At 37.1% G+C, this 57,671-nt stretch carries 53 protein-coding genes and 1 riboswitch (1 of these 54 running past the window's edge); of the genes, 17 read left to right on the plus strand and 36 right to left on the minus strand.

Going from position 1 to position 57,671, the window contains the following annotated elements; genetic code table 11:
• The first annotated feature begins 359 nt into the window (after positions 1-359).
• Positions 360-2,258, plus strand: a complete 1,899-nt coding sequence (locus tag ACFQU5_RS15190; protein WP_390289486.1) for a heavy metal translocating P-type ATPase — start codon at positions 360-362, stop codon at positions 2,256-2,258.
• Positions 2,259-2,369: 111 nt separating this feature from the next.
• On the opposite strand, the gene ACFQU5_RS15195 is transcribed toward ACFQU5_RS15190, so the two are convergent.
• Complete coding sequence (locus ACFQU5_RS15195; RefSeq protein WP_390289489.1) at positions 2,370-3,296, minus strand: YihY/virulence factor BrkB family protein; 927 nt, start codon at positions 3,294-3,296, stop codon at positions 2,370-2,372.
• Positions 3,297-3,322: 26 nt separating this feature from the next.
• Positions 3,323-3,652: a YtxH domain-containing protein gene (locus tag ACFQU5_RS15200; protein ID WP_390289492.1), complete on the minus strand. Its 330-nt coding sequence runs from the start codon at positions 3,650-3,652 to the stop codon at positions 3,323-3,325.
• Positions 3,653-3,823: 171 nt separating this feature from the next.
• On the opposite strand from ACFQU5_RS15200, the gene ACFQU5_RS15205 reads away from it, so the two are divergent.
• Positions 3,824-4,045: a DUF1128 domain-containing protein gene (locus ACFQU5_RS15205; protein ID WP_390289495.1), complete on the plus strand. Its 222-nt coding sequence runs from the start codon at positions 3,824-3,826 to the stop codon at positions 4,043-4,045.
• Positions 4,046-4,141: 96 nt separating this feature from the next.
• On the opposite strand, the gene ACFQU5_RS15210 is transcribed toward ACFQU5_RS15205, so the two are convergent.
• The 4 genes from ACFQU5_RS15210 to motA all read right to left on the minus strand — a co-directional run bounded on the left by ACFQU5_RS15210 (position 4,142) and on the right by motA (position 8,146).
• Positions 4,142-5,056 carry a pseudouridine-5'-phosphate glycosidase gene (locus ACFQU5_RS15210; RefSeq protein WP_390289498.1) on the minus strand — a complete coding sequence of 305 codons (915 nt, stop codon included), beginning with the start codon at positions 5,054-5,056 and terminating at the stop codon, positions 4,142-4,144.
• A 1-nt stretch (position 5,057) separates the two neighbouring features.
• Entirely contained in the window at positions 5,058-6,146 is a 1,089-nt protein-coding gene (locus tag ACFQU5_RS15215; protein ID WP_390289500.1) for a PfkB family carbohydrate kinase, read from the minus strand.
• 451 nt (positions 6,147-6,597) lie between these two features.
• Positions 6,598-7,359 carry a flagellar motor protein MotB gene (gene motB / locus ACFQU5_RS15220; RefSeq protein ID WP_390289503.1) on the minus strand — a complete coding sequence of 254 codons (762 nt, stop codon included), beginning with the start codon at positions 7,357-7,359 and terminating at the stop codon, positions 6,598-6,600.
• Entirely contained in the window at positions 7,343-8,146 is an 804-nt protein-coding gene (gene motA / locus ACFQU5_RS15225; protein ID WP_390289506.1) for a flagellar motor stator protein MotA, read from the minus strand. The genes motB and motA overlap by 17 nt, the downstream gene beginning before the upstream one ends.
• Positions 8,147-8,535: 389 nt before the next feature.
• Between motA and ACFQU5_RS15230 the strand changes: the two genes are divergently transcribed.
• Complete coding sequence (locus ACFQU5_RS15230) at positions 8,536-8,676, plus strand: hypothetical protein (protein WP_390289509.1); 141 nt, start codon at positions 8,536-8,538, stop codon at positions 8,674-8,676.
• 93 nt (positions 8,677-8,769) lie between these two features.
• Positions 8,770-9,369, plus strand: coding sequence for a beta-class carbonic anhydrase (locus tag ACFQU5_RS15235; RefSeq protein ID WP_390289512.1), 600 nt, complete (start codon positions 8,770-8,772; stop codon positions 9,367-9,369).
• Positions 9,370-9,442: 73 nt separating this feature from the next.
• Here the strand turns inward: ACFQU5_RS15235 and ACFQU5_RS15240 are convergent, their stop codons facing one another.
• Together ACFQU5_RS15240 and ACFQU5_RS15245 are read right to left on the minus strand one after the other, a co-directional pair.
• Entirely contained in the window at positions 9,443-10,039 is a 597-nt protein-coding gene (locus tag ACFQU5_RS15240; protein ID WP_390289751.1) for a GNAT family N-acetyltransferase, read from the minus strand.
• Positions 10,040-10,157: 118 nt separating this feature from the next.
• Positions 10,158-10,898 (minus strand): polyphosphate kinase 2 family protein, encoded by a 741-nt coding sequence (locus ACFQU5_RS15245; RefSeq protein WP_390289515.1) that lies wholly within the window; start codon positions 10,896-10,898, stop codon positions 10,158-10,160.
• A 112-nt stretch (positions 10,899-11,010) separates the two neighbouring features.
• Here ACFQU5_RS15245 and ACFQU5_RS15250 point away from each other — a divergent pair, with 112 nt between their 5' ends.
• Positions 11,011-11,742 carry a tryptophan-rich sensory protein gene (locus tag ACFQU5_RS15250; protein WP_390289518.1) on the plus strand — a complete coding sequence of 244 codons (732 nt, stop codon included), beginning with the start codon at positions 11,011-11,013 and terminating at the stop codon, positions 11,740-11,742.
• A gap of 55 nt (positions 11,743-11,797) precedes the next feature.
• Here ACFQU5_RS15250 and map read toward each other — a convergent pair whose 3' ends face one another.
• Together map and thiT are read right to left on the minus strand one after the other, a co-directional pair.
• A complete protein-coding gene (gene map, locus ACFQU5_RS15255; RefSeq protein WP_390289521.1) occupies positions 11,798-12,550 on the minus strand; it encodes a type I methionyl aminopeptidase in 753 nt (250 codons plus the stop codon).
• A 321-nt stretch (positions 12,551-12,871) separates the two neighbouring features.
• Entirely contained in the window at positions 12,872-13,429 is a 558-nt protein-coding gene (thiT, locus tag ACFQU5_RS15260) for an energy-coupled thiamine transporter ThiT (RefSeq protein WP_390289524.1), read from the minus strand.
• A gap of 139 nt (positions 13,430-13,568) precedes the next feature.
• A riboswitch (TPP riboswitch) is annotated at positions 13,569-13,676 on the minus strand.
• Between the two features lie 134 nt (positions 13,677-13,810).
• On the opposite strand from thiT, the gene ACFQU5_RS15265 reads away from it, so the two are divergent.
• Both ACFQU5_RS15265 and ACFQU5_RS15270 read left to right on the plus strand, forming a co-directional pair.
• A complete protein-coding gene (locus tag ACFQU5_RS15265; RefSeq protein WP_390289527.1) occupies positions 13,811-14,140 on the plus strand; it encodes a magnetosome magnetite crystal formation protein family in 330 nt (109 codons plus the stop codon).
• A gap of 58 nt (positions 14,141-14,198) precedes the next feature.
• Positions 14,199-14,327 carry a hypothetical protein gene (locus ACFQU5_RS15270; protein ID WP_390289530.1) on the plus strand — a complete coding sequence of 43 codons (129 nt, stop codon included), beginning with the start codon at positions 14,199-14,201 and terminating at the stop codon, positions 14,325-14,327.
• A 16-nt stretch (positions 14,328-14,343) separates the two neighbouring features.
• Here ACFQU5_RS15270 and ACFQU5_RS15275 read toward each other — a convergent pair whose 3' ends face one another.
• The 13 genes from ACFQU5_RS15275 to ACFQU5_RS15335 form a co-directional block, all read right to left on the minus strand.
• The gene (locus tag ACFQU5_RS15275; protein WP_390289533.1) at positions 14,344-17,421 is read right to left on the minus strand and encodes an SbcC/MukB-like Walker B domain-containing protein; all 3,078 of its coding nucleotides are present in this window, start codon (positions 17,419-17,421) and stop codon (positions 14,344-14,346) included.
• Entirely contained in the window at positions 17,418-18,590 is a 1,173-nt protein-coding gene (locus tag ACFQU5_RS15280; RefSeq protein WP_390289536.1) for an exonuclease SbcCD subunit D, read from the minus strand. The genes ACFQU5_RS15275 and ACFQU5_RS15280 overlap by 4 nt, the downstream gene beginning before the upstream one ends.
• A 147-nt stretch (positions 18,591-18,737) precedes the next feature.
• A complete protein-coding gene (locus tag ACFQU5_RS15285; RefSeq protein WP_390289539.1) occupies positions 18,738-19,967 on the minus strand; it encodes an aminopeptidase in 1,230 nt (409 codons plus the stop codon).
• A 1-nt stretch (position 19,968) separates the two neighbouring features.
• Positions 19,969-21,117, minus strand: coding sequence for a DEAD/DEAH box helicase (locus ACFQU5_RS15290; RefSeq protein ID WP_390289542.1), 1,149 nt, complete (start codon positions 21,115-21,117; stop codon positions 19,969-19,971).
• A 709-nt stretch (positions 21,118-21,826) separates the two neighbouring features.
• Positions 21,827-22,537 carry a cysteate racemase gene (gene cuyB, locus ACFQU5_RS15295; protein WP_390289544.1) on the minus strand — a complete coding sequence of 237 codons (711 nt, stop codon included), beginning with the start codon at positions 22,535-22,537 and terminating at the stop codon, positions 21,827-21,829.
• Positions 22,534-23,754: a carboxylate--amine ligase gene (locus ACFQU5_RS15300; RefSeq protein ID WP_390289547.1), complete on the minus strand. Its 1,221-nt coding sequence runs from the start codon at positions 23,752-23,754 to the stop codon at positions 22,534-22,536. The genes cuyB and ACFQU5_RS15300 overlap by 4 nt, the downstream gene beginning before the upstream one ends.
• A gap of 533 nt (positions 23,755-24,287) precedes the next feature.
• Positions 24,288-25,472: an acetyl-CoA C-acetyltransferase gene (locus tag ACFQU5_RS15305; RefSeq protein ID WP_390289551.1), complete on the minus strand. Its 1,185-nt coding sequence runs from the start codon at positions 25,470-25,472 to the stop codon at positions 24,288-24,290.
• A 23-nt stretch (positions 25,473-25,495) separates the two neighbouring features.
• Positions 25,496-26,995, minus strand: coding sequence for a class I adenylate-forming enzyme family protein (locus tag ACFQU5_RS15310; protein WP_390289554.1), 1,500 nt, complete (start codon positions 26,993-26,995; stop codon positions 25,496-25,498).
• A gap of 31 nt (positions 26,996-27,026) precedes the next feature.
• Complete coding sequence (locus tag ACFQU5_RS15315; RefSeq protein WP_390289557.1) at positions 27,027-28,175, minus strand: acyl-CoA dehydrogenase family protein; 1,149 nt, start codon at positions 28,173-28,175, stop codon at positions 27,027-27,029.
• Between the two features lie 205 nt (positions 28,176-28,380).
• Positions 28,381-28,620: a hypothetical protein gene (locus ACFQU5_RS15320; RefSeq protein ID WP_390289560.1), complete on the minus strand. Its 240-nt coding sequence runs from the start codon at positions 28,618-28,620 to the stop codon at positions 28,381-28,383.
• A gap of 66 nt (positions 28,621-28,686) precedes the next feature.
• Positions 28,687-29,190 (minus strand): GNAT family N-acetyltransferase, encoded by a 504-nt coding sequence (locus tag ACFQU5_RS15325; protein ID WP_390289563.1) that lies wholly within the window; start codon positions 29,188-29,190, stop codon positions 28,687-28,689.
• A 140-nt stretch (positions 29,191-29,330) separates the two neighbouring features.
• On the minus strand, positions 29,331-29,516 hold the full coding sequence (locus ACFQU5_RS15330; RefSeq protein WP_390289566.1) for a gamma-type small acid-soluble spore protein: 186 nt from the start codon (positions 29,514-29,516) through the stop codon (positions 29,331-29,333).
• 87 nt (positions 29,517-29,603) lie between these two features.
• On the minus strand, positions 29,604-30,425 hold the full coding sequence (locus ACFQU5_RS15335) for a hypothetical protein (protein WP_390289569.1): 822 nt from the start codon (positions 30,423-30,425) through the stop codon (positions 29,604-29,606).
• A gap of 179 nt (positions 30,426-30,604) precedes the next feature.
• Between ACFQU5_RS15335 and ACFQU5_RS15340 the strand changes: the two genes are divergently transcribed.
• Both ACFQU5_RS15340 and ACFQU5_RS15345 read left to right on the plus strand, forming a co-directional pair.
• A complete protein-coding gene (locus ACFQU5_RS15340) occupies positions 30,605-31,198 on the plus strand; it encodes a metallophosphoesterase family protein (protein WP_390289571.1) in 594 nt (197 codons plus the stop codon).
• A 115-nt stretch (positions 31,199-31,313) separates the two neighbouring features.
• Complete coding sequence (locus tag ACFQU5_RS15345; protein WP_390289575.1) at positions 31,314-31,886, plus strand: YitT family protein; 573 nt, start codon at positions 31,314-31,316, stop codon at positions 31,884-31,886.
• Between the two features lie 86 nt (positions 31,887-31,972).
• On the opposite strand, the gene ACFQU5_RS15350 is transcribed toward ACFQU5_RS15345, so the two are convergent.
• On the minus strand, positions 31,973-32,854 hold the full coding sequence (locus ACFQU5_RS15350; protein WP_390289578.1) for a DMT family transporter: 882 nt from the start codon (positions 32,852-32,854) through the stop codon (positions 31,973-31,975).
• A 212-nt stretch (positions 32,855-33,066) separates the two neighbouring features.
• Between ACFQU5_RS15350 and ACFQU5_RS15355 the strand changes: the two genes are divergently transcribed.
• Positions 33,067-33,561: a L,D-transpeptidase family protein gene (locus ACFQU5_RS15355; RefSeq protein ID WP_390289581.1), complete on the plus strand. Its 495-nt coding sequence runs from the start codon at positions 33,067-33,069 to the stop codon at positions 33,559-33,561.
• Positions 33,562-33,728: 167 nt separating this feature from the next.
• Here the strand turns inward: ACFQU5_RS15355 and ACFQU5_RS15360 are convergent, their stop codons facing one another.
• The 4 genes from ACFQU5_RS15360 to ACFQU5_RS15375 all read right to left on the minus strand — a co-directional run bounded on the left by ACFQU5_RS15360 (position 33,729) and on the right by ACFQU5_RS15375 (position 38,724).
• Positions 33,729-34,445 (minus strand): MBL fold metallo-hydrolase, encoded by a 717-nt coding sequence (locus ACFQU5_RS15360; RefSeq protein ID WP_390289585.1) that lies wholly within the window; start codon positions 34,443-34,445, stop codon positions 33,729-33,731.
• A 93-nt stretch (positions 34,446-34,538) separates the two neighbouring features.
• Positions 34,539-35,225, minus strand: coding sequence for a hypothetical protein (locus ACFQU5_RS15365; protein ID WP_390289588.1), 687 nt, complete (start codon positions 35,223-35,225; stop codon positions 34,539-34,541).
• A 156-nt stretch (positions 35,226-35,381) separates the two neighbouring features.
• Positions 35,382-37,817: a bifunctional diguanylate cyclase/phosphodiesterase gene (locus ACFQU5_RS15370; protein WP_390289591.1), complete on the minus strand. Its 2,436-nt coding sequence runs from the start codon at positions 37,815-37,817 to the stop codon at positions 35,382-35,384.
• A 28-nt stretch (positions 37,818-37,845) separates the two neighbouring features.
• Positions 37,846-38,724, minus strand: coding sequence for a phosphate/phosphite/phosphonate ABC transporter substrate-binding protein (locus tag ACFQU5_RS15375; protein WP_390289593.1), 879 nt, complete (start codon positions 38,722-38,724; stop codon positions 37,846-37,848).
• 209 nt (positions 38,725-38,933) lie between these two features.
• Between ACFQU5_RS15375 and ACFQU5_RS15380 the strand changes: the two genes are divergently transcribed.
• Positions 38,934-40,598, plus strand: coding sequence for a ribonuclease J (locus ACFQU5_RS15380; RefSeq protein ID WP_390289596.1), 1,665 nt, complete (start codon positions 38,934-38,936; stop codon positions 40,596-40,598).
• A gap of 52 nt (positions 40,599-40,650) precedes the next feature.
• On the opposite strand, the gene ACFQU5_RS15385 is transcribed toward ACFQU5_RS15380, so the two are convergent.
• Positions 40,651-41,475 (minus strand): manganese catalase, encoded by an 825-nt coding sequence (locus tag ACFQU5_RS15385; protein ID WP_390289599.1) that lies wholly within the window; start codon positions 41,473-41,475, stop codon positions 40,651-40,653.
• Between the two features lie 217 nt (positions 41,476-41,692).
• On the opposite strand from ACFQU5_RS15385, the gene ACFQU5_RS15390 reads away from it, so the two are divergent.
• Complete coding sequence (locus ACFQU5_RS15390; RefSeq protein ID WP_390289602.1) at positions 41,693-43,315, plus strand: catalase; 1,623 nt, start codon at positions 41,693-41,695, stop codon at positions 43,313-43,315.
• Between the two features lie 190 nt (positions 43,316-43,505).
• Here ACFQU5_RS15390 and ACFQU5_RS15395 read toward each other — a convergent pair whose 3' ends face one another.
• The 3 genes from ACFQU5_RS15395 to ACFQU5_RS15405 form a co-directional block, all read right to left on the minus strand.
• Positions 43,506-44,906 carry a SpoVR family protein gene (locus ACFQU5_RS15395; RefSeq protein ID WP_390289605.1) on the minus strand — a complete coding sequence of 467 codons (1,401 nt, stop codon included), beginning with the start codon at positions 44,904-44,906 and terminating at the stop codon, positions 43,506-43,508.
• Between the two features lie 86 nt (positions 44,907-44,992).
• Positions 44,993-46,159, minus strand: a complete 1,167-nt coding sequence (gene yhbH / locus ACFQU5_RS15400) for a sporulation protein YhbH (RefSeq protein WP_390289608.1) — start codon at positions 46,157-46,159, stop codon at positions 44,993-44,995.
• Between the two features lie 338 nt (positions 46,160-46,497).
• Positions 46,498-48,408 (minus strand): PrkA family serine protein kinase, encoded by a 1,911-nt coding sequence (locus ACFQU5_RS15405; protein ID WP_390289611.1) that lies wholly within the window; start codon positions 48,406-48,408, stop codon positions 46,498-46,500.
• A gap of 338 nt (positions 48,409-48,746) precedes the next feature.
• Between ACFQU5_RS15405 and ACFQU5_RS15410 the strand changes: the two genes are divergently transcribed.
• The 4 genes from ACFQU5_RS15410 (at position 48,747) to ACFQU5_RS15425 (ending at position 51,505) form a co-directional block, all read left to right on the plus strand.
• Complete coding sequence (locus ACFQU5_RS15410) at positions 48,747-48,971, plus strand: spore coat associated protein CotJA (RefSeq protein WP_390289614.1); 225 nt, start codon at positions 48,747-48,749, stop codon at positions 48,969-48,971.
• Positions 48,964-49,227, plus strand: coding sequence for a spore coat protein CotJB (locus ACFQU5_RS15415; RefSeq protein ID WP_137729980.1), 264 nt, complete (start codon positions 48,964-48,966; stop codon positions 49,225-49,227). The genes ACFQU5_RS15410 and ACFQU5_RS15415 overlap by 8 nt, the downstream gene beginning before the upstream one ends.
• 650 nt (positions 49,228-49,877) lie before the next feature.
• Positions 49,878-50,447 carry a manganese catalase family protein gene (locus ACFQU5_RS15420; RefSeq protein ID WP_390289618.1) on the plus strand — a complete coding sequence of 190 codons (570 nt, stop codon included), beginning with the start codon at positions 49,878-49,880 and terminating at the stop codon, positions 50,445-50,447.
• 140 nt (positions 50,448-50,587) lie between these two features.
• Positions 50,588-51,505: a DMT family transporter gene (locus ACFQU5_RS15425; protein WP_390289621.1), complete on the plus strand. Its 918-nt coding sequence runs from the start codon at positions 50,588-50,590 to the stop codon at positions 51,503-51,505.
• A gap of 107 nt (positions 51,506-51,612) precedes the next feature.
• Here ACFQU5_RS15425 and ACFQU5_RS15430 read toward each other — a convergent pair whose 3' ends face one another.
• On the minus strand, positions 51,613-53,973 hold the full coding sequence (locus ACFQU5_RS15430) for a polyprenyl synthetase family protein (RefSeq protein ID WP_390289624.1): 2,361 nt from the start codon (positions 53,971-53,973) through the stop codon (positions 51,613-51,615).
• Positions 53,974-54,199: 226 nt separating this feature from the next.
• On the opposite strand from ACFQU5_RS15430, the gene ACFQU5_RS15435 reads away from it, so the two are divergent.
• A complete protein-coding gene (locus ACFQU5_RS15435) occupies positions 54,200-54,373 on the plus strand; it encodes a DUF1540 domain-containing protein (RefSeq protein WP_390289627.1) in 174 nt (57 codons plus the stop codon).
• 126 nt (positions 54,374-54,499) lie between these two features.
• On the opposite strand, the gene ACFQU5_RS15440 is transcribed toward ACFQU5_RS15435, so the two are convergent.
• From ACFQU5_RS15440 to ACFQU5_RS15450, 3 genes are all read right to left on the minus strand, one after another.
• Positions 54,500-55,330 carry a DUF4097 family beta strand repeat-containing protein gene (locus tag ACFQU5_RS15440; protein WP_390289630.1) on the minus strand — a complete coding sequence of 277 codons (831 nt, stop codon included), beginning with the start codon at positions 55,328-55,330 and terminating at the stop codon, positions 54,500-54,502.
• A gap of 373 nt (positions 55,331-55,703) precedes the next feature.
• Positions 55,704-56,765 carry an LLM class flavin-dependent oxidoreductase gene (locus tag ACFQU5_RS15445; protein ID WP_390289633.1) on the minus strand — a complete coding sequence of 354 codons (1,062 nt, stop codon included), beginning with the start codon at positions 56,763-56,765 and terminating at the stop codon, positions 55,704-55,706.
• Between the two features lie 123 nt (positions 56,766-56,888).
• On the minus strand, positions 56,889-57,671 hold the end of the coding sequence (locus ACFQU5_RS15450) for an EAL domain-containing protein (protein ID WP_390289636.1). The gene runs 1,626 nt beyond the window's last position; the window shows 783 of its 2,409 coding nt (coding positions 1,627-2,409); its start codon lies beyond the right edge, outside the window — the gene reads right to left on this strand; it ends in the stop codon at positions 56,889-56,891.

The following is a 57,671-nucleotide window of genomic DNA, read 5'->3' on the forward strand; positions in this document are numbered from 1 at the left end:
CAGATTCCGCGTCACCACGGACACCCTTGCTCTTGGCTAACCTCTACTTCTGTCTTCGGGGTTCGGGACTTGCACCCTATAGTTCATGCACATGCCGGGCACACCTGAAAAGCTGTAAGAATCTATGATTCTTACAGCTTTTTTATTTCTCCATGGGAACTTGTGCCCTCCTCAAAGTAACACTTTATTCACCTTTTTCATAAAAAGAATGTATTCGATTTACAATTCAACCACCTTATATTATAATCATTATAAATTAATAATTATTATTCATAAAATGAAGCGCAATTGAAAACTATTATCATAACTTAATTCATTTTGATTTTGATAGTGATATTCATTATCAAAAGGAGGCTTATATGAAACATTCTAATCGAGAAAATGATTACCTAATTGAGAAAATAAAGGAACATGGCGAATTGATTGCCGCTATTGCCTCAGGTCTCATCATATTACTTGCCTGGCGAATGGAATCCACAGGTTTGTCCACGGCTTCTGTTATTGCTTATTTAACGGCCTTTGTCATTGGTGGTTATGCAAAAGCAAAGGAAGGTATACTGGATACTCTTCAAAACAGGAACTTAAATGTAGAATTGTTGATGATTCTAGCAGCAATTGGTTCATCCATAATTGGTTATTGGACAGAAGGAGCCATCCTTATCTTTATCTTTGCACTAAGTGGTGCTCTTGAAACCTATGCCATGAATAAAAGTCATCGTGAAATCACTTCCTTAATGAAATTACAGCCTGAAGAGGCATGGCTGGTTCGAGGTGGATTTGAGCCGATAAAAGTAGCTGTATCTTCATTAGAGGTTGGAGATCATTTATTAATTAAACCCGGTGAAAGAATTCCTGTAGATGGGCATATATTCAAAGGCATTTCTTCAATCGATGAATCTACTATTAGCGGCGAGTCTCTGCCGATTACGAAAGAAATTGGCGAAGAGGTGTATGCCGGGACAGTGAACTTGAATGGGACGCTGACTGTCAAAATGACAAAGCCAAGCTCAGAATCACTTTTCCAAAAAATTATTACCCTTGTGCAATCAGCACAAAGCGAAAAATCCCCTTCCCAACAATTTATTGAACGCTTTGAGGGGACTTACGTAAAATTTGTTTTACTTGCCGTAATTTTAATGTTGTTTCTCCCCTACTTTCTACTCGGATGGGACTTTACAACAACTTTTTACAGGGCAATGGTATTATTGGTAGTCGCTTCTCCATGTGCGTTAGTGGCTTCGATCATGCCAGCAACATTAGCAGCAATTTCGAATGGTGCTAAAAACGGGATTCTCTTTAAAGGCGGCGTGCATTTAGAACATTTAAGTGTTCTGAAACTATTAGCCGTAGATAAAACAGGTACATTAACTTTCGGAACACCTGTCGTGACGGATGTGATTGTTAGAGGATCTTTAAACGAGAGAGAAACTATTGCCACTTTAGCGTCCATTGAATCACAATCGAACCATCCATTGGCGCAAGCAATTACAAAATATGCAAAAGAACGAAATATCCACCATACTCAAGGGATTGAAATCGAAGATGTACCAGGATGGGGACTTAAAGCAAATATTCTAGGTTCCACTTATCTAGTTGGAAAGCCTGATTTTGTAGGAAAAGATGAGGCTCAGCAATACGCAGACCATGCAGCTGAAAGATTTACTGAAGAGGGTAAAACGGTGATTTTTCTAAGAGATCAAGAAGGCATTGCAGCACTAGTTGCCTTGAAAGATACGGTGCGTGATGAAGCAAAACAAGCAGTAAAGCTTTTAAAAGAGCAAGGCATCAGTGTTACCATGCTTACGGGTGATAATAAAAAAACAGCCAAGACTATTGCAGCTGAAGCTGGTGTAGATGAATATATTGCTGAATGTTTGCCTGAAACGAAAGTTAATTATGTTAAAGACTACTTAGCAAAATACAAAAATGTCGGAATGGTGGGCGATGGCATTAACGATGCCCCAGCTCTGGCAACCGCTACTGTTGGAATTGCCATGGGTGGAGGAACCGATGTGGCTCTGGAGACAGCTGATGTCGTCTTAATGAAAAATAATTTATCCAAAATTGCCTACGCTGTTTCTCTATCCAAGAAAATGCAAAAAATCGTAAAGCAGAATATAATATTCTCCATTGTGGTTATTGCTTTATTAATTATTTCTAACTTTCTACAAATAGTGGATCTGCCCTTTGGTGTAATTGGCCATGAAGGTAGTACGATTTTAGTTATTTTAAATGGATTGCGAATGTTAAAGTCATAAAGAATAAGGAGGTGTCTCGCGACTCATGAGACACCTCCTTATTTGCGACGAGAGTTTAACTACAGTCAAAAAAAGAGCCTTCGCATTTAACTGCGAAAGCTCTTAATTTTATTATTCTTTATAACCCTTTTTCACTAAACTTCTTTTATGCATGGTTGCATTTAATAATCCTCCAAAAATGAGGATCATTCCTGTAAAGTACAGCCAAAGCATTAGGATGATTACCCCGGCGATACTTCCATAGGTTGAAGCATAATTTCCAAAATTATTGACATAGACAGAAAATCCGTAGATTAGTGCAACCCATGCGATTGTGGAAAAAGTTGCACCCGGTAAAGTGCTTAACACACGCAGCCTCGGATCTGTATTTGGAATAATCCAGTACATTAAGCTTAAAACGACGAAGATTAATGCTGGTGGAAGAATCCATCTAATCATTTCCCAAAAGCTAGCGAAAGTCTCTTCAACCCCTAAAAAATCAAACAAATTATAGGCAAACTGATGGCCGAATATGGAGATGAACAAAACAATCAAAATTACGGCAACAAGGGCAATAGTAAATACCAATGACATTCCTCGATTAATCAACCCGGACTTTGGCTCTGTTTCATAAGCTCCATTCAGTGTTTTGATTAAGGCATTTACTCCCCTTGAAGCAGACCAGATTGTACCTAAAATACCTATAGATAACAACCCACCGCCATTATGCGTTGTTAAAATTTCAGTCAGGGTTCCTTGTGTTAATAAAAAGACTTCTGTCGGAACCATCGTTTGAATGAAGTCAAATACATAGTCCTGATCCAGATTTAGATAGGGCAATAAGGTCACGATAAATATTAATAAAGGAAAGAATGATAATAAGAAGAAGTAAGCTAATTGAGCTCCCATACCCGAAATATCAACGTCTTTCATCCTTACAATTAAATCCTGGAAAAAGCCTTTTGTCGTGGTTACATCAATTTTGGACTCATCCGGGTCTACAAAGGATTTAGCTATGGATAATACATTATCATCATGCGGTTTTTTCTCTACACTCACAACTTGCCCACTCCCCCTTGGTCCACTTAATTCAAATTTTCAGGCAGAATAATTTCACTCTTTGTTTCTTTGAAGCTATTTTGGACACTTGCAGGAATTTCTTTTACTTCTTCAATTTTGCTTGCAATTGCATTAATATTTTCTGAAGTATTCACATATATTTTTTGTGCTGCCTCTACTTTTTGTTCAATCATTTGTTGTAGCTCATCTCGATTTTTGGCATAATAAACAACTTGATCCTTCGCTTTTTTTGTTGCTTCTATAGTATGTTCTCTCGTCTTCCGGTCAAACATACTAACAATCGCACCGACAATGGCACCTGCTACAATTGATTTCACTAATTTACTTTCACTCATATTTTTTACCTCCTACACAAAGTTAAAACCCATTTATTATGGTAATATTTTCTTTACATTACCCATTGTATTAAAAATATAATCCTTTTTGAAGTTAGCACTAATTGTTATTGACAAAGAAGGGCATTGAATGGAATGATAATATGGATACTCTTGAAAGGTGGGGATAAAATGGATTTAACTAAACCATCAAAAGAAAACGTTTCTTATATGATCGAGCAAATTAAAGAAAAACTACGCATGGTAAATGTTGACGCTATGAAATCAGAACATTTCACAGATGAACATTATGAAGATATATTGTATCTTTACGAGATGGTGATGAAACGCAACACATTCAGCCCAAGTGAAATGCAAGCTATCGTTTCAGAACTTGGCACATTAAGAAAATAAAAAAAGTTTCCGACGCTAGAGTTCTTTCTAGCGAGGAAACTTTTTTTATGAGTAAAATTTTACTGTTTAAGTTTTTTTAAAAGTTGTAATTGAGTTTTATTTATTTTGATTTAGCGCTACTGCGATTGCTGCTCCAACTCTTGCATTATTTTTAACAAGGGCAATATTTGCTTCTAAAGATTTACCTTCAGTTAATTCTTTCACTTTTCCAAGTAAAAATGGTGTTACATCTTTCCCTTTAATGCCGTTTTCTTCGGCTTCAACTAGTGCTCTTTCAATAATTCCATTGATGAAACTTGCTTCTAGGGCTTCTTCTACAGGAATTGGGTTTGCAATTACTGATCCTCCTCGTAAACCTAAATCCCATTTAGCTCTCATCATATCTGCTACTTCTTCAGCAGAATCTAAGCGGATGTTTACAGAGAACTCACTTTCTCTCGTATAGAAAGCCGGCAACATATCTGTTCCAAAGCCTACAACCGGGACACCTTTTGTTTCAAGATATTCAAGCGTTAAGCCGATATCTAATATCGATTTTGCTCCAGCGCAAACAACAGCCACATTAGTTTGAGATAGCTCTTCCAAGTCAGCAGAAATATCCATTGTCGTTTCTGCGCCTCTATGAACCCCACCAATACCACCTGTAACAAAAAGCTCGATTCCAGCAAGCTCAGCTGCAATCATTGTTGCTGCTACAGTAGTAGCTCCAAGTTTTTTCGTTGCAAGTAAATAGCCTAAGTCACGACGTGAAGTTTTCGCCACATTATCCGCATTGCCGAACATTTCAAGCTCTTCATCTGTTAAGCCGATTTTAATTTTCCCGTCGATGATTGCAATCGTCGCTGGTACTGCTCCATTGTCTCGGATAATTTGTTCTACTTCTCTTGCTGTTTGAACGTTTTGTGGGTATGGCATCCCGTGTGAGATAATTGTAGATTCTAAAGCTACAATCGGTAACCCTTTTTCCTTTGCTTCTATAACTTCTTGTGAATAAGATAAGTATTTTTCCATGTTAGTTATTCCTCCAATTATTTAATTCATCAGCTGTAATATTTTGTCTGACTGTTTTTTCTGACTGCAAGGTTTTCCTTGCATTATCTTGACCAAATTTCACTGCACTCATAAAGGGTTCTTCGTTTAAAATCCCATGCATAAAACCGCCGACAAAAGCATCACCTGCTCCTGTTACGTCAATAATCTCCGTTGTTTTGGCTGCCTCAAAATAAAATACGCCTTCTACATTTCCAACCATGGCTCCTCGATCACCTAAAGTTAAGATGACATTACTGGCCCCTTTTTCCAAGAGCATTTTAACAGCCTTTGAATAATCATGGTCGTTTAATAATCGAATATTCAGATACGCTTCGGCCTCATCACGATTACAGATGAAATAGGTTACTCCGACTAAATCATCAGGCATATTTTTGATTTTCGGAGCAGATACCGGGATTATTGCGAATGGAATTTCTCTTGAACATGCAAGGTCTTGTAAGTACACGATTGTTTCCTTAGGACAGTTTAGGTCAACAATTATACACTTTGCATTACTTAAAAGTGGCTCGTGCTTTTTTATTACAGATGGCAGCAAGGAATCATAAATTGACATATCTGCCATCGCCAGAATTAATTCCCCACTAGAATCTAATACTGCACTGTACGATCCTGTTTTTGCCTCGGACATAACTTCCACATAATCAAGATTTACAAATGCCTGACTTTCCTTTTCAATGAACTTGGCACCTTGATCTTGCCCTAGAAGTGTAATAAGCTTCACTTCATTGCCAAAACGCCCTAAATTCTCTGCAATATTTCTTGCAACTCCCCCAACACTTTCCGTTACGGTAGATGGGTTGGAAGTTCCATATTGTACGTACCCATCAAGGTGAAACTTGCGATCGACATTCGCTCCACCAATTGCAAAAATCGAACTTCTATCAGGTAATACATAGGCACGCCCTATAATCTCACCTTTTCTAGTTAGCCCAGAGATAAGATTAGCCAGAGCCGGACGTGACATATTTAAGGCTTCTGCCATTTCTTGTTGTGATAAAAAAGGGTTGTTCTTAATCGTTTGAAGAACGAGTTGCTCTTTTTCATTCACTAACCATTCACCTCAATATATAAACATTTGTTTAGAATTATAAACTTTTGTTTGATATTAGTCAAATGAATAATGAATGGATCATTAAAGGATAGGAGTTTAAACAATTATCGTTACAAACTATTTTCCTCTTGAATCGTCGCAATAACTCTCACTTTACTACCGTTTGCAGCAGTTTTCTTCTTGAATCGTCATAATAGCCCCAACTTTTCTACCGTTCGATGCACTTATCGTTATGAATCGTCCATTTACTCCAATACTAAATTTGCATTCACAACGTACTAGTCAAATATTACCCCCTAATCAACTTAATCGGTTTTTTAACAACTTAATACCGATCGTTCGCAATTACTGCAACAACAAAAATAATTAGCAGCAGCATTTACCTGATTTCCTTAACGACAAAAAAACCCGAAAGTATACCTACTTCCGAGTCCGTATGTCTATCATTTTATTCATTTACTTTACTGCCATCTTCTTGTACCAATTGTTGTATAAGTACTTCTACGCGGCGATTTTGAGTTCGTCCTTCAGCCGTGTCATTTGATGCTATAGGATTAAATTCACCGTATCCCTTTGCACTAAAATACTTTGGATCAAGCTCTGGATTATTATCAATAATCATCTTCATCAGGTTAACTGCACGCATTACTGACAGCTCCCAATTTGAACTAAACTCTGCTGTACTTTGTGGAATATTGTCTGTATGTCCCGTTACCACAATATGTCTTGCTGGATCTAATTGCAATATTTTAGATAATTCATCAGCAATTGCAATATAATCTTCCTTTACATCTGCTTTCCCTGGATCAAATAAAATACTATCTCGTATTGTTATTAATAATCCCTCATCGGTCATTTTTGTTGCGAATGTGCTCTCTAGTTCATTAACCGCAATAAAGGTATCTAATCGTTCTTGAATTTCCTGCAATTCTCTTTGATCTTGAAGATATGCCGCTTCCTCTTCAGAAACTCCATCGACTACGGTATTCGGTTTTTCCACCACAGATGTATGGTCCATAACACCAGTCCCACCGTCCAAAATCTCATTAAACACATTTGACATCTTGGTAAGTTTCGCTTGGTCGACCGAACTTGAAGCAAACAAAACGATAAACAGGGCTAACAGCAGTGTCATTAAGTCAGAGTAAGGCAATAGCCATGATTCATCAACATGCTCATCATGCTTTTTCTTTTTAGCTTTCTTTGCCATTACCACCCGCCCCACTTTCGTCCGTGATTTTACGGCGCTCCTCCGTTGGTAAATAAGATGCTAGTTTTTGTTCAATAACGCGAGGGGCTTCACCTTCTAATACCGATAAAATCCCTTCAATCATTAAACTCTTTAATTTTACTTCTTCTGCAGATTTGCGTTTAAGCTTATTTGCAAACGGATTCCAAAGTACATACCCTGTAAAAATACCAAGTAAAGTCGCAACGAACGCACCTGTAATGGCATGTCCCAATTTATCGATATCATTCATATCCCCTAAGGCTGCCATTAAACCAACAACTGCACCAAGTACCCCTAAGGTTGGCGCATATGTACCTGCTTGCGAGAAAATTAGTGCACCACTTGCATGTCTCTCTTCAAGTGCTTCCACTTCTTCTGTCAGCACATCACGAATATAATCAGCATTTTGACCATCAATTGCCAGTGTTAACCCGTTCTTTAAGAAAGGATCCTCTACTTCACTTGCTTTACTTTCAAGTGCCAACAACCCTTCACGGCGGGCTAAATCCGCCCACTGAGAAAACATCTTTATAATTTCAACTTCATTTGTAAGCTTTTGTTCAGTGAAAAGAATTTTAAATAACTTAGGTACTCTTTTTAACTCACTCATCGGAAACGCCACTGCAATTGAGGCGATTGTCCCGACAATTATTATTAAAAAGGCTGCAGGGTTAATTAAAATACTTAAGCTTGCACCTTTTACAACCATTCCGACAAAAACAGCAATAATTCCGAGTATGACCCCGACTATCGTTGATATATCCATATATGTTCCTCCAAATCTTCTACTACTCTTTTTTTCGACAAAGAATCTGTTTTTTTTACAGTCAGATGACAGAATGATTGAAACAAGTTAAATTTATTTCAAAAATTCTTCAAATTTTCGAGATATTATTACTCAAGATGGCAAAATTACTTGCTTATGTTGCAGTAGTGACAATACTTATAAAAAAAATCATAACAGGCGTGAAACAAAATCTGTTATTTTTGCGATATTTATTATTTCTGCTCATAAATTTTATGAAAAGGCATTCATACATAGAGCCTACATGAAATTGGCAAGAGAATTTTTCGTTTCTCCTTACAATTCCTAATAGATATATAGTATAATAAGTTCCAATGACAATTGTTAATTTAGAAAGGAGTCTTTCAACAATGGGTATGTTTATTTCAACTGTAACTGGCTTTTTCGTTGTGTTAATGATTGCTATGGCAATGTTCATTCACTATTTACGCGTTGGATTAGATTCTAAATCTTCAGTACGAATCGATCCAAAACCAACTGAAAAATTCTAAAAATATTAAGTCGGCAAAATTCTTTAACGAGTTTTGCTGACTTTTTTCGTATATAATGATTTTATATAAATGAAGAATAGGAGTTGTAGAATAATGGGAACTTCACTAAATGAAATTCTTAGCTTTAATGAGTCTTTTGTTAAATTCAAACAGTATGAGCCTTACATCACATCCAAGTATCCTGATAAAAAATCGGTCATCTTGACTTGCATGGATACTCGTTTAGTTGAATTACTTCCAAAAGCGATGAATATGCGTAATGGCGATGTGAAAATTGTCAAAAGTGCCGGGGCTCAAGTCAGTCATCCTTTCGGTGCTGTTATGAGAAGTATATTAGTGGCTGTGTATGCATTAAAAGCTGACGAAGTGTATGTGATTGGACATCATGATTGTGGCATGAGCGCCATTGATCCAGATGTGATGATTGGAAATATGCTGGAACGTGGGATTAACGAAGATATCATTGATACCGTTAAGTATTCAGGAATCGATTTAGTTGAATGGCTTCGTGGTTTCGGGGATGTTTCGACAAGTGTATTAAAAAGCGTCGATATGATTCGCAATCACCCTTTAATGCCAAAAATGACACCAGTCCATGGACTTGTCATCGATCCGAATACCGGTAAATTAGAATTACTTGCCGACGGAAATTCATACTTAGAAGATAATAATAGTACTGAAACAACAGTCTAAAAATTAATAAAAAGACGGCTATCCTAAAAAATGCAATTGCTTCTTGCAAATCGCATTTATTTAGGATAGCCGTTTATTTTCTGAGATCATCTTGGAGTAATGAGTAAAGATAATGATCTTCCCAACTTCCATTAATATACAAAAGCTCCCTTAATAGTCCCTCTCGAACAAATTGAGCATTTTCTAGTACTCTGATGGAACCAGTATTCTTTGGCGATACATATGCTTCAACGCGATGCAATTTTACATTTCGGAATGCAAATTCAATAACTGCATTAACTGCTTCTGTCGCAATGCCTTTTCGTGTGTATCTTTCATCAATTGAATAACCGATAAAAGCACTATTGTATGGAAGTCGTTTGATCGCATACAAAGAAATATGTCCAATAAGTACGTTACTTCCCTTAGGGTAAATTCCAAATGAGTATTCACGATTTGCACGCAGCAAATGGATACTCTCTAATATTTTTTTAAACTGTGCTTCCTCTGTGTAAAATTCCTCTTCATGCAGCGGCTCATGGATGGACCAAAAATATTTATTTCTTCGCATGAGCTCAGCTAAACTTTTAGCATCGGATTCTACAAAGGTGCGTAATAATAAGCGATCCCCCTCAATTTTTACCAACTTATCACCCTTTTTATGTAATAAATTCAAAAACTTTTTAACCATCATCAGAGGTACCCTAAAGCCTTTCTTGAAGTTTCTTACAAATTATCACTTTTCCATCATTTTGCACATCATCTATTTCTTTATTCAAGCTGTTTTTATTTATTCCTGCTTTTCTAATCTAAAAGTTGTTATTCGCTAACCCTCTATGCACAGCTACTTGCTTTACATGTTGAAATGTTTCTCTTAATACTTTTATGCGAGCATAATGCTTATTATTTCCTGAAACTAATTTCCATGGTGCGTTAATTGAATCCGTTTGTTGGAACATTTCATTCGCACATTTCACATATTCATCAAACTTTTCACGATTACGCCAGTCTTCTTCAGTCAATTTCCATGACTTCATTGGATTTGTTTGACGTTCTTTAAAACGGGATAATTGTTCATCTTTACCTACATGAATCCAGAACTTAATAACAATATATCGGTCATCCGTCAGCATTTTTTCGAAAGTATTTATTTCATTATACGCTCTTTCCCACTCATTTTGATTAGCAAACCCCTCCACTCTTTCTACTAATACTCTTCCATACCATGAACGGTCAAAGATTGCTATTTGGCCATGTTGAGGGAGCTTTTCCCAAAAACGATGCAAATAATGATAGCTCCTTTCATGGGTTTGAGGTGCAGAAATTGGGTGAACGAAAAAACCACGTGGATCAAGTGATTGTGTTAATCTTTTAATCGCACCACCTTTGCCAGCAGCGTCCATACCTTCGAAGGCAATGATTAGACCAATTTTATTTTTAAATAGAAGTTGCTGAATCTTCAACATTTCATATTGGAGTATTTCTAGTTCTATTTTGAACTCTTTTTTATCCATAGTTATATCTAAATCTAAGTCTTCTATTTTCTGCATCATTACCACTCCTGTTTTTTTACTATCTATTATACAAAAATATGTATGTTATTGGAAAATGTTGTTCAAAGCTTTGTAAATGTATATAATTTTATAGAGGGGAGAGGAATGAATGAGTCGATTAATCTTATTATTTACTTCGGTCATTGTAGCTACACTCTTTACAATAAATGCATTTTGGCTACAGTTAAATGGGCATTCAACAATCGATATTATAAATCGATTGCCATTATTATTTGCACCAGCAAATTATGTTTACTACATATGGATTGTTATTTTCATATTTCTTTTCCTTTGGATTTATAATTATACCAAGTTACGTCGGACTGATTTCTTTATCACGAATTATCAAACAATCTTGTTCATGCTTGCAGTGGTTCTGCAAATTGCCTATCTATGGAGCTGGCACAGTGATTATTTCATTATTTCAACTGTGATTTTATTAATGCAGGTTGTTGTGTTATTCGGCCTTTATTTTTCATATCCATTGAAAAAGGAATTGTTCACAGCAAGAATGCCAATTGCCATTTTCTTTAGTTGGTCGACCTTCTTATTGCTCTTACAGTGCTGCTACCTATTAATAGAGTATCAATGGTCGGGATTTGGAATAAGTAACGCTCTTTGGGCAGTCATTATAATGACCATCGGAACGGCCATTGCACTTCATCTTAGGTACCATCATTTTGATACCGCTTACCCAATTGTCTTTAGTTGGTGTTATATCGGAATTGCAGCTCAGAACGGATTTAATGAACTATTAGTTACGACTGCTGCTCTATTCTTAGCTGGCGTGATGGTTGTGGGCGTGTTCCTTATTAAAAAGGCATATCATCCCCCAAAATAGAGGACATTAAAAAAATCCTGAACACTTGAAATGAGCTCAAGTGACAGGATTTTTTTTAGTCTTCAAGTTGTGTAATAATAATTGGTTTGTCTTTTGTTACTACAATTGTATGTTCAATTTGTGCAACAAGTGATTGATCTGGAGTGATAAATGTCCAACCATCACCAGCTTCTACAATATGCTCAGCTTTTTCTGAAATAAATGGTTCTACTGCTAACACCATTCCATCTTTCAAAATAGTAGTATCCCACGCATCAAAGTAGTTTAAAACGTGCTCTGGCTTTTCATGTAATGCACGGCCAACACCATGACCCGTTAAATTCATAATCACTGTTAATCCATGATCTCTCGCTTCACGTTCAACTGCCTTACCTATCTGATTCAGCTTTGAACCCGCTTTAACTTTTGTCATGGCACGGTCAAAAGCAGATTTTGCTACTTTACATAGTTTTTCTTTTTCTGGATGTCCATCTCCGACTACAAAAGAAATTCCTGTGTCAGCAAAATAGCCATCTAACGAACCCGATACATCGATATTCACGATATCACCTTCGTTAATGACACGAGAACCAGGGATACCATGAGCTACTTCATGGTTTACACTAATGCAAGTGTATCCAGGAAAATCATACTCGCCTTTAGGACCAGAAATTGCTCCTGCTTCGGTAAACATACGACCACCAATTTCATCTAATTCTTTCGTAGTGATTCCTGGTTTTGTTGCAGCTTTCATAGCCTCACGAATTTCAGCACAGATTCGCCCAATTTTTTTTAACGCTTCTAACTCTTCTTTAGTTTGTACAATCATTTTAAATGTTCCTTCTTCCTATTTACATATATCTCTATATAATATACCACAATCATAACAAATTATTGGGCATGTAATCTTGATTTAAGGGTTGTCTGCATTTAATTTACTTCTAACCATAAGTGTTTTCCTAATAAAGAATATATTAAGTATTATTACGCGAGCGGACTAAGCACACAAGCCACAGAGCCGACTTGTGGTTAAGATGGCGTTAATCCGGATCACAAACAGATCTCACTCTTATTTTTCATTTACAATGCGCTTTATACACCCTTATGAGACTAAAAAAGACGACCTAAATATTAGGCCGTCTATATATTTTTATTTCGATTTTAAAAGTCTGGGTGCTGCTGTGAAAAGTAATGAACCGGCAATTGCTGTCAGGATGATAGCTGGAATCATATAGGAGCCATTGTAAATTAATGTATAGACCCATACGTTCTGGTCCCCAGCGTATTCACTAAAGAAGACAACACCAGCAAGCGAGTGGGCTGCGTAACGCAACAAACCGCCTAGAACGATCCCTAATACAATATAGAGAACGATATTTTTCTTATCAACTTCATTGGCCGCTTTTATAATTTGCTTTCTGAAAACACCGGCTGAGCCGACAACGGAAAATGCTACTACATAATCGAGTAACGCTTGTGCCCAGTGCAAGATATAAGCACCAAAGAGCATTTGCAAGACTCCAATTAATAATCCAGTTGTCATACCTGCTAGCATTCCCCACCGAACCGCTATAATCAGGATCGGTAACATAACAAAGCTAATGGATCCGCCTTGTGCCCAAAGCGAAAAGGAAAATTGGTCCAACACCACACCGATTCCCGCGAAAATCGCAATCTCAACGAGCATTAATAATTTTTTATTGTTCATAACAAATCTCCTCTCTTTAAATCCGCATTAGAACCTAAGAGAAGGAATAGAAATCATCTAGTCCAACACATCAAAACTCTACTAGACTCATTTTTCCAAATAAAAATGACGTCAGGACAGAGCCTAAACGCCAATTGGAGTCGGTTTCTATCCACATCCCTACGCAAGTACTAACTTACAGGTTCATAGAGTTAGTGCAACAAGTGCACAATCTCAGCTGACTTCATCAGCTCCCCTTGTGGTAAATACATTTTATTTAATTGTTTGAACATAACTTATTGTATCAAACTATATGTACTTTTCAACTAGAATATGAATACGAATCCGTTTTATTGTCAATCACTTCCATATATAATAAAGCAAAATGCACGAGGTGAATACATGGAAAATAATAAAATTATATCTGCTCTTTGTTATGTGAGTCTTTTGTTTGCACCCTTTTTGATGCCCTTAATCGTTTATGTGGTCATCAAGGATAAGGAAGTAAAATATCATGCAAAACGTGCTTTCATATCTCATTCAATCCCTACCACCCTTTCCCTTCTTATAGCCATCTTAGGGTTTATAGGGGTATTTTCTGTGAATTATGATAATATGAATGGATTCATTGGAATAATGTTTGTTCTGATGGGAATCTCCTTTCTTATAACAATTGGGATTATTATCTGGAATTTAGTGCAGGCATATCGATTGTTTCGGATAGGTTTCTAAAGTGGCTTTAATGGGTATACAGTTTATAAGGCTTTAAAAGGTGAAGGAGTGCATTGCTATGAATTTTGGTAAAATTGTTCGAACAGTTATGAAAGTGGCACCCATTGTATATCCCATCGCGAAAAAGTTTCTGGCAAACCGAAAATCTACTAAGGCAAGATTTAAAACGAACGGCAGAGACTACTAGTGTCTCCGCCGTTTTTTCACTTCAGAAGGATAGATGTTTTACTATAGCCTTCTTTTAATTTTTCTACCTGCAGAATAGCAGGCATTGCAGCTTTCAACTCGGATACGTGAGAAATGACCCCTATGATTCGTCCTGATTTCTGAAGGTCGATTAGTGTATCGATTGCTTTCATCAGTGATTCCTCATCAAGCGAACCGAAGCCTTCATCAATAAACATCGTGTCTATTTTCACATTTCCTTGGAAGCTTTGAATGACATCTGCCATTCCCAGGGCCAGACATAAGGAAGCGTTAAATTTCTCTCCACCAGATAATGATTTCACATCCCGGGACTGTCCAGTGTATGTATCATACACATCTAAGCTTAGACCACTTTGGCGGCCATGTGATTCTTGCCGATCAGAACATTGCAAATAATATTGTCCGTTCGATAGATTTTTTAAACGAATATTGGCTGCTTCCGTAATTTGCTCCAAATACCCCATTTGTACATATCGTTCAAAGGAGATCTTTTTACTATTTTGTCCACGCAATAAATTGTGCAAATCAATTATTTGACTTGATACTTCTTCCAGCTTAAATATTTTATCTGCCACATGGTCCAACTTCTCAGAGAAATTGATTGTTTGGCGTTCATATTCTTGCGAGCGATTTAGTGACTGAAGTGCATTTTCATACTCAAGTTTAAGCTTATTCAAAGTTCCTTCAACGAGTGTTAGATCTATTTTTTCTTTTCCTTCTAATTCTTCACTATCTTGCACAACCTGAGTTGTTAGAGTATGAAGGTTTTTCGTAAACTCAAAATATTGATTCTGCAATTGATTAATTTGATCATCACTTCGAATAGAAGTTTCAAAATGCTTGTAATTTTCAAAGCCTGCATGGAGCATAGATCGTTTAAATTCTTCTTTTGCTTGAATGAGCTTTTCTTCTAGATGTTCAATCTGTTTCGTTGTTTGATTTACTACTTCTTCTGTTGTTGCTACAAACTTCTCGACGTCGTGTAAGTGCTTTTGTACATTTTCCCATCGAGAAACTAACGTTTGCTTGTGCTTTTCTGCTTTTGCAAGTGCGCTGTGTAATAGTGAAATATTTTGTAAATCACCAGGAATTTCCTTTTGTTGTTCTGTTAGAACTGTACTTTCTTTTAGGAGCTGTTCTTTCGTACGGTAGTGTTTTTCCTCTAGCTGTTTTTGTTTTTCTTCTAATTGTTCATATACTGATTTTACCTGTTTAAGATTCTTCTTATAGCTTACGAGCTTTGCATCGTCGTTTTTCAATTGCTCTATTGTTAAATTAAGGACATTAAATTGCTGAATAAATTGTGGTTCTTCCTTAATTGGCGCATTTAGTCTCTCAAGCGCTTGTTCACACTCCGTTACCCGTGCTACTAGGGCGCTTATATTTGCTTCAACTCTATATTTCTTTTGCTCAACCTCTGATAGACTCATTTTTAACTTTTTAATTGTGGTTTCATCAACGATTTCAGTGTGTTGACTACTAATTTGTCCGTGTTCAGTACTGCCGCAAACTGGACAAGGTGAGCCTGGCACTAAACTCGCTGCAAGTCGGGATGCCTGATTTGCAAGCCATTTCCCTTCCTCTAATTCGTAAATCTGCATAGCAGACTGGTACTCTTCCTCCACATTATTTGCCTTCACTTGTAAGGCATGTAAGTCAGTCTTTAACTTACTGTAGTTTGAGAAAAGGTTAATTACTTCTTTTAAGTTGCTCTGCTTTTCCAGTAACTCATTAAAGTTTCCCGTTTTTTCTTCCAGCTGTTCGATTAGTTGGTTGAGCTGAACAACTTTCAGCTTTTCCTCATTAAGCTGCTTTTCGATTTCCACTAAGGCAGATCGGGCTTCCTTTTCTGCAAACTGTAGTGATTGGACCTTTTTACTTAATACTTCAATTTGTTCATATCTCGGCAATAATTTTTGTAAATCATTTAAGTGTTGAGCAGCATAATCTCTTTCCTCTTGTTTAGCACTCTCGATCTCAAATGCTTTATTTGCTTCATCCAAATCCTTCTTTGCTATTTCCAGCTTTTGAACGACATTTTCTAAATGGCTCTGCTTTTCCACCTTTTCCTTGTGTAGAGCATGGCATTGCTGATTTAAAGGCTGTATTTTACTTGCCCGATTAGCAGCCTCATACTCGTTTTTCATCTGTTCATAAACACCTTTTTGTTGCTCTAGCACCTGTAGATTTCGCTTTCTATTTTCAAAGGTATCAATTCGTTCATTAACTGCTTTACCTAATGCATAATGGTCTTTTTGCTCATTAAGTTTTGTTTCAACCTCTGAACAGATTTTGCGGTCTTCTTTAATCTTTTGTTTGTAATAGTTGTATTCCTCATCCAAAGCATCTTGGATTTGATAGACATTAGACTCTTGTGCAAGCACTGCAAAAAGTAAAGAATCACGTTTGGGCAGGGCCCCTTCGATTTGAGAAATATAACTCTTTTTTAAAGTACGGGCTCGATCTAACTCTATATCTGCTTTTCGTTTCTTTTCTTCAAGCTTTTGAGTCATTTCCCCATATCTGTTCGTTTTAAAAATTTTACGTAAAATTTCTTCTTTATTATCAGATTGAGAAGTTAATAGCTTGCGAAATTCACCTTGCGGCAGCATCACAATTTGATTGAATTGATCATAGGATAACCCAATTAGCTCTTCTATTTTTTGGTTAATATCCGTAACTCTTTGCCTTTCGACTATTGCGGCTTCTTGTCCATCATTTTGAATCTGAAACAGCTCGTATTTTTCCCCTGTAGCAGTTTTTCGGCCCTCTTTTACATGCGGAAGCTGTCGTAGAACACGGTAGGTCTTACCACGGATTGCAAACACTAACTCGACCGCAGTATGAACCGAATCTTCTGCAAAGTCACTTCTTAACGTTTTTGTCTCTTTTCGGTCCTGTCCACTTCCAAAACCATATAAAGCGAAGCAGATTCCATCAAAGATCGTTGTTTTTCCTGCACCTGTTGAACCGGAAATTACAAATAACCGGTTGTCTTTTAGCTCATTGAAATCAATCACTTCTTCATTTTTATATGGCCCGAAAGCCTTCATTGTCAGTTTAATTGGTTTCATTTCACTACCACCTCTTTCGAAATTTCACGTTCTTCACTTATCATTTCTTGTAAAATCTCTTCAAACAGCTGAGTAGCCATCTCACTTGGCTCTTGACCTGAAATTTCTTTATGAAATGCCTTAAATAAGCTGAAGTCATCCATCTGTTCTCTTCGAACGCAAGGCTCTTCCCCTTCAACTATTTCTCGTGGAAGAGCTTTGCGTTCGACATGCATCGCATTAGGATAGACAGTTCGTATTTGCTCCATTGCGCCAACAACAGGTGTTAAGTCAGTTAGTCGAACAAAGACATAATCCTCGCTTATAGAAGTTCTTAAAATCTCTTGAATTGACCCTTCAACAATTCGCAAATCTCGTCTTGGGATTAATCGACGCTTTTCAATAGAGACTTGTCCGAATTCGTCTAATTCAACAATCAAATAACCCTTTTCATGATTGGCTTCAGAAGATGAATATTTTAGGGGCGATCCTGAATAGCGTATTGTTTCATTTAATACATAATGTGCTTTATGCAAATGGCCAAGTGCTGTGTAATGGAATGGCTCAAAGTATTCTGCACTCACACATTCTGAACCCCCTATCGCTAAAGGCCGTTCAGAGTCACTAGTGTTGTCTAGTTTTTCTCCATAAGGGGTTACAAAAGCATGTCCAATAAAGACATGTCTTTTAGACTTGTCCATTTTTTCTTCGATTTTTTCTACGATTTTTTTCATCGCGTCATCATGGGTACTAATGGAGCCGTCCTCATATACACTTTTCACTGTAGAAGGTTCAGTGAAAGGAACTAAATGAAAATGAACTTCTCCAAACTCATCATTTAGAATGATAGGTTGTAAATCCGTTATATCTCCTGCGATGTGTAAGCCAGTTTCTTTCATCAATTTACTTCCAAATTGAAGTCGTGTTGGGCTGTCATGATTTCCAGCAATACTTAACACAGGCACTTTTCGTTTCAATACAATTTCAGCTAAAATTTCGTCCAATAAATCAACAGCTTCTATAGGAGGAAGTGCACGGTCATATAAATCGCCAGCAATTATGACAGCATCTGGTTGTTCTTCGTCAATGGCTTGTAAAAATTGCTCCAATACATAGCGTTGGTCGTCCGTCATATATACACCTTGTACAAGCTTCCCTAAATGCCAATCAGCGGTATGAAATAGTTTCATTACACTTAAGCCTCCATTTGAAATGTTTTTTTCTATTATAACATCTTTCGATAAAAAAAGACCGATTCCTACGAACAAACATTCGTAAAAATCGATCATATATGGAATGTAATTTATGGTTACTCTTGAACTAAATTGGACACTCTATTAAAACGCCCAATTCCCTTTTCGGAAGATTGGTTGCTCCGTACCATCAGCAAAGATCCCATCGATATCCATCTCCGCGCTGCCGATCATGAAGTCGACATGGGTAATGGAGACGTTAATGCCAAGAGCTTCTAATTGGCCTTCCTCAAGATCTTGACCACCTTCAAAGCAAGTTGGGTATGCTTCACCGATTGCGAGATGATTTGAGGCATTTTCATCAAATAATGTGTTGTAATATAAAATTCCTGATTCTGAAATTGGCGATTTGTGTGGAACAAGGGCAACTTCCCCTAAATAGGATGACCCTTCATCTTGATTGATTAATTCTTGCAATAAATCGTTACCTTCTTCAGCATGAGCTTCGACAATTTTACCTTTTTCGAACTTTAAAGAGAATTGATCAATAATATTCCCCTGATATGCTAAGGGCTTCGAACTGGTTACAACCCCATTTACTCCATATTTAGCAGGCAAAGTAAACACTTCTTCTGTTGGCATATTAGCAATGAATGTTGTACCTTCCGGTGTTTCACTACTACCAGAAATCCACAAATGCTTCTCAGGAAGCTCGATTGTTAGGTCCGTTCCCGGTGCTTTGTAGTGTAATTTCGCAAGTTTCATATTGTTTAGTTGGGCTGCACGGTCTTGTAATGTCTCAATATGCTGCAGCCAGTTACTAACGGCTTCCCCTTCGCCTATGCGAACTGTTTTGAAAATGGCTTCCCATAAAGCAGGCATTTGCTCAGACTCAGGTAAATCCGCGAACACCTTTGCAGCCCATTTCTTTGATGGAACAGCAATGATCGACCATGCGATTTCATCGTTCATAATCGCTTTACGATAGCGAACCAGGGCTGTTCCGGACGCTTTTTCCTGGGCAGAAATACGAGAAGATGGAATCCCTGCCAAAAGGTCTGGATCCTCTGCATCAATCCATAAGAGGGCCCCTTTACGTTCAATTAATTCGTGTCTTTGGGCAACAGTCCATTTCGGGAACTTACTAAATTCTTCTTCAGCACCAGATTCATAAAAAGAACGTGTAATTTCTGGATCTATTAGGTTTACTTGGACTCTACTTGCTCCTGCTTCATAAGCTTTTTTCACTACGATACGTGTAAATTCTAGTGTATCCGTAGTTGTATTGATCAATAAATATTGCCCCTTTTGAATGTTGACGCCAACTTTTACAGCTAAATCCGCATACTGCTCCAATTTCTCCTCAAAAGTCATCCTAATTCCCTCTCTTTTGTGTAACTGTTTTTGAGTTACCTTCCACAATGCTTCCTTTATTCCAAACTTTTTGGACTGCCTTTACTTTCATTTCACGTGTTAGCTTCTTATAGTCCTTTTCTTCTTTGTACGAAAGCAATGTCATTACTTCACCATCTGCACCGGCACGACCAGTTCGACCCGAACGATGTGTATACTGTTCAATCGTACGTGGCACATCCACGTGGATTACATGCGTTAACCCTTCAATATCTAATCCACGCGCAGCGATATCCGTTGCAATTAGAATACGAGCTTCCCCTTTTCTAAATGCATCCAACGCCTTTTTACGCTCTTCTTTTTTCATATCCGAATGAAGGGTTACGACCTTTGCATCACGGTATTTTAATTTTGTTTCTTTCATAAGCACCTGGTCGATATTATTTACAAAAGCTAATCCGTGCAGCTCTTCGATATTGGCAAGTCGACGAAGCATATCCGTTTTATCACGCTCATCCACCTTGATATATGAATGTTCAACCTGACCTACTTGAACCATGTCTTCAGGCTTAATCTCGATCAGAATTGGTTCAAACATTAAACGGCTTGCGACTAGTTTGATTTCTTCAGTAATCGTTGCAGAAACTACCACCACTTGTCTTCCGAAAGCAGCCTCTTCGATGAATGATTTTACAGTTACACGGTATTCACGGCTAAGCAATTGGTCGCATTCATCTAAAACGACGATTTGAATTTCTTTAAGTTTTAACTTATTTGCTCTTGCTAGTTCGTTTAAACGTCCTGGTGTACCAACAACGATTGTTGGTTTTTTCTTAAGTTTTTCAATTTGACGAGCCGAGTTAGCCCCACCGATCAGTTGTTGTACTGTTATGTCTGTACCAGCTGTCCATTCACGAATAACCTCTACAATTTGCATTGCCAACTCTTGTGAAGGTGCTACAATTAGTGCCTGTGTTTGTTTTTTGCTACCATCTACTTTATTTAATATTGGTAGTACATATGCCAAAGTTTTACCTGATCCAGTCGGAGATTCTGCCACAATGTCTTTCCCGTCGAGCATGGCTGGAATCATTTCGTCCTGAACCTTCATCGTTGTTTCATAACTCCATTTGTTTTGTAATGTTTCATTTAATAAATTAATTACAGACATGTTTAGTTTACCTACCTTTAGTTACTTGCGTATAGTGTACCATATATTGATTAGTTTACTCGATTTTGGAACGTTTTTTCTATCCTGCGTGCAGGAATTTGAACGCTTTAGGACACAATTCTTTTTGTCTTTCACCCTGTTGTGAAGGATATTTATCTTGGGTTCTACTTTCAAAATGTTCTTCATCCCGATTATGAAAGACATTTAACTTTAGTTTTACTTACAAAATATACTTTATCCTGTTAATGAAAGACATTTTTCTTCGGTTTCATTTTCGCAATGTTCTTCATATAGCTTATGAAAGACATTTAACTTTAGTTTTACTTTCAAAATGTCCTTCATCCTGTTTATGAAAGACATTTTTCTTCGGTTTCATTTTCGCAATGTTCTTCATATAGCTTATGAAAGACATTTAACTTTAGTTTTACTTTCAAAATGTCCTTCATCCTGTTTATGAAAGACATTTTTCTTCGGTTTCATTTTCGCAATGTTCTTCATATAGCTTATGAAAGACATTTAACTTTAGTTTTACTTTCAAAATGTCCTTCATCCTGTTTATGAAAGACATTTCCCATCCGTATCAAGATCGAAACGTTCTTCATCGTGCTTATGAAAGACATTTCTCATCCGTATCAGAATCAAAATGTCCTTCATCACATGTTTTTTTATTATAAAGCTGCGAAAAAAAACCCGCCTAAAAAAGGCAGGCTTAGATTTTCACCGGCGCATTGAGTTCGTAGCCGCATGCAATGATTGCACTTTCGGCTAGTACCATCAGTGAATCAATATAACGATGATCTAATTTTAAATCTTTATTTACAATGGAAAGCTCCGTACAGCCTAAAATAATTTTGTCACAACCGAGTTGAAGCATGGCTTGCTCAATTACATTCCATTGATGTACGGCAACTTCTTTTCCAGCCTTTACGTAATCATAGATAATTGACATGACTTGGTGCTGAATTACCATATCCGGAATAATCGGTTCAATATCTTGCTCCAGCAACGCTTGTTGGTAAACGCCAGAAGCAAGAGTTCCATCTGTTGCTAAAATTCCAACACGTTTTGCACCAATAGAAGCAGCCCTTTTTGCAGTTTCGCGAATCATATGCAGTACTGGAACTGGAGAAGCTGATTGCAATTCTTCATAAAAAGTATGTGCTGTATTACATGGAATACAAATCAACTCCGCCCCGGCATTTGCTAATTTTGCTGCATCTTTTATTAAGTACGGGACAGGGTTTTCCTTTGTTTGGTCCAGAATATACGCTGTCCGATCTGGAATCGAAGTATCGTTATCTATGATAGTATGCACATGCTCCTGATCTTTGGCGGCACTCGTTCGGCGGACAATCATTTCGCCGATAAACATCGTTGCTAACGGACCGACACCACCGATAATACCTAATGTTTTTCTCATTCTTCCAAACCTTTTTTATTAAAATATTTTTTATACTTACGATAGTAGTTTAAATTGTTCAAGGTTATTTTAACCCAACGTTTTAAATTCATGTCCTCTTTATAGAATAAAGAGTTTGTCCATTTCCCTTGGCGGATTAAGCTTTTTGCTTCAATTTTCATTTTCTCGTTGGAAGCATATTTAAATAAAACACCTTTTGGAATAATCATCCACAAGTGCTTATTATTCGCATATGTCAACTCTTGTTTAATGTTCAACATATGATCATCCGCTACGTATTTCATTAAGTTATAACCAGCTGCAGTTACGAAATAACTAGAACGGCCGTTACGAAGATTAATTTCAAATAACTTGTATTCGCCATCACGTGCATCGTACTTCATATCGAAGTTGGCAAAACCTGTGTAGCCAATATCCTCCAAGAAATGACGGACTTTATCCATCAGCTTTTCATCATGTGTTGTAATGATTGCCGCGTAACTACCAATTCCATCTGGTGAATGCTCTTCCAGAATTGGATTGCCTAGACACATTAATTTCACTTTGCCGTCTTTGCCCACATAGGCATTCAGAACACGCATATAAGAATCATCACCTGGGATAAATTCCTGAACAATCATTGTATCTTGATAACTAGAAGCGTAGATTGCCTTAAGGATAGCGGTTTTCTCAGCTTCATCATGCGCTACAAATACTTTCTTTTTGCCAGGGAAGCTACATGCCCAGTAAGCAACCGAGTTAGATGCCTTCAAGATAATTGGATACTCGAAAGGTGGTGTGAATTCTTCATAGTTTTCTGCTGTAACGGTTGTTGTGCCGGGATATTTGAAGTTATACTTTTCACACATTTTATAGAAGTTTTCCTTTAATAGAATTTGATCCATTAAAGATTCATCGATATATGGAACTGTAAAGTATTTTTCAAGTTCTTGTTTATTTTTGATAATCAGCTTTGCATAATCATCACCGCATGCCAAAAGCAAAAGTTTCTTATCCGAATATTGTTTTGCGATTTTTTCAAGCGCAGGAACAAAAACGTCCTGCTGGTTTAGATTTGCGATTTCTTTGAAGTGCAAGATTCGGCTATCTTGCGTCGCCGTTAAATGGGAACGACCCAGTATAAGCGGTTTTAAGCCGTATGCTTCATAAAATGCACGTGCCATGCCATACGCGTTCATATCAGAACCTAATAATATCGGTAAAAATGGTTGTTCCATTATCTTTCAGCTCACTTTGGTTGTTATAGTATTTTAGAGATTAAATGTACACGAAGTACCTTCACGTACTCTAATTCATTAAAGAAATAATTATGGTAATTTTATTAGTCTAAATGATAGTTTAACACATTTTGCTAAGATGTTAATATGCTTCCGCAACTTAAAAATCTCTTCTTAATATTCCTGTAAAAAATGATAAAAACGTATTTCTAATTTAACAATGGTTCGACTCACATTAATTTATCTTGTTTACTGTTTATCCTAAATTAGATTCTAATTTAGTGTTATTATGTTGGTGTTCTAAGCAAAAAGTATTTCTACTTACATTGTAAGCTCCGATTACAATGTAAGTTAACTTTCTGTATAATTGAAAATCAGTATGTCGAAAGTATCTTTTTAGTTATCATAGTACTTCACAAATCAAATCTCATACATTCTGCCCATTTTGAGATTTTTTCTTCTTTACCATATAAATTTTACGAAAAAAAAGACTTAAAAGTTCCATTCCGAAACTTCTAAGTCTATTAAAAAACTTACTCAACCGATTCGATCAATAGTGCAATGCCTTGACCGCCGCCGATACAAAGGCTGACTATTGCGTATTTCCCGCCACGACGTTTTAATTCATAGCTGCTTGCTAATGCGATTCTTGTACCACTTGCACCAACAGGATGTCCTAATGCAATCGCCCCGCCGTTAACATTTGTAATTTCACGATTTAGACCCAGCTCTTTTTCTACTGCTAAATATTGGGCTGCGAAGGCTTCATTTACTTCAACCAAATCCATATCATCAATCGTTAAGTTGGCTTTTTGGAGTGCTTGTTTGATTGCAGGTACCGGACCAATTCCCATAATAGCAGGATCTACTCCAGCTACTCCCCATGAGACGATTCTGGCAATTGGGTTCAGATTGTTTTCTTTTACGGCCTTTTCGCTAGCAACCACTACCGAAGCAGCACCGTCATTAATGCCCGATGCATTGCCGGCAGTCACCGATCCATCTTTTTTAAATGCTGGTCGAAGTTTCGATAAACTTTCTGCATTGGTCGTTTCCTTTATGTGCTCATCTACTTCAATTGAAACTTCCCCTTTCCGTGTTTTGACCGATACAGGGACAATTTCTTCTTTAAAGTAACCCGCTTCTCGTGCCAGTGCAGCTCTTTTATGGGATAATACTGCAAACTCATCCTGTTCTTGACGGGAAATCTCATAAAGTTCAGCTAATTTTTCTGCTGTCATTCCCATCCCTGATCCCGTATATTGATCGGTTAAAGTGGCTTGCAGCATATCAACAAATTGTAGGTTCCCCAATTTTGCTCCACTAAATCGTTGTTCAAAATTCGAGTATGGGGATTGTGACATATTTTCAGCACCACCTGCCAACACGATCTGAGCTTCTTCCAGTAAAATATGTTGAGCTGCCGTGACAATAGATTGCAATCCAGAACCACATAATCGATTTAGCGTTAATGCAGGCACTTCCTTTGGAACACCGGCTTTCAATCCAATATGGCGTGCTAAATAAGCTGCATTTATATTACTCGCAATCACTCCGCCGTAAACAACATGATCCACTTGTTCAGGCCGTACATTCCCTCTTTTTAGTGCTTCAATCGCTGTTTGTGTACCGAGTTCTACTGCATCTACAGCGGCAAAAGATCCTCCAAAGGCTGTAAAAGCAGTTCGAGCCCCCTCTACTATATAAACATTTTCCATTTTTACTCCCCTTTATATTAGCTTTATGCTATTTCACTTGTCTTAGGTCGCAACGTATGTTTTAGCACCTTTCCAGATGCATTACGTGGCAGCTCCTTCAAAAATTCCACTTCCATAGGAACCTTATATTTTGCTAACTGCGTTCGACAGTATGTCAACACTTCTTCAGCACTCATAGTTTGTTCTCCTTTTACTACCACAAAAGCTTTCGGCACTTCTCCATAAACTTCATGTGGAATTCCCACAACTGCAGCCTCCAACACTTGCGGGATTCTATATAATACTTCCTCTACTTCTATTGGATAAATATTTTCGCCACCCCGAATAATTAAATCTTTCTTCCGATCAACGATATATAAAAATCCTTCTTCATCAAAACGACCTAAATCACCTGAATACAACCACCCACCTTGAATAGTCCTCGATGTTTCTTCAGGATTTCGGAGATAGCCCTTCATCACTTGAGGTCCCTTTACACAAATTTCTCCAACTTCACCCAAAGGTACTTCCTCCCCAAAAGCATCCACTAGTTTGATTTCTGTACGTGGCAAGGGTCTGCCTACTGACCCGATTTTCGTTAATGCGTCCTGATCTGTTAAGGAAGAAGCAGCAGGTGAATTCTCAGTTTGTCCGTAGCAATTTTGAACTTTTACTTCTGGGAACGTTTCCTTCAAACGTTTTACTAATTCGTATGGCATTGGTGATGCACCATAAACGAACAGTCTCAGACTCTCAAAGTTAGTACTTTGCAGCTCAGGTATATTTAGTAGAAGAGTGTACATCGCTGGAACTCCAAAGAAAATAGTTGCCTTTGTATTGACTAATTTTTTTAGTGTACGCTCCGGCGAGAATGCTTCTTCTATAATAATTGACCCACCCCGGTACATTGTTGGCACTGCAAATACATGACTTCCAGCACAGTGGAAGAGAGGCGTACAAATATACATGCGGTCCTTATTTGTCATTTTCATAGATTCAGACCAAATTTCAGCCGTCTCGTAAACGTTTCTATGGGATAACTGCACCCCTTTTGGTTTTCCTGTCGTACCTGAAGTATACATGACTACTGCAGTATCATTAGGAACTAATGCGACTGGGTGTATTTCATTTGTATCCGCTTTTAAAATCTCGCGAATTTTTGCCACATTGATCTTTTCTGTAAAGCTATGAGTAGAATTAGCAATTGTTTGTTCAATTTTTTCATCAAGGAATAGCAGCTTCGCCTCTGAATGAGAGAATATATATTCCACTTCAGGTGGGGCAAGCTTAGTGTTTACCGGCATGATTGTAAGTCCTGCCAATTGTACGCCATAGTAGACAGCCATAAACAAATCGGAGTTCAGCATAAATTGCGCAACTATATCCCCTTTTTGATATCCTTGCTGCTGTAGATACCCGGCAATTTTTTGGGCATTCCTATAAAGCTCGCGATATGTCCACTCATTCTCTTCAAAAGCAATAGCCAGTGCGTCAGGTGTACTCGTTGCATGCTGCTCCAAAACATTTAATATAAACATAGTCATCCCCCTTGTTTTTTGTGAACAAACTAGAACCCTACTCTAAAATCTCTTTGGCAATAATTCCCTTCATGATTTCTGTTGTCCCTGCGTAAATCGCGGCTACAGGAATATCCCTGAAACGTCTCGCAATCTCGTATTCTTCCATATAGCCATATCCTCCATGGAGCTGCAGACAATCCGCAGCAACCCGTTTAGCCATTTCACTAATCCACCATTTAGCCATTGATACTTCCTTTACGATTCCTTGACCGGCCATATGCTTTACTACCAGATTGTTTATATAATTACGGCCGATATCAATTTCAGTGGCCATCTCCGCTAATTTAAATTGTGTGTTTTGGAAGTCTGCAATGGTTTGATTAAATGCTTTTCTAGTTTTCGCATACTCCTTTGTAATACGGAACATTTCTTCGGCTTCAATCTGAACCTCGATTGCGACCAGCAACCGTTCTTGCTGCAATTTTTCCATTAAATAATAAAAGCCTTTCCCTTCTTCTCCTAGCAGATTCGAGACTGGCACTTTTGCGTCTTCAAAGATGAGTTCACCTGTATCTGAGGAATGCATCCCAATTTTATTTAGCTTCTTTCCTCTCTTAAAACCTGGTGTCCCATTCTCAACTACAATTAAACTAATTCCTCTATGAGCAGGATTTGCTGCTGGATCTGTTTTACAAACTACTACAACATAATCGGCTTTGATGCCATTGGTAATGAAGGTTTTCTCCCCGTTTAAAATATAGTACTCTCCTTCTTTACGCGCTGTAGTTCGAATACCTGCTAAATCTGACCCGGCTCCTGGCTCCGTCATCGCGATGGCTGATATATACTCGCCACTAACACTTTTTGGCAGCCACTTCTTTTTTTGTTCTTCAGTTCCGTACTCCTCGATATACGGGACAACAATATCAGAATGCAGAACAATTCCACTCGCTGGTCCAGCACCAACACGTTCTAATTCTTCTCCTAGAATCATAGAGTAACCAAAATCAAGACCTAACCCACCGTAAGACTCGTTTACCATAGGACATAGAAATCCGTTTTCTCCTAACTTCCTCCAAAATGACCTTGGCACTTCCCTATGTAATTCCCATTCATCAAAGAAAGGATACGCATCTTTTTCTAACATTTTGCGTAATGCCACTCGGAACATTTCGTGCTCTTCCGTAAAGATATCCCCTAACATAGAAATCCCCCATTCAGAACTTAGAATTTTCTGAAAATATAACTAAATTTTAACAATCACCAATTAACTTTTCAACAAATTGCCGGTGAAATAGTTGTGTTTTTGTAGAATATTTTTACTTAATAGAGCAAATCGATAATTTTACCAACAAAAAAACTATCCAAGTTTCAATCACTTGAATAGCTCTATTATATTTGGCGTTAGCCTAATTATGTCTTTTTTCATCAGGGGATTCTTTCCTGAATACTTCTGTAATCAGTTCGTCATCCTCTGCTTTCACGCGCTTATTTAACTCTTCTACCGGAATCGCATCGACTGTTTGCATATCCTCATGCAAATCAAACAAACTAATATTATCTGAGTCCACCATATCTGGTTTTTCCTTGGCAGGTAAATCTGCAAATTCTTTTTTCGATTCTAGAAATGCATCTTGATCTTTATTCATCGTTCACATACTCCTTTCCTTTAGTATGTGAACCTACTTTTAAATTATTCTTTAAGATTGATTCACTTAAAGCTGTATGTTAAACGCCTTTACGACAATTCCATCATCTAAGGGAACAAAATCAAGCTCTGGTACCCGTTTAAATCCTAAACCTGTATATAATTTCACTGCTGTTTCCATAAAATCTGCTGTATGTAATCCCATTGATGTATATCCCTTATTGATAGAGCGTTCAAAACATACCTGAACTAAAGCTTTTGCTATACCTTTTCCCCTAGCTTTTTTTGAAACAGCCAGCATTCTTAATTCCGGATGGTTTAATTGACCCTCTACAAGGCCTTTATAAACTTCTATTTCAGGAGAAAACAACGCAACTGTCCCAACAATTTCACCACCAAATTCCGCTACAATCCTTTCAATGCCTTCTTGTGTTTCTTCATCAGAAAGGATGGATTGTTTTAATGCTTCCCAATGTGCTTTTGGAATTTTTTCCGCGTGCTCTTCATAAGAAAGTAAACGTAACTCTTTAATTTGTTGAAATTCTTCCTTTTGTGCATCCCTGATTATCATTTTATTCCCCTTTTTCCTCTAACCAATAAAGGCTCGTTCTTTATTCACCTTTCCTTTATATTAATATGTAAATTTTCTGATTTCAATTTATTATGTAAAAAATTGGTGACCAATTAAATTTTAATGGTCACCTGTGTGCATTAATTTAAAGGATGAATTTGTCTTTTAACTTCTTCTTCTTCTGTATCACTATACACTTTTGTATTTTTTCCGCCTGTTTTCGCAAGGTTTTCCATTACTTCTTTATAAGACAAACCCGATGCTGCATTTTTTCTTTTTACTTCATCAATATTTGTTCCACTAACCGTGTAATTTTGATTTTGCATAGCTCTGCTCCTTTTAATGAATACTAACAAGAAATTTCTTTATATGAATAAAAACGCCCCTAAAAAGAGGCGCTTCTACTTAGCTAATTAAAATTTATTCTTCCCTTGTTCAGCTTGCTGGTTTTGTCGTTTTACTTCTGCAATGTCTGTACCAGCCACTGTTTTACCTGCTGAAGATTGTTGAGAAGAACCATTAAAAGGACCTGATTCCTGTGCAATTTCTTCTCTCACTTTTTGGATGTCGGTACCTGACGCCGTTTTCCCGCCAAATGATTGAGATGCTTGATTTGAAGAGAATGACTTACCAAAAGGAGCTGATTCCTGTGCAATCTCTTCTCTCACTTTTTGGATGTCGGTACCTGACGCTGTTTTCCCGCCAAATGATTGAGATGCTTGATTTGAAGAGAATGACTTACCAAAAGGAGCTGATTCTTGTGCAATTTCTTCTCTCACTTTTTGGATGTCAGTACCTGACGCTGTTTTCCCGCCAAATGATTGAGATGCTTGATTTGAAGAGAAAGAACTACCAAAAGGAGCTGATTCCTGTGCAATCTCTTCTCTCACTTTCTGGATGTCAGTACCTGACGCTGTTTTCCCAAAAGATTGAGATGCTTGATTTGAAGAGAAAGAACTACCAAAAGGAGCTGATTCCTGTGCGATCTCTTCTCTTACTTTCTGGATGTCTGTACCTGATGCTGTTTTCCCGCCAAAAGACTGGGGGGCTTGATTTGAAGAGAATGACTTACCAAAAGGACCAGCTTCTTGTGCGATTTCTTCGCGCACTTTTTGTGGATCAGTTCCAAATGATTGTGCACCCGAAAATCCTTGTGCATTTTGGCGCTTTACTTCCTCAATATCTGTACCTGTTTGTGTAAAACGTTTACCATTACCATTATTATTGTTTTGCATGTCAAAAACACCTCCAAAAATGTTATGCCTTTATCATGTCAAAATAACGTTGGTATTATGAGTACAATAATTTTATTTCCTTTGTATAATTTCAATTTTTTTGTTTTTCCTTTATTGTTATAGATGTTTTACTACACTAAAATAAAGATTAATCAATTTCCACGTTTGAAGGTGAACTTATGAGATATGCTTTTTTAGGGGATTTACACTCAAGTATTGAAGATACAAAAGCTGTTTTGCAACATATCCAAGAAGTAGCTCCTGATGCCCTGCTAATTGGTTTAGGGGATCTTTATGAATGCAAGATCGGGAAGAAAAAAGCTTTAACGGTTTCTAATGTCCCATTAAAAGCTGCTGCAATCATAAATGAGGAATTTGAAAAATTGTTAACTTTCCCATCCATCCGTGGTAATCAAGAAGAGCGGATAACAAGTGTTACAGGAATTGGACGATTTTCAGCACTACCAGAAAAGTTGGTGATTGGAGAAGCGACATTGATACATGGTCATCAAATTGAGTGGGATCGGCAATGGATGCCAATAAATTCCTCGACCCTGGGAGTCGGTACCTCGCTTGTCTTTTTTGGTCATAGTCACAGAAGTGGCCTTTATCTAGAAAATAAGAAAATACGTGATCCAATCCATTTTGGTAAAGAAATTAAATTACAAATGAATAATTATTGGATTAATGTTGGTTCTGTCGTGGACAATAGGGAATGGTGCTTATATGATAGCAATCATCGTTCAATCCGTTTTATGAAAATATCCGTTTAAAGAAAGAAGCAGGTTCTAACTAAGGCCTGTTTCTTTTAATTACTACTGGTCACCGTTCATTTTTTGTACAACCCTTTCATAAAATAGTGCATGTCCGATTTGTGAGGGGTTTTGCATGCTATTTATAAAGAGAGGCTTCGCTATTGTTGTAGGTAGTATTTTCTTATCCTTGGGTATCAATGTATTTTTAACACCTTATGAAATTTTAGATGGTGGCATTATTGGACTTTCATTAATCATCTATTATTTGTTCAATCTAAAAATTGGTCTTATGATTATAGTCTTGAGCATTCCAATCTTTGTCCTTGCATGGTTTAAATATAAACCGTATTTCTTTAATAGTTTACATGGGTTACTTATTTCTTCATTAGTGATAGATCTGTTTAGACCCTTGCGTTCTTTACTAATAATCGACCCCATAATCAGTTCAGTCATAGGTGGTATTTTTGTTGGGATTGGCATCGGACTTATGCTGCGGTTTGAAACAAGTACTGGCGGGACGGATTTATTAGCTCAGTTTATCTCTGACAAAACACGGATTAATGTAGGTATTGTGATATTTGCCATTGACGCGGCTGTTGTTTGTTTAGGTGGAATATTTATTTCTCCCAATACATTGCTTTTATCTATCATTACGATTCTTTGTGTAGGCATAACCACAAGCGCTCTAACCAAGCGACATACATAGGGAAAAATGCTGGCATGTTAATAAAAAAAACATGTGCAATATAGTGAAAAAAATAAAGCCGCCCAATAGTTTAAGGCGGCAATAGCTTATGTTAATTTTTCTGCACTTTTCTTTTTCAAGAAGGATAGTTTGGTTTCCGCAATCAGTATAGCGCAAAGAATCAAAATCGCCCCGATGATCATTCTGATTGTTAACACTTCGCTTAATAGGAATACGGAAAATGTCATCCCCCAGAAGGATTCCGTCGACAGAATAATGGCTGTTTTTGTTTCATTTGTAAACTTTTGTGCAATAGTTTGGAATAGATAGGCTAGCGTTGTAGAGAATATGGCCAAATATAAAATGGATGACACAGCTTCCGTTTCAAATGAAAAGTTCATCTCTCCTTTGAAAAGAACCACTATCCAAGAGAAAGCAGCTGCAAAAAACATTTGTATGATGGTTAACGTTATTGGATCTTCGTTCTTTACATATTTAGCTGTATAAAAAATTTGGTAGGCAAATGCAACAGCACATGCAAGTGTTAAAAGATCTCCAATATTAATATTTGCAGAAAATTGAAGGGATAAAAAACCAATTCCTACGATAGCTAAAATAGCTCCAGTTAATTCATATTTATTGATTCCCCTTTTATAAGCGAAGAATGCAATAAATGGAACAATGACTACATTAACAGCAGTTAAGAAGGCATTTTTGGAAGGAGTTGTATATTGTAAGCCAACTGTTTGCAGCACAAAGGCTAAGTACAGGAAAAATCCCAATACCAATCCCTTCATAATTATTTCTCTATTTAAGACCTTAAGTTTTTTATAAAAAATGACACTTAAAACAAGAAATCCAATCAAAAACCTTCCTGCTAAAACTTGATAGGGAGTATAGTGTTCTAGAGCAATGCTACTGACAACAAAACCACTTCCCCAAATAATTGCTGTAATACACAACATAATTTCTCCCATATACTTTCGCATTATTTCCTCCGGATTATGTATAAATTCTTTATATAATTGTATCATTATACATTGATTGAAAGATAGAAGAATCCAATATTAGCATGTATTTGGTCCAAATTATAGAAAACTAATAATCCAAATCACTTGAAACCCATTCATAATTTCAGCGCACTTTATATATACCTCTCATAAACTAAAAGGAACAAATACTCGGAACGGAGCTGAACTTAATGCTTCATACTGTAAAAAGGGGAGAAACACTTTTTCAAATTTCCGTTGACTATCGAACACCACTTTCTGCAATCATTCGCGCAAATCCATCCATCAATCCGAATGTCATTAATACTGGACAATTGATTGAAATACCTGGCTTTCCTGATCCCAATACTCTTCCTTATAGGATTGAAGTTTCAATTAATGGACGTTGGTTGAAGCTGTTTCACAATGGAGTACTTCAAAAGCAGTACCCTATAGCTGTTGGAAGAGTACTTTATGATACACCTGTTGGCAGTTATATAATCATTAATAAAGCGCCAAATCCTGGAGGTCCTTTTGGAACGATGTGGATGAGTTTATCAAAACAAAGTTACGGCATTCATGGTACAAATAATCCAAGTTCTATTGGGAAGGCTGTGTCGAGAGGCTGCATTCGCATGTATAACAATGATGTTGAAGAATTATCAAGAATAGTCCCAATCGGTACGCAGGTAAATATCCATCTATAACATGAAAGGTGCAATACACATTTCATGGGGCAGACCGCAATCTTGAGAGGCTGGGTGCTGAAGGTAGATGTAAATTAACTTTTCAAAAGTTATCTACACAGAAGGATTAGATTTTTTGTATTGTCCCAGCCTCATTAAATGTGCATCCTCATTTCCTAATACAAATCTTAAAAGTCTTTATTCATTTTCGTTTCTGCCTCAACAATTGCACGATCTATATGTTTCTTAGAATCTACTAATACTTTTCCGTGACCAACAGCAAGGATTTCAGGATCCAATTGCTGTATTTTTTTAGCACTATCAAGGGATACTTCTTTATTCCATGTAGCAAAAGCAGGAAAAGGAAACAAGGGCACCAACTGTCCACAAACCGCAATTTTTCGTTGGGTTTGAAAAGCGTCTCCTACTATGATTGCCTTATTATTTTTATCTAGTAAAGAGATAGATCCAGGTGTATGGCCAGGTGTTTCAACAACTTCAAGCAATCCAACTTGATCTCCTTCTTTTAATAAGCGATCGGGAACTATCTCTAGATTATTTGGCACACCACCTTTAATAGGAGTTTGTGGTTCGTGTTCGTCCAAAGTTTTATCTCCTCGCAGCAATCGGCTATCACGCTTAGAAATAGAGACACAAGCTTCGGGATATTCCTTCTTCAACTTTATTAACGAACCGACATGATCCCCATGCGCATGCGTTAAAACGATATTTGTCAGCGGTTTTTCCAATTTATTCAACAAATTTACAATGCCTTTAAAACTTGCAGGCATACCTGCATCTATTAAAATCAGTTCATGCTGTTCTTCGATTATATAACAGTTTACCGGAAAAAAATTTGGCCACAGCGTCAACTGGTACATGTTATTAAACTTTGAAACTCTCAATATGATCCCCCTTTAATTCATCTTTTTTCATATACATTCTTTATTATATAAAAAGGGGTTACAAATAATTGTAAATTATTTGTAACCCCCGCTCTATATAATTTGAACCTCCTGGATTTTACGTTCATGCTCATGTCTTTTTATAATAACGCTAATTTTTTGATACCACTTTGTACATTCCTTAAAGATGTCTTTGTATTCATCCAGTTCTTTTGGAATTTCTTGTTCATTATCTAAAAAGACATATTCAACAATGGGATCTGCTAGATCATCCACTACAATTTTAAGGATTAATTTTTTAACTTCCTTTGCTTTTTCCTTCTTCTCGGTTGATTCTTCCAGTTCATTTACATGTACATCCACCTTTGCTCCCCCATCAATTAAGGACCAACCGTGTACGCCACCTTTTGAAGTAAGGGCAACATTATTCCCGTCCTCGATAATAGCTATTTCATAGAGTTCCTCAAAATCGTATTCTTTTTTATCAAAGTCCTCATCTATCTCTTCTCTCTCTAGTATTCTTAATGTATTGGAGTTTTCATCAAGCATTAATGCACTTAAATAATCAGAGGCTATAATATAGCGAGTATGAGGGTGCTGTTCAACTTTTTGTATCGTTTCATTTAGTAATGCTTCACTTCGTTTTTTCACATCTTTGTTCAACTCATAGAGCCACCAAGCACCTAATCCTATTGCAACGACTAAATAGAGAATACTTCCCGTTTTAAATGCTAAAAAAAGATAGACGACTTCTAATAATAATAAAAATAATTGGAACAACCTACTCACCCCTTTTAGAAATTTTTTCTATCAGTTATAAAATAGTATTCAAGAACATCTCTTTTCATTCTCTTTTTTAGTAGATTTTAAGATAATTTTCTATAATTGAAAAAGACTAATCCAATATCATTCTGGATTAGCCTGCTTTCAACCGTGTTATACGACAATAATTTTTTCCTTGAGATTTTTTTTCACCATCTCAATGATTGTTTCATACTTCACCGGTTTACTGATGTAATATCCTTGAATCAATTCACATTGATAATCTGTTAACAACTCAAATTGTTCCTTATATTCGACCCCTTCTGCAACAACTTGTAAGCCAATATTATGGGATAACGTAATAATAGTCTCAACAATCTTACTATCCTTTTCAGATTGGAGCATTTTATCAATAAAACTTTTATCGATCTTCACATGATCTATTGGTAAACTATTTAAATAATTTAAAGAAGAATAGCCGGTACCAAAATCATCAAGATGCAATGAAATGCCTTTTGCTTTTAACTCATAGAGCTTACTAATATTCTGATCGAATGATTCCATTAACGATGTCTCAGTTATTTCTAAATCAATCCATTCCGGCTTAACTCCGGTTTGCACTATGATGTCTTTGACATTCTGCACAAAATCCTGTTGTATAATATGCAGTGCAGAAACATTAACAGATATATGCAATGGAACTTTCATTTCATTATTGATTTTTTGGATGGAAAGACACGCTTCTCTTAAGACCCATTTATCGATCTCTATTATTTGCCCTGTTATTTCAGCGGTTTGTATAATTTGAAAAATATTAAATTTCGATAAAGCAGTAGATTTACTTCTTAATAATGCTTCAACGTTTGTAATTCTATCTTGTTTTATATTAAAAAGTGGCTGAAATACAAGTTCGAAATTATTCTCTTTCAAACATTCACGTATGCCAAGTTCAATTTCTACTTTTTCATCGACTTCTTTTTTTATATCTTCATCAAAAATTTTATAGCCATTTTTTCCACTGCCTTTCACTTGATACATGGCCATATCCGCAAATTGCAGTAACTCTTCTGTTGAATCTGCATGAGTTGGATATAAAGCAACACCCATACTAGCCGTTACATTCATTTGTTTTGCATCAACTATTAAAGGTTCGTCAAAAGTATGAACAATTTCTTTAGCGATGGCTTCAATTTCATTTTCAGATTGCAAATCATGGAAAAATAATATAAATTCATCCCCGCTTATACGGGCAACATTTTTATTCCCAGCAGTGATTGAACTTAGTCTATTTGCAACCTCGATAATTAGCTTATCACCAACAGAATGACCCAATGAATCGTTCACTGTCTTAAAATTATCTAGATCTAAAAAAACAATTGCTTTTAATGATTCTCCCTGATGATTAGCGATTGATTCTTTTAATAGCTGTAACAAACTTCTTCTATTTAACACGCCTGTTAGTGGATCATAGGAAGCTAAATGCAAGATTTTTTCTTCACTTGCTTTTAGCTCTTCATATTTACTTCTTAATTGTTCTTCGGTTTTCTTTATCTCATTATAAGTAAGATTTAATTCTCTATCACGTTTCTTAATCGCATGGATCATACTATTAAATCCTTTTGATAGTTGATAGACTTCCAAATACTCTTTTTCTTTTGCATACACGTCATAGTTTCCTAGTTCTACATAGGACATTAGGGTACCCAGATTTTTTAGAGGTTTAATCCCTCTTAGAAGAACTAGATACGCCATGCTGCTAAATAATAGCAAAGTGACTATTCCCGTTACTACTATTGGATATAAACTTTTAATTAAATGATCTTGAAGTTCCTTTTCACTAATCGCAGTCAGGATACTCATGCCATTTTGATCGATTGTCTTTGTATGTATTAGATATTTTTGGCCATCAATACTATAGGGCACTTGTTCTTCGAATGATCGCTCAAGCAATGCCTCATGACCTTTTTCAATGATAGATTCACCAATTAAATAATTGTCTCGGTTTGCCAATATCGTACCATTACTGCTAATCAACATGACTAAACCTTTTTCACCAATTTCGGATTGACTGATGATGTTGCTAATATCATTAATACTAAATTGAATAGCTGCTACACCATCTTGTCCATTATGCTTAATTGGAATTGATGCAGAGATAATAATCTCTTGTGTAAGATAATCTAAATAAGGCTCCGTCCATGTAACCTCGTTTCGATTCTGCGAGTTTTTATACCACTCTTGTTCAACCACTGTATAGCTTTCTGGAAGCAGTTTTCTTGAACTAAAATAATATTGACCATCTTCAAGCCCTAAATAGATAGAGCTATTTGAAGGGGTTAATCTCTCATAAAATTGTAGAGTTTTAAAGACAGCAATGGATTCTTTTTCTAACTCTTCACTTAAACTAGCTAAAATATTCTGTATATTTAAAAACTGGACAGTAAAATTATTTGAAGTTTGTTCTAATACTGATTCAGATTCATTGATATACTGATCTTTTAGACTTTTTGAAATTCTAGTATAAGATAAAAAAACAAATAAAACGGTTGTAATCAATGATACAGCGATTATCGATATTAATGCCCAGAACCTTATTCCTCTACGCCTCAAGAGGCTCACTCACCTTCTCATATGTTTCTCATTCTCTGTTTAAGAAATATTCAACCATATAATCTTTCCCTAAAATTGTTGCTATATTTCTAATAGAATTATAATCCTTACTTTCTACCATTACATACTTTTCCAATGCACTATCTAATTGTTTTAATTCATTAGGAATTTCAAGGTGAATTTTCAACATTGCATCGGTAAACTTATGTTGCAAGTCTTCATCTAATTCACTATTGGCAACATAAGGTGAACTTGGTATATCTTCCGATTTCCATATGATATCAAAATTTTTTTCCTCAATTTTTCCCTTTTCGATTAAATCATTATATTGAATACTGCTAATTGCCCCTGCATCCACTACTTTATTTTTTATATCTTCAGGAACTTGCCCGTGTGATCCTGAATAGTGAATCTTATTAAAATATTGCTCCATATCTACACTCCTGCTTTTAAATAGGGCGAATGGGAGCACAAATCCCGATGTAGAACCTTCATCAACAAAAGCAAAATTTTGATCCTCTAATTCATCGATTGATGTAATGTTCGAGTCTCTACTCGATAGTATTAATGATTGATAAAATATTCCTGTGCCTTTTCTTTGTTCAACAATTAAAGGTGTTAATTCCATTTCACTTTCAGCCGCTATGTATGAAAATGCTCCATAGTAACCAATATCTATATTTCCAATTTTCATCTCTTCCACTAATTCCACATAACTTTCCATTACGACAAATTCTACCGGAAGATTTAACTTATCCTGCAAATACATTTGAATTGGCTTATACTCTTCTAACATTTCTTCTTTGGTTTTTAACGGAATCATGCCAATTTTTAGAGTATCGCCCTCCCCTTTACAGCTTGCTAATAGTACAGAAATTATTAAAAATAAAAAGATTTTTCTCAACATATACCTGCTCCTCGATATGTCTCCTATATAACAATTCATAATCGTAACTATCATACTATAGTATTGTAAATTTACTGTAAATTCTTTAGCGAAGTAATAGCGCTCGTATGACTGACTTGTAAGTAAAATGATTCTCTATCGACTTTCCGTATAGTTCAACATCGTTCTACCTATACTGATATTCAAATGTTGTGAAAAGAGGGGTCAATTTGTCTGATAGAAAAAGTACACTTTCTATTTTTGCTTTAGGTGGTATTAATGAAATCGGCAAAAATATGTATGTCATTGAATATGGCAACGATTTAGTTATCGTTGACTGTGGTGCAAAATTTGCAGATGAGTCGCTGCTCGGAATTAATTTAATCATTCCAGATGTTTCTTACTTACAGGAAAACAAACATAAAATCCGCGGACTAGTTGTGACGCATGGTCATGAAGATCATATCGGCGGGATACCTTACTTTCTGAAAAAATTAAATATCCCGATCTATGCAACAAGATTTACACTTGGTTTAATCGAATTAAAGCTAAGAGAACACAAAATCCTACGAGAATCTACTTTAATCGAAATAAACTCAGAATCTAAATTAGATTTAGGTCAGATGAAAGCTAGTTTCTTCAGAACAAGTCATAGTATTCCGGACTGTCTGGGAATTCTATTCGATACCCCTGAAGGAAAAGTTGTTCATACGGGGGACTTTAAATTTGATCTTACTCCTGTAAATGACCAATACTCCGATATTCATAAAATGGCGAAGATTGGTGAAGAAGGCGTCCTTGCTCTAATTTCTGAAAGTACCAATGCTGAACGACCAGGCTTAACACCTTCGGAAAGCAAGGTTGGTTCACATATTGAGGAAGCCTTTTTAAACGCGACTGGAAAAATTATTATTTCTACATTTGCTTCCAACGTTAACCGTGTGCAGCAAATCGTCCATGCAACCATTAAAACAAACCGTAAATTAGCCTTATTAGGTCGTAGTATGGTAAACGTTATAAAAGTTGCGAGGGAGCGTGGCTATGTTGAAATTCCTGATTGGATGCTAATTGATTCACGGGATGTGAAACAATACCCTCCAGAGCGTGTTGTTGTTTTATGTACCGGTAGCCAAGGCGAGCCCTTAGCAGCTCTATCCAAATTATCAACAAACAATAATCGAGATGTCCGAGTATTACCTGATGATACAGTAATTTTTGCCTCTTCCCCTATTCCAGGCAATGAAAAAGGAGTTTCGAAAATTGTTGATAACCTGTTCCAATTAGGGGCAAAGGTTATTTACGGTTCTTCCAGCATTACTGGTATGCATGTTTCGGGGCATGGTTATCAAGAAGATTTAAAGCTAATGCTTACACTAATGAAGCCGAAATACTTCATTCCAATCCATGGTGAATATCGCATGCTTCACATACATCGTTTACTAGCGGAAGCAGTTGGTGTTGAACGAAATAATACCTTTATTATTCGAAATGGCGATGTGGTGGATATTGCAGATGGCGAAGCTCGCCAAACTAGAAAAGTAACAGCAGGAGATACTTATGTAGACAATGTTGGAGATGATGAAATTGTTGAAATTGTACTCCGTGACCGCAAACATCTTTCAGAAGAAGGGATGCTGGTATTGGTCGTCACGATTAATAAAGAAGATGGTAAACGAATCTCAGATCCCGATTGCATTTCTCGAGGCTTTGTTTATGCAAGAGATTCGGAAGAGTTGCTGCAGGGCATCAACGAGGTCGTAAAAAGAACTGTAGATCCATTTAAAGATCCTAATATCATGGGTATGAAGAGGGCTATAAAAAAAGAAGTGGGTATTTACTTATTTGAAAAAACTAAGAAAAAACCAATGATCCTCCCTATTATTATTGCGATTTAATAGAAAGGCGAATTGTTACATGTGTATCAAGTAACAATTCGCCTTATTTTAATTATATATTTATATCATTATGTGTAGAGTAATGAGGAGGATTTGGATTTGGGATTTGACCAAGAGGTTTTGGATTTTCCAAGTACATAAAGTCTCCTGTACCATCAGGAGCGGACCCTTTAGCCCAAAGTCCCGCTGCAGATTGTGTTCCCGCTGATAAATCCCAGAATTCGTATGCATGTGGCTGAGCTTCCATTTCCGCTTCAGGTGGGAAAGAGCCAGGTACAGCAACACCATTCTTCTCTTCAAGTTCAGCAATAGCTGCCATCCATTGATATTGGTGATAGCGATCACGCGCTAACATATTACGAAATACACTTCGAACCCCTTCGTCTGTTGTCATTTCATATACACGTGCTACTTGTAGACGCCCTTGGGATTCAGCATTTAGATTGGCACGAAAATCAGCCAGTAAATTTCCACTTGCGGCGATGTAACCTGAATTCCATGGCACACCATTCGAATCTCTTGGTGTCGCTCCTAAACCACTTACAATAAGATGTTGTGGATTTGTACCACCTATGATTGCAGCTGTCATTGGGTCTTTGGCCGCTTCGATTTGTTCTGCCGGAGAAACTCCATCCAGTAATTGGCTAATAAGATTACATAGCATTTCCACATGACCAATTTCTTCAGTTCCAATATCCATTAGCATATCCTTGTACTTTTCTTCCCCGCGACAGTTAAATCCTTGGAACAGATATTGCATCATTACACTCATTTCACCAAATTGTCCACCTAGTAATTCTTGAATTTGTCTTGCCAATACTGCGTCTGGACGTTCCACCTTCACTTCAAATTGCAGTTCTTTTTGATGTCGAAACATTGGTAACCTCCTAAAAGCTATTTTTACTTCGACAAATTCCATGCGAAGTTAACTATCAATAACACCAAAGTTCGATCTCTAAACATAAAAAATTATTCTCTATTTAGGCATACTTCTATTATAAGTAGGGAATTATATTATCGGTTATTTCTAAATTTATCAATCGTTAGGGATAAATCCAAATTAATCCGATTAGTGAATAGAAAGGATGATCGTAATGGAAAAAGACCCTTCAAAGCAAGAAAAGTACCAAACTAACTACGAAGATGATGCAACATTAACGAACCGACAAGGCCATCCAATCACAAATAATCAACATATTCGCACAGCAGGAAATCGAGGACCTGCTACACTGGAAAATTATGACTTTATTGAAAAAATCAGTCACTTCGATCGTGAAAAAGTACCTGAAAGAATTGTACATGCCCGTGGTGCTGGCGCCCATGGATACTTTGAAGCATACGGTACTGTAGGCGATGACCCTGCTTCCAAATATACGAGAGCAAAATTGTTCCAAGAAAAGGGAAAACAAACTCCTGTATTCGTTCGTTTTTCATCTGTAGTGCATGGATTGCACTCCCCTGAAACTTTACGTGATCCTCGCGGGTTTGCTGTAAAGTTTTATACGGAAGACGGGAACTGGGATTTAGTTGGAAACAATCTAAAAATCTTCTTCATCCGTGATGCCATGAAGTTCCCGGATATGATTCACGCTTTCCGTCCGGACCCTGTTACGAATATCCAAGATTCTCGCCGCTTCTTTGATTTCTGTGCAAATTCACCTGAATCCTTCCATATGGTGACTTTCGTTTATTCACCGTGGGGAATTCCTGCAAACTATCGCATGATGCAAGGTTCTGGCGTTAACACTTATAAATGGGTCAATCAGGAAGGAAAAGCTGTTCTTGTAAAGTACCACTGGGAACCTAAGCAGGGAATTAAAAACTTAACCGTGAAAGAAGCCCAAGAAATTCAAGGTAAAAATTTCAACCATGCAACTCAAGATTTATATGAAGCAATTGAAAAAGGCGATTATCCTGAATGGGAGCTATTGGTTCAAATTATGGAGGATGGCCCCCACCCTGAGCTTGACTTTGACCCACTAGATGACACAAAGCTATGGCCTAATGATCAATTCCCATGGCTACCAGTTGGACGAATGGTGTTAGATAAGAATCCCGAAAATTATTTTAACGAAGTAGAACAAGCAGCTTTCGGTACTGGCGTACTTGTTGATGGATTAGATTTTTCTGATGACAAGATGTTACAAGGGCGCACTTTCTCCTATTCGGATACACAACGTTACCGTGTAGGTGCAAACTATCTACAATTACCAATCAATGCTGCGAAAAAACGTGTTGCAACAAATCAAGAAGGTGGACAGTTACGTTACTATAACGACAAAGCCCCTGGCCAAAATCCTCATATTAACTACGAGCCTTCTAGTATGGGTGGTTTAAAAGAAGCGGAACAAGCTGGTGTAGAGCATACGCCTAAAGTTGAAGGGAACTTAGTCCGTGAATCCATTGACCGTAACGATAATACGAAACAAGCTGGAGAAACATACCGCAACTTCGAACAATGGGAGAAGGACGAGCTAATCAATAATTTAGTAAATGATCTAGTTTTTTGCCCTAAAGACATCCAAGATAAAATGATTGTTCTCGCAGAACAGGCTGATGAAGAATATGGCCGCCGCTTACGTGAAGGCATTGCTGAAAAAACGGAATCGATGATAAAAGAAGACCCAAAATTCAGCCCACGTCCACTTGGTGCTAAAAATGCTGCTCAAGCAGTGGATGATGCAGTTCAAAAAGGACATGAAGCTGATCCATATTAATGCAAAAAACAAAAACGCAAAAGTTCTGACAGCCCCGCGTCGACGAAAACACGAGGGGCTTGGCTGTTTGCGCTAGTTCTAGAAGAACTATTTCAGAAAGTTATCCACACAGCAAAATTTTATAATTTCAATTTAAAAAGCCCGTGAATTTGTTCACGGGCTTTTTCGTATTTATTAAAACAACTTCCCATTATAACGCTTTTCTGTAATTTCGTTTCCCATCGTACGTATAGAGCACTGGTTTGTTTTCTACATATGTTTCAATATGAACCGGGCGTCCCCATAGTTGGTAGATATAAGGCAATACATGTTCTAAGTAATGCGGATCTAACTCCATTCCCTCGAAACCATGTTTTAAATATAACTCACCATTTCGTAAGTAGTCCCCGTTATCTACAAAAATATATGGGAATCCGCCATTTACTCTCATGGAAACTAGCTGGTCTCGTACATTTAGATAATCCTTGTCAGAAATCTTATAATCTGTGCCCTTCTTTTCGAATAAATACATATCCTCTTGCTTTACTAGCTCTTTTGTTAAGTAATTTCGGATAAAGGAAATATCGGATTCAATTTCTCGAACTTCAAAGATCTTTTCCCTTCCTGTACCTGGTTTTACGCCCATTTTAATCATATCTTCTGTTGGATTATCGTAGCGTTTTTCAATATCTTCAAAGATTTTCAACCCTAGATAGTATGGATTAATGGATGTCTTGGATGGCTGAACAACACCCGCATTTAATTTTGCATACTCGATTGTTTCATCTGTCGTTAAGTTTAGTTCTCTCATAATGCGTTGGTGCCAATAAGATGCCCAGCCTTCATTCATAATTTTAGTTTCTAACTGTGGCCAGAAATACAGCATTTCTTCTCGCATCATTGTTAAAATATCGCGCTGCCACTCTTCAAGCTCTCGACTGTGCATCTCTATGAAAAGAAGTAGATCCTTTTCCGGATTTGATGGGAATTTTTTCTTCTTATATCGAACCTGCGATTTTGGCTCCTCTTTTTTATCTAAAGCCCATAAATCATCATAAGGTGATTTTGCAACTGTGATTTCAACCTCTTCAGGCTCGTCAGCATATTGAACTAAATTAGGTCTAACAATAGAAGGATCGATATGTTCTTGAATGGCTAAAATCGCATCTAAAAATTGTTCAACTTCATCTTTTCCATAAAGCCGCTCATAGCTTGCAATTCGGTCTGCAGTTGCGGTCATGCTTTCAACCATATCACGTCTTGTATTTGAGAAACGAACATTATTTTTGAAAAAATCACAGTGTGCTAACACATGCGCAATAATCAATTTATTTTGAGTCAGCGTATTCGTATCCAATAAAAATGCATAACATGGATTTGAGTTAATAACTAATTCATAGATTTGACTTAGACCTAAATCATATTGCAGCTTCATTTTATGAAATTGTTTTCCAAAGCTCCAATGCGAAAAACGTGTTGGCATTCCATATGCACCTATTGTATAGATAATTTCTGCTGGACATATTTCATAATGCATTGGAAAGAAATCTAAGCCAAAACCTATGGCAATGTCCGTGATATCGTCTATTGCTTTGTGAAGCTCTTTTTCCACCTTATCTCCCCCAATAGAAAAACACGATTTTCACTTAAAAGTGAATATCGAAGTTTTTCTTATATTCATTTTTTGATGACGATTTATTAAATAGTCGTCTCTTGTTTTTGGAAAAAGTTTTTCAATGTATCATATACATCTTTCTTCTGCCTTAGTACATAGTGACGGAACTTAGGGTTATCAATTTTTTTAAAGGTTGACATCAATGATGAATAACGATTATTTGGGTTGACCTCACCATAACCAAACATACTGGAAAGCTCTATTAGTTCATTTACTAACCTTAGACATTTTTCATTGTCAGTTGAAAAATTTTCGCCATCCGAGAAATGGACGGGGTAAATATTATAACGAACAGGATTATATTTTTGATTGATCAATTCCAAAGCTTTCGAATATGCCGAGGAGCAAATTGTCCCTCCACTTTCACCCTTAGTAAAGAACTCTTCCTCTGTCACGACTTTTGCTTCTGTATGATGTGCGATAAATTCAATTTCAACGGTTTTGTATTTTGTTCGTAAAAACCGGGTCATCCAAAAGAAAAAGCTTCTTGCACAAAACTTTTCAAAATTCCCCATCGAACCACTTGTATCCATCATTGCAAGCACAACTGCCTTTGTTTCAGGCTTTGTTACTTCATCCCAAGTTTTAAAACGTAAATCATCATTATGAATTGGACTAATTTCTGCCTTCCCCTTCATCGCATTTCTTTTAATGGCCGTTAAAATCGTTCTTTTCTTGTCGATATTCCCCATCAGCCCTTTTTTTCGAATATCATTGAACTCTATTTTCTCTGTTGTAATGTCTGCTGTTTCTTTTCTTTGTAAATTGGGCAGCTCTAACTCCTTGAATAACATTTTTTGCACATCTTCCAAACTTACTTCAGCTTCATAATAGTCATCACCAGGCTGGTCTCCAGCTTTCTTGCCTTGACCTTGCGCTTGTTGATTTCCTGGTTTTCCATCACGGGCAACTACATCCCCAATTTGGCTATCGCCTTGTCCTTGACCAACATGTTTTGACTTTCCATAGTTATAACGAATTTTATACTCATCTAATGAACGAATTGGTATTTTAATAACCTCTTTACCATTAGACATAATTATACTTTCTTCGCTTATCAAGTCTGGTAAATTGTTTTTAATTGCATCCTTAACCTTATCCATATGTCGTAGTTGATCTTGGTACCCTTTGCGATGGAGTGACCAATTTTCCTGAGAGACGACAAAGTTTCGATTCTGATTTTCACTCATGTTATCCTCACCCATCTTTAATATGGTTTCGTGTATCAAATCGTCTTGGCGTATTGCGTCCAAATATCCCACTCAATAGATTTTCCTTTTTACTGTCTCACCTGGTATAGCAGCAGGAGACTTCTACTGAATGAAGTTAATTGCAAGGAAAATCATTTTCCCTATAATATGCGAATTTTCTGACAAATTTCACTACTTTGCTCAATAAATTACTCCTAAATACAATTTTTTCTAATGACTCAATATTTATCTCTTACCATTACTAATATGATGTGAAGATAAAAAAATGAGTGTCCTAAATTTTATGGACACTCCTTTCAATATATTCCTTCTATTAACTACCTATTTAATAAACTTCCTACATATCTTAATAATTCGTTGGCTGAGTTGGAGTCGTATCCATGTTCATCAATTAATCTTGCTACGACCTCATTAATCTTTTTAAGCTGTGATTCATCTGGTGTTTTAGAGGAAGTCGTAATTTTCACCACATCTTTTAAATCGGCAAACAGTTTTTTCTGGATGGCTTCTCTTAATCTTTCATGCGAATTATAATCAAATCGTTTTCCTTTACGTGCAAATGCTGAAAGCCGGATTAAAATCTCTTCTCGGAATGCCCGTTTCGCATTTTCAGAGATACCGATTTGTTCTTCAATGGAACGCATCAGTTTTTCATCAGGATTCATTTCTTCTCCTGTAATCGGATCACGAAGCTTGTTTTTATTGCAGAATGCTTCGACATTATCTAAATAGTTATTCATTAGATGTTTTGCAGACTCTTCATAGGAGTAGACGAAGGCTTTTTGTACTTCGTTTTTCGCGATTTCATCGTATTCTTTTCTTGCGATCGCAATGTAATTCATAAACTTCTCACGGTCTTCTTCTGAAATAGACGCGTGTTGATCAAGTCCATCTTTTAATGAGCGTAATACATCCAATGCATTAATTGAAGGGACTTCTTTACGAATAATTGCTGAAGAAATCCGGTTAATCACGTAACGGGGATCAATCCCATTCATACCTTCGTTTGGATATTCTTTCTTTAATTCCTCTACATCTACCGAATTGAATCCTTCAACACTTTCTCCATCATAAAGCCGCATTTTCTTCACTAGGTCAATGCCTTGTTTCTTCGGTATTTCCAACCTTGTTAAAACCGAGAAAATCGCCGCTGCTCGCAGTGCATGTGGGGCAATATGAACATGTGCCATATCACTTTCACTAATCATTTTCGAATAAATTCGCTCTTCCTCACTTACTTTTAAGTTGTAAGGAATAGGCATTACGATAATTCGTGAATGCAGCGCCTCATTCTTTTTGTTCGAAATAAACGTTCGATACTCTGTCTCATTGGTATGAGCCACAATGAGCTCGTCTGCACTAATAAGCGCAAATCGACCCGCTTTAAAATTACCTTCTTGCGTTAATGATAATAAATGCCATAGGAATTTTTCATCTAATTTTAACATTTCCTGGAACTCCATCATTCCACGATTCGCTTTATTTAGCTCTCCGTCAAAACGATAGGCTCTTGGATCAGATTCCGACCCAAACTCCGCAATTGTCGAGAAATCAATACTTCCTGTTAAATCGGCAATATCCTGTGATTTTGGATCTGACGGTGTAAAAGTTCCAATTCCAACACGTCGATCTTCCGAGAAAAAGATTCGCTCAACCAGTACATCCTCGATATGACCGCCATATTCCTGCTCAAGACGCATTGTGTTTAATGGGGATAAGCTTCCCTCTATTCGAATTCCATATTCTTTAAAGAAATCTTCTCTTAGATGTTGTGGAATTAGATGAAGCGGGTCTTCATGCATCGGACATCCCTTTATGGCATATACAGCACCTTCGTCGGTCCGAGAATAATGCTCTAATCCTCTTTTAAGTAGCGTGACGATTGTTGATTTACCGCCACTTACTGGTCCCATTAATAATAGAATACGTTTACGTACATCTAACCTTCGAGCTGCTGGATGGAAATATTCCTCTACTAGTCTCTCTAATGCTGTTTCAAGACCAAAAATTTGTTTTCCAAAGAACTGGTACATTTTCTTTCCATCTCTTTCATCAACGCCGGAACTTTTAATCATATTGTACACACGTGAATGAGCTGTTTGAGCAACTTGTGGCCTTTCCTTAACTAATTGTAAGTATTCTGCAAATGTACCTTCCCATTTCAGGCTGTCCTCTTCTTCTTTGTAACGTCTAACCCTGTTTAAAATATCGATAGCGCTTACCTCCATTCAGGGTGAGTTTTTATTAATGTATGAAGCGAATGACTTAATGATACCGAATACTTTTTTAATAATTTTTTGATTTTATCGTAATGATGAATTGGAAAACTGTTGAATCTTAGAAATTCAGATACCTATTAATCACGAAATTTGTATGAATTACTATTGAGAATTTTATTTTTCATCTTGAGATAGATTGGTATTTACGAATATTTTATTCTTGGAGTTCATATACATGGGGTGTTAGAAAACTAGGCTGAGTGTGTTCAGTAGTCTTGTGGACATTAAGTCTAAGTTGGATATGCGCAGGTAGAGAGTCTATCTGCCAAAAATGAAAGGAGGATTTTATGTTTTCTCAGTACAAGTATTGGAAACCCTTCGTCGGTCCATTTGATCCATGCAAACCAATACGTGTTAAAAGTTACAACACCCCTCCACAACTGTATATGAACTTTCAACCACCAGGTCTTCAACAATTCACTCCGCAGGAAGCACTAATGTCCGGTACACTTTGGCCGCAACTATATAGCCCTTATCCAGATCCACATAAAGGGGGGAAACCACATGGCTAAGCAAATGCCGCCAGAGTATTATCAATGCCTTGAAGAAATTCAAGCGCTAGACTTTGTATTAGTGGAATTAAATCTCTATTTAGATACTCACCCTCACGACTTTGATGCCATTCAACAATTTAATGAGACAGCACAAATGAGCATGCAGTTAAAAGTAGAATTTGAAAAGAAATTCCACCCATTGATGAACTTTGGAAGAAGTTACTCAAACTACCCGTGGAATATAGACGACTCACCATGGCCATGGCAAGTCTGAAAAGTGGAACGGGCTCGCTCAGCTCCGACAACAACTGCAGGGGCTGACTACAAGGACGCTCTTTGTCCTTGCAGTCAGCACCGAAGTTGTCGAGGAGCTAGCCCGTGCAACTAGACAACCCGAAAAGTGGAGAACGCTTGCCAGCTCTGACAACAACTGGCCGACAAAAACGCCACGTCGTGTGGCATTGTCGGCACTTGCACATCCGTGTGCGGCGGAGGGGCTGGATGTAAGGACGCTTTTTGTCCTTGCAGACAGCACCGAAGTTGTCGAAGAGCTAGCGTTCGCAACTAGACAATAAGAAAAGTGGAACGGGCTCGCTCAGCTCCGACAACAACTGGCCGACAAAAACGCCACGTCGTGTGGCATTGTCGGCACTTGCACATCCGTGTGCGGCGGAGGGGCTGACTACAAGGACGCTCTTTGTCCTTGCAGTCAGCACCGAAGTTTCCGAACGGCTAGCCCGTACAATACAGAGGAACTCAGCCAAAGAGCGCTACATCCTATAGCAATGGCTGAGTGACCCACTTCGTGTGGGCCTAAGTGGAGCGGGCTCGCCCACCCGAGAAAGAAACATCCCATTAAGAATACTGAAGTAGGCCCATTCAGAAGTGACAAAAAAGCGAGGATTGTGAGGGGAGGAAGAAAGAATGTTTTATTACGAAAAGAAACTGCAATATCCCGTTAAGGTCAGTACATGTAACCCGATGCTCGCAAAGTTTTTAATCGAACAGTACGGTGGTGCTGATGGAGAGTTAGCAGCTGCCCTCCGGTATATGAATCAACGCTATACAATCCCTGATAAGGTTATCGGACTACTTAATGATATTGCGATGGAGGAATTCTCCCATCTGGAAATGATTGCCACAATGATTTATAAACTCACGAAAGATGCGACTCCGGATCAAATGGTGGCCGCTGGATTAGGCGATCACTATGTAAATCATGATAGAGCATTATTCTACCATAATGCTGCTGGGGTTCCATGGACGGCTGCATACATCCAAGCAAAAGGCGATCCAATAGCGGATCTTTATGAAGATATTGCTGCGGAAGAAAAAGCCCGCGCAACATACCAATGGATTATCGATATATCGGATGATCCAGATTTGAACGATGGTTTAAAATTCCTGCGAGAAAGAGAAATTGTCCATTCCTTACGTTTTAGAGAAGCTGTTGAAATATTAAAAGACGAAAAAGGCCAAAAGAAATTCTTCTAATTCCACTTCCCCCACCTTAAACAATCAGGTGGGGATTTTTTGTTTGGCCATTAATACCTTTATATTTGCTCTTGCTAATCTATCTATTATCATGAGAAGATAGTTTCTATTGATTCTAATAGAAAGATTGGTGAACATGTGTGAATACAAAAGCTTTATTATTGGGGCTCTTTACTGTTCTTATCTGGGGATCAACCTTTGCAGCAAATAGCTTTAGTCTGCAGGGTGGCTTTTCGGCAGGACATTTACTATTATTTCGATTTGTAGTCGCTTCGATTATCTTTGCAATTATCGCCCTTATTCCGAACATGAAGTTCCGTTTACCAGAGAAACAAGATATTTGGAAAATTGCACTACTAGGAATTATCGGGATTAATGGCTATCATATCTGTGCAACCTTTGGACAATTAACGATCAGTGCTGGCACTTCCGGAATGTTAATCGGTTCAGGACCTATTTTTACAACGATATTCGCTATTCTCATTTTAAAAGAACGTCTAAGTAAAGTTGGCTGGATTGGACTAGCCTTTGGATTTTCTGGAATTACGTTAATTGCAATCGGTTCAGGAGATACGACATTTGGCATTGCCCCTGGGGTATTCTTAACAATCCTAGCTGCCATTGCAACATCCATCTTTTTTGTTTATCAAAAGCCATTGTTTAAAAAATATTCTGCCATCGAGTTAACGGCATACTTTACATGGGTAGGTACAATACCGTTTCTTGTCTTTGCACCCGGTTTATTTGAAGCCATTCAAACTGTACCAGTTGAAGTAAATATAACGGCAATTTATATTGGCATATTCCCGACAGCTATCGCTTACTTAACTTGGGCTTATGCGTTATCTCAATCCAATGCAAGCTCCATCTCTACAGTACTCTACTTAGAACCAGTAATCGCCATTATTGTTGCCTGGATATGGTTAAGCGAACTTCCGAAATCCATATCGATTATTGGTGGAATGATTGCCATCTCAAGTGTCCTCCTTGTCAACTACTATGGTAAAAATCAAAATTCCTTAAGAAAAACACAACTTGACCCTAATAAGTCGAATTGATGAGCGCAATTTCCCCGAATTACCTTGAAGAAATTTTAAAATGAGATCAACTTATAAAAAAAGAAATGTCCCAAAGGTGTGAAATAAATCTTTGGGACATTTTTTATTTATCGATCACGATGAACAATATTATTTAAAAACAACTTCAAAAAAGACGCGTTTCTAGGGATAGATTCTAATGCTTCGATTGCCAAACAATAGTGCTCCCATAATTCCTTTTTAGCGCCTTCTATTCCCAAGATTGTTACAAAGGTAGAAGTAAGATTTTCCTTATCTAACCCAGCAGGTTTACCTAGATTTTCAAAATCCCCTTCACTATCCAACAAGTCATCCTTTATTTGAAAGGCAATTCCTGCATGACGAGAAAATTTCTTTAAGGCATTTATTTCTCTTTCATTTGCTTTCGCTAGAATTGCAGGCATCAGAAGGGCTGCTTCAAAGCCTAAAGCCGTCTTATAAAAACACATCGTTTCAAGCTCATCCTTCGTCAGCCTCTTCTCTTTTGATTCTAGATCCATTACTTGCCCTTTACATATGTTGGCCGTTACTTGTGCAGAGTAGCGAACTAACTCAAGAACAGCTTTCGTATCAAACTCTTCTAGGAAGGTTTGTTGTTCAATGGCTTTTTGAGTAAGGAATAGTCCTGTTAGTTCTGCTATGGCGACATTATATATTTCATGAACAGTTGGCCGACCGCGCCTATAGGAAGCATTATCTTGTGAGGGTAAATCATCGAATATCAAAGAAGCTGTATGCATAAATTCCAATGACCTAAAGAGTGGCACAAGACTTGCTTCATTTAAACCAAACATTTCAACTCCTACGAACCATGACATAATGGGTCTTAACCTTTTACCGTCACCCGTTAAACTATAATTTGCAGCTTCAAGAACAGGGTCACTTAAAAATCCTGCTTCTTGGACAGGCGATACTAAGAGAGTTTGATTTACTCTTTCTTTCACCTTTTGTATTTTCTCTTTAAAGGCCTCTTTTTCTTCACGCTGTATTTTTAAATGGTCGATCATATGGTCACGTAATAGCTTATCAAAGAAATCCACATCATCGCCTTTTCCCACCATTTTTTGTAAAACCATATTAAATTGAGGGAAGCCGGAAGCAAATTGCTTCATCACCTCTTCATACTTCCTCCCACCATGCTTTTCTTTAAATCTCTTTAGTCCATTAATGGCTCTATTTAAAATTACTTCACGGGTTTGATGATCTGAATGATAGACATTATGAATTAAATTTGCAATAACTGCCCAATACATTTCAAAAGGATTAATCAGGTCATTACGGTGGTGTTGATGCTTTATATAATACGTATACGGCGTTACGGCCCCTGCATCCAAATCTTCGAATATATCCGCAAAGTCATCCGCTAATTGATTGTAAATGCCATAGAGAAATGTTCGATTTTCAAACCCATCGTCGATTTCTTGTATAACTGAGCGTGCAACCAATCTCGAAGACGAAGATTTTAAGATAATCGGAATATAAAGTTCTTCATTCGTATAGGTCTGATTGGATAACTCCTTTTGTCGGTCTAGTTCTTGGGAATGGAAAAATACAAAAGCTTGCTCAAAAAACTTCCCTGATGTTTGTTGTGTCTGTATATATTCAAATGCTTCTTTTAGTTCTGCATGGATGTAATCGAGTATTTGGAGAGTCTCCTCTTTCCAGCCACTTCCTAAAGGAGGAACTTTTCCAGAAACAAGAGAAGTACGAACCAGCTGCGAATATTGTTCCTTTTCTTTCTTAGACAATAAACTTGAATCGAGAAAGTCATCTATAAAGGGGTAGGTTAAACCATAACAATATCCTAATCGAATTGCTTTATCGAGCTTTTCCCTTCGCTCATCAGCATGAGTATGATCATTAAATCCATCAACTGTATGCATAAGAACGCCTGCGATAATTTTAATTAGCTTACGCTGTGCGTTAACTGCATCTAACTCTACTGGAATATTCGATGATACCGTATTTAACTTGTTTAATAGCCAATCCACCGTTAGCAGAATTTGTTCTTCTTTTCCTTTTTGGATTATCCAGTCTAAGCCAAACAATTCTTTTTTTCCATTGTTTGCCGAATTCAGAAGAGTTAACTTTAAATCCTCAACAACATGATTAATTTTTGACTGTGTTTCTTTATGATCGAGTGTTTTACCTAAATCACGCAAATAGAGATATGAAATACTTCGCTTTAAATAACCCTCTAATTTATTTGTATAATCCAACCATTTTATATAGTGAATTGTCTCTTTAGAATTTGGCCTTTTCTGTTTAGAAGAAAAAAATGTAAACAATGAAGGATGATGGATGTGATTAACTTTCCACTTTTTAAAATCATCAACTAAATTAGGGATATAATTTTGACTAGTTACGTTTTCATAAAGCAGCTGAAAATAGTGTAACGCTTGTTCCTCTACTTGCTGATAACTTCGATCAGCATTTATCACTTCTTTCATTTTTTCACCCTTGCCTTTTGCTCTTTTTCGGGATAAACGGAACACTCATTTTTACATGTTAATGTCTTTTGAAAATAAAACATTTACTATATGTAGTTAAATAATATTCTTGTCACGACATCTAAATGCCCTATGAATTTACAACAATTTAAATAGATAAAATCCAACTTATTTTTGTATTAGAAATGTAAAATTGGTAAATATTAGATTCAAGGAGGTGTTTACAATGGCGTTAGATGTTCTTTGTGAAGTGGAGAGCTGTACATATTGGGCTTCAGGCAATCAGTGTGATGCAGCGAAAATCTATGTTGTTGCTAGTCGCAGCACAGATGAGGCTTCCAAAAGTGAAGAAACAGATTGCAAAACATTTAAGAAAAAAGAAGATGACATGATTTCCTAAAAGTTAACAAGAGGCTCAAAATTCGAACATGAGCCTCTTGTTATATTAACCAGAAATTTAAAATTTTCATGCAAATCACTTTAGATTCTTAAACCATCCGCTCATACCTTCTGTGAAACCAACTATTTACTCTACTGTAATATTCCCGTTATCAGAGGTTAACTTAATTACAATATCACCATTCCCGATTTCTTTATCAGTAGATTGACCATAAATATTGACTCTTCCATTATCGGTCTTCACATTAAATTGAACATTTTTAGACTCATCCTTGGTTTGCACAAGGATTTGGCCGTTATCAGTTTCCAAATCCATTGGATGTTCGATGCGATTCGTAATCACAGTTAGCTTTCCATTAGAGGAATGGCCATCAATAGATCCTATACTGTCTTCAATTACCGCATCACCATTATCTATCTCCACAAATATGTCCTTACTTACAATGTCTTTCAAAGTAATTTTCCCATTATCTGATTCTGCAAAAATCTTTAGACCTTCCACTTCATCTAAATTTATTTCCCCATTATCCGTATCTGTCACTATTTCTTTTGCTTTCACCTGAGAAACCTTGATTGTTCCATTGTCCGTTTTTGCTTTAATGTTACCATATTCTTTACTTGGTAACCCTACTGTAACTACAGGTGTTTTAGAAAAGAAATTAAAGGAAAACCATCTGAAACCTTTACGTTCTATTTCGATTTCTAAAGTTTCTTCCTTCACCCCAACATCTAGTCTATAGCGATTATTGTCGTTTTGATTCAACTCAACTAATGCTTTATCACCTTCAATTGGCTTTAAAAGAATATCTGCATTGTCACTTTCTACATTTAGATGAGAGAAATCTTTATCTATTGTGACGTCCTCATCTTTGCCATTATTTAATATTTGAAAGACAAGTACAGCAATAATTGCAATTAAAGCTACCCAAATAAAAACCTTCTTTTTTTCCACTTCCACACTTTCCCTTCCGTAATTTCACTTTATTATCATGATACAAATTAAATGCATTCGACATAACGACCCTTTGCTGTAATTTTTCCTCAGCCTTGAGACGTAGCTAGCAACAACTTTCTTATATATTCATAATTTATCAGGAAAATAAGTCTTGCATTAAGGAAAGTTGTCCACGATACTCTTCAAAGTAAGTAGGGGGCAGGTGCTTATTTTCTAAACGAGTGTATCCTAGTTAATCTGTTCAACTAATTGAATAATAGGTAGATAGAATCAGATATAATAAAAAACCGTACATACTCTTGAAGGAGTATATACGGTCGTTAATTATTAAATAGTGAAAATGAATTGTGTTCACTTGCTGCTATTGAACTTGAATTTATTCTTGCGGTTCGCCCACTGCTTCCCAACGTTTAATCTCTTCTCGAACAATTGGTGCAACTTCTTTTCCTAATAGTTCGATGGATTTCATCACATCCTCATGCGGCATTGAGCCGACTGGGCAATGCAACATAAATCGTGTAATACCAACCTTTTTTCGAAGCAGGATAATTTTCTCGGCAACTGTTTTAACATCTCCTGTATAAAGAGCGCCTTCTAAGCTGCGCGCATAATCAAAGGATTCGCGAGTATATTCCCCCCAACCGCGCTCTCTTCCTAATACATTCATGGCATGTTGTGTCGGTGGGAAGAATTTTTCGATTGCTAAATCAATCGTCTCTCCTACAAATCCATGCGAATGGGATGCAACCGTTAGTTTTGATGGATCATGACCAGCTTCCTGTGCTGCTCTATAGTACAATTTTACAAGAGGAGCAAATTGTAAAGGACTTCCACCTATGATTGCCAACACTAAAGGCAAGCCAAGGTAGCCTGCACGCGCTATAGATTGTGGTGTACCACCGCTAGCAATCCATACAGGCAAGGGATCTTGCACAGGACGAGGATATACCCCACGATTTGGAATGTCTGCTCGGTGCTTCCCTTTCCAATTGATAATTTCATTTTTTGTTAAGTGTAGCAATAACTCTAGCTTTTCTTCATATAGCTCATCATAATCTTTTAAATCGTAGCCAAATAAAGGGAATGATTCAATGAAAGACCCACGACCCGCCATAATTTCAGCTCGACCATTTGAAATAGCGTCAACTGTTGAGAACTCTTGGAACACTCTTACTGGATCGTCCGAGGACAGGACAGAAACTGCGCTCGTCAATCGGATATTTTTTGTTCGTGAAGCAGCGGCAGCAAGTAATACTGCTGGAGCAGAACAGGCATAGTCTTTTCGATGATGCTCTCCTACTCCATAAACATCGAGTCCAACTTCATCTGCCAATACAATTTCCTCTACAACCTCACGAATACGTTCTGCATGGCTAATTGTTTTACCTGTCTTGATATCGGGTGTTGTTTCTACAAAGGTCGTTAACCCTATTTCCATATCTACATTCCACTCCTTATTTGCTGCCAGTAAATTTACGGTCTACTGTTGAATATAAAAAATTCTATAGTATTCTCGAATTTAATCATACATGAACAGTGGAAGTTGTTTCAATTTTGCTGTTTAGTTCGAAATTAAAAAATTCTTCTCAAATTCCTCAGGATTGCAGGGTCTACCAAAATAATATCCTTGTATATAATGGCAATTTTGTTGGAGTAAATAGTCGAGTTCTTCTTTCGTTTCTACACCTTCTGCAATTACTTCCAATTTCAAATGTTGGGCCATTTTAATCATAGCCGTTGTAATACTTGCATTTTCTGATTCAGAGGAGATGTTTTGAATAAAAGAACGGTCAATTTTTACGCCATCTAAATTAAATGTCTTTAAATAATTGAAGGAGGAATAGCCAGTTCCAAAATCATCGATGTATATTTTCACTCCTAAATCCTTCAATTCATGGAGCGTTTGAAAAACATGTTCTTCATTTTTCATAATTGAGTTCTCTGTTATCTCAATTTCAAGCCATTTTCCCTCTAATTGAAATTCTGCAAGCAAGTTGCGAATTTCCCTTGAAAAGTCATTTTGCAAGAATCTTTGGGAACTAATATTGACGCTGATGGGAATAAGCGGAAGATTCGCTTCTCTCCATTCAACCAACTTTTCGCAAACCTTCCTTTTCATCCATTTCCCCATGGGGATAATGATTCCAGTTTCCTCGGCTAGAGGAATAAATTCACCAGGAGAGATCAGGCCTAGATCAGGATGCATCCAGCGAATTAATGCTTCTGCACTCACTGTTTTACCTGTCAGTGCATCTACACGCGGCTGTAAATGAACAATAAATTCGTCATTGATAATCGCTTTTCGCAAATCTCTTTCCAGAAAAAAGGATTGATAGTTTTTTCT

The sequence above is a fragment of the Ureibacillus sp. GCM10028918 genome, assembly GCF_042666115.1.
Classification (GTDB): Bacteria; Bacillota; Bacilli; order Bacillales_A; family Planococcaceae; genus Ureibacillus.

Coding starts and splice junctions, on each gene's coding strand:
- ACFQU5_RS15190 (WP_390289486.1), top strand. CDS start 360: ATGAAACATTCTAATCGAGAAAATGATTACCTAATTGAGAAAATAAAG.
- ACFQU5_RS15200 (WP_390289492.1), bottom strand. CDS start 3,652: ATGAGTGAAAGTAAATTAGTGAAATCAATTGTAGCAGGTGCCATTGTC.
- ACFQU5_RS15205 (WP_390289495.1), top strand. CDS start 3,824: ATGGATTTAACTAAACCATCAAAAGAAAACGTTTCTTATATGATCGAG.
- ACFQU5_RS15210 (WP_390289498.1), bottom strand. CDS start 5,056: ATGGAAAAATACTTATCTTATTCACAAGAAGTTATAGAAGCAAAGGAA.
- motB (WP_390289503.1), bottom strand. CDS start 7,359: ATGGCAAAGAAAGCTAAAAAGAAAAAGCATGATGAGCATGTTGATGAA.
- motA (WP_390289506.1), bottom strand. CDS start 8,146: ATGGATATATCAACGATAGTCGGGGTCATACTCGGAATTATTGCTGTT.
- ACFQU5_RS15230 (WP_390289509.1), top strand. CDS start 8,536: ATGGGTATGTTTATTTCAACTGTAACTGGCTTTTTCGTTGTGTTAATG.
- ACFQU5_RS15235 (WP_390289512.1), top strand. CDS start 8,770: ATGGGAACTTCACTAAATGAAATTCTTAGCTTTAATGAGTCTTTTGTT.
- ACFQU5_RS15240 (WP_390289751.1), bottom strand. CDS start 10,039: ATGGTTAAAAAGTTTTTGAATTTATTACATAAAAAGGGTGATAAGTTG.
- ACFQU5_RS15245 (WP_390289515.1), bottom strand. CDS start 10,898: ATGCAGAAAATAGAAGACTTAGATTTAGATATAACTATGGATAAAAAA.
- ACFQU5_RS15250 (WP_390289518.1), top strand. CDS start 11,011: ATGAGTCGATTAATCTTATTATTTACTTCGGTCATTGTAGCTACACTC.
- map (WP_390289521.1), bottom strand. CDS start 12,550: ATGATTGTACAAACTAAAGAAGAGTTAGAAGCGTTAAAAAAAATTGGG.
- thiT (WP_390289524.1), bottom strand. CDS start 13,429: ATGAACAATAAAAAATTATTAATGCTCGTTGAGATTGCGATTTTCGCG.
- ACFQU5_RS15265 (WP_390289527.1), top strand. CDS start 13,811: ATGGAAAATAATAAAATTATATCTGCTCTTTGTTATGTGAGTCTTTTG.
- ACFQU5_RS15270 (WP_390289530.1), top strand. CDS start 14,199: ATGAATTTTGGTAAAATTGTTCGAACAGTTATGAAAGTGGCACCCATT.
- ACFQU5_RS15275 (WP_390289533.1), bottom strand. CDS start 17,421: ATGAAACCAATTAAACTGACAATGAAGGCTTTCGGGCCATATAAAAAT.
- ACFQU5_RS15280 (WP_390289536.1), bottom strand. CDS start 18,590: ATGAAACTATTTCATACCGCTGATTGGCATTTAGGGAAGCTTGTACAA.
- ACFQU5_RS15285 (WP_390289539.1), bottom strand. CDS start 19,967: ATGACTTTTGAGGAGAAATTGGAGCAGTATGCGGATTTAGCTGTAAAA.
- ACFQU5_RS15290 (WP_390289542.1), bottom strand. CDS start 21,117: ATGTCTGTAATTAATTTATTAAATGAAACATTACAAAACAAATGGAGT.
- cuyB (WP_390289544.1), bottom strand. CDS start 22,537: ATGAGAAAAACATTAGGTATTATCGGTGGTGTCGGTCCGTTAGCAACG.
- ACFQU5_RS15300 (WP_390289547.1), bottom strand. CDS start 23,754: ATGGAACAACCATTTTTACCGATATTATTAGGTTCTGATATGAACGCG.
- ACFQU5_RS15305 (WP_390289551.1), bottom strand. CDS start 25,472: ATGGAAAATGTTTATATAGTAGAGGGGGCTCGAACTGCTTTTACAGCC.
- ACFQU5_RS15310 (WP_390289554.1), bottom strand. CDS start 26,995: ATGACTATGTTTATATTAAATGTTTTGGAGCAGCATGCAACGAGTACA.
- ACFQU5_RS15315 (WP_390289557.1), bottom strand. CDS start 28,175: ATGTTAGGGGATATCTTTACGGAAGAGCACGAAATGTTCCGAGTGGCA.
- ACFQU5_RS15320 (WP_390289560.1), bottom strand. CDS start 28,620: ATGAATAAAGATCAAGATGCATTTCTAGAATCGAAAAAAGAATTTGCA.
- ACFQU5_RS15325 (WP_390289563.1), bottom strand. CDS start 29,190: ATGATAATCAGGGATGCACAAAAGGAAGAATTTCAACAAATTAAAGAG.
- ACFQU5_RS15330 (WP_390289566.1), bottom strand. CDS start 29,516: ATGCAAAATCAAAATTACACGGTTAGTGGAACAAATATTGATGAAGTA.
- ACFQU5_RS15335 (WP_390289569.1), bottom strand. CDS start 30,425: ATGCAAAACAATAATAATGGTAATGGTAAACGTTTTACACAAACAGGT.
- ACFQU5_RS15340 (WP_390289571.1), top strand. CDS start 30,605: ATGAGATATGCTTTTTTAGGGGATTTACACTCAAGTATTGAAGATACA.
- ACFQU5_RS15345 (WP_390289575.1), top strand. CDS start 31,314: ATGCTATTTATAAAGAGAGGCTTCGCTATTGTTGTAGGTAGTATTTTC.
- ACFQU5_RS15350 (WP_390289578.1), bottom strand. CDS start 32,854: ATGCGAAAGTATATGGGAGAAATTATGTTGTGTATTACAGCAATTATT.
- ACFQU5_RS15355 (WP_390289581.1), top strand. CDS start 33,067: ATGCTTCATACTGTAAAAAGGGGAGAAACACTTTTTCAAATTTCCGTT.
- ACFQU5_RS15375 (WP_390289593.1), bottom strand. CDS start 38,724: ATGTTGAGAAAAATCTTTTTATTTTTAATAATTTCTGTACTATTAGCA.
- ACFQU5_RS15385 (WP_390289599.1), bottom strand. CDS start 41,475: ATGTTTCGACATCAAAAAGAACTGCAATTTGAAGTGAAGGTGGAACGT.
- ACFQU5_RS15390 (WP_390289602.1), top strand. CDS start 41,693: ATGGAAAAAGACCCTTCAAAGCAAGAAAAGTACCAAACTAACTACGAA.
- yhbH (WP_390289608.1), bottom strand. CDS start 46,159: ATGAGTGAAAATCAGAATCGAAACTTTGTCGTCTCTCAGGAAAATTGG.
- ACFQU5_RS15405 (WP_390289611.1), bottom strand. CDS start 48,408: ATGGAGGTAAGCGCTATCGATATTTTAAACAGGGTTAGACGTTACAAA.
- ACFQU5_RS15410 (WP_390289614.1), top strand. CDS start 48,747: ATGTTTTCTCAGTACAAGTATTGGAAACCCTTCGTCGGTCCATTTGAT.
- ACFQU5_RS15415 (WP_137729980.1), top strand. CDS start 48,964: ATGGCTAAGCAAATGCCGCCAGAGTATTATCAATGCCTTGAAGAAATT.
- ACFQU5_RS15420 (WP_390289618.1), top strand. CDS start 49,878: ATGTTTTATTACGAAAAGAAACTGCAATATCCCGTTAAGGTCAGTACA.
- ACFQU5_RS15430 (WP_390289624.1), bottom strand. CDS start 53,973: ATGAAAGAAGTGATAAATGCTGATCGAAGTTATCAGCAAGTAGAGGAA.
- ACFQU5_RS15435 (WP_390289627.1), top strand. CDS start 54,200: ATGGCGTTAGATGTTCTTTGTGAAGTGGAGAGCTGTACATATTGGGCT.
- ACFQU5_RS15445 (WP_390289633.1), bottom strand. CDS start 56,765: ATGGAAATAGGGTTAACGACCTTTGTAGAAACAACACCCGATATCAAG.